Annotated in this window: 45 protein-coding genes and 1 tRNA gene (1 of these 46 running past the window's edge); 19 read left to right on the top strand and 27 right to left on the bottom strand. The window is 66.6% G+C overall.

All coding sequences use genetic code 11. The features are described from left to right. Nucleotides 1-165: 165 nt before the first annotated feature. Nucleotides 166-1,974 carry a PHA/PHB synthase family protein gene (locus ACOYJQ_RS07890; protein WP_433457489.1) on the bottom strand — a complete coding sequence of 603 codons (1,809 nt, stop codon included), beginning with the start codon at nt 1,972-1,974 and terminating at the stop codon, nt 166-168. Between the two features lie 212 nt (nt 1,975-2,186). Between ACOYJQ_RS07890 and ACOYJQ_RS07885 the strand changes: the two genes are divergently transcribed. From ACOYJQ_RS07885 to ACOYJQ_RS07860, 6 genes are all read left to right on the top strand, one after another. Beyond that, complete coding sequence (locus ACOYJQ_RS07885; RefSeq protein ID WP_433457488.1) at nt 2,187-2,546, top strand: hypothetical protein; 360 nt, start codon at nt 2,187-2,189, stop codon at nt 2,544-2,546. A gap of 190 nt (nt 2,547-2,736) precedes the next feature. Continuing rightward, nucleotides 2,737-3,954, top strand: coding sequence for an LL-diaminopimelate aminotransferase (locus ACOYJQ_RS07880; protein ID WP_433457487.1), 1,218 nt, complete (start codon nt 2,737-2,739; stop codon nt 3,952-3,954). Nucleotides 3,955-4,089: 135 nt separating this feature from the next. Beyond that, the gene (locus ACOYJQ_RS07875) at nt 4,090-5,412 is read left to right on the top strand and encodes a homoserine dehydrogenase (RefSeq protein WP_433457486.1); all 1,323 of its coding nucleotides are present in this window, start codon (nt 4,090-4,092) and stop codon (nt 5,410-5,412) included. Between the two features lie 203 nt (nt 5,413-5,615). Then, entirely contained in the window at nt 5,616-6,614 is a 999-nt protein-coding gene (gene glpX / locus ACOYJQ_RS07870) for a class II fructose-bisphosphatase (protein WP_433457485.1), read from the top strand. 238 nt (nt 6,615-6,852) lie between these two features. Beyond that, entirely contained in the window at nt 6,853-8,559 is a 1,707-nt protein-coding gene (gene recJ, locus ACOYJQ_RS07865) for a single-stranded-DNA-specific exonuclease RecJ (protein WP_433457506.1), read from the top strand. Between the two features lie 117 nt (nt 8,560-8,676). After that, a tRNA-Glu gene (locus ACOYJQ_RS07860) sits at nt 8,677-8,752 on the top strand. Nucleotides 8,753-8,917: 165 nt separating this feature from the next. On the opposite strand, the gene ACOYJQ_RS07855 is transcribed toward ACOYJQ_RS07860, so the two are convergent. The 4 genes from ACOYJQ_RS07855 to ACOYJQ_RS07840 form a co-directional block, all read right to left on the bottom strand. Then, nucleotides 8,918-9,745 carry an ABC transporter permease subunit gene (locus tag ACOYJQ_RS07855; RefSeq protein ID WP_433457484.1) on the bottom strand — a complete coding sequence of 276 codons (828 nt, stop codon included), beginning with the start codon at nt 9,743-9,745 and terminating at the stop codon, nt 8,918-8,920. Beyond that, nucleotides 9,742-10,512, bottom strand: coding sequence for a taurine ABC transporter ATP-binding protein (locus ACOYJQ_RS07850; protein ID WP_433457483.1), 771 nt, complete (start codon nt 10,510-10,512; stop codon nt 9,742-9,744). The genes ACOYJQ_RS07855 and ACOYJQ_RS07850 overlap by 4 nt, the downstream gene beginning before the upstream one ends. Nucleotides 10,513-10,740: 228 nt before the next feature. Further along, nucleotides 10,741-11,748, bottom strand: a complete 1,008-nt coding sequence (gene tauA / locus ACOYJQ_RS07845; protein WP_433457482.1) for a taurine ABC transporter substrate-binding protein — start codon at nt 11,746-11,748, stop codon at nt 10,741-10,743. A gap of 203 nt (nt 11,749-11,951) precedes the next feature. Further along, nucleotides 11,952-12,749 (bottom strand): MetQ/NlpA family ABC transporter substrate-binding protein, encoded by a 798-nt coding sequence (locus ACOYJQ_RS07840; RefSeq protein ID WP_433457505.1) that lies wholly within the window; start codon nt 12,747-12,749, stop codon nt 11,952-11,954. Nucleotides 12,750-12,977: 228 nt separating this feature from the next. Between ACOYJQ_RS07840 and ACOYJQ_RS07835 the strand changes: the two genes are divergently transcribed. Beyond that, nucleotides 12,978-14,108, top strand: a complete 1,131-nt coding sequence (locus ACOYJQ_RS07835) for a methionine ABC transporter ATP-binding protein (protein WP_433457481.1) — start codon at nt 12,978-12,980, stop codon at nt 14,106-14,108. Further along, nucleotides 14,089-14,742, top strand: coding sequence for a methionine ABC transporter permease (locus ACOYJQ_RS07830; protein ID WP_433457480.1), 654 nt, complete (start codon nt 14,089-14,091; stop codon nt 14,740-14,742). The genes ACOYJQ_RS07835 and ACOYJQ_RS07830 overlap by 20 nt, the downstream gene beginning before the upstream one ends. A 42-nt stretch (nt 14,743-14,784) precedes the next feature. On the opposite strand, the gene ACOYJQ_RS07825 is transcribed toward ACOYJQ_RS07830, so the two are convergent. From ACOYJQ_RS07825 to ACOYJQ_RS07805, 5 genes are all read right to left on the bottom strand, one after another. Then, a complete protein-coding gene (locus ACOYJQ_RS07825; RefSeq protein WP_433457479.1) occupies nt 14,785-16,089 on the bottom strand; it encodes an NtaA/DmoA family FMN-dependent monooxygenase in 1,305 nt (434 codons plus the stop codon). Nucleotides 16,090-16,106: 17 nt separating this feature from the next. Continuing rightward, nucleotides 16,107-17,831 (bottom strand): ABC transporter ATP-binding protein, encoded by a 1,725-nt coding sequence (locus ACOYJQ_RS07820; protein WP_433457478.1) that lies wholly within the window; start codon nt 17,829-17,831, stop codon nt 16,107-16,109. A gap of 37 nt (nt 17,832-17,868) precedes the next feature. Further along, a complete protein-coding gene (locus ACOYJQ_RS07815; RefSeq protein ID WP_433457477.1) occupies nt 17,869-18,711 on the bottom strand; it encodes an ABC transporter permease in 843 nt (280 codons plus the stop codon). Then, a complete protein-coding gene (locus tag ACOYJQ_RS07810; RefSeq protein ID WP_433457476.1) occupies nt 18,708-19,727 on the bottom strand; it encodes an ABC transporter permease in 1,020 nt (339 codons plus the stop codon). Before ACOYJQ_RS07810 ends, ACOYJQ_RS07815 begins: the two co-directional genes overlap by 4 nt. A 72-nt stretch (nt 19,728-19,799) precedes the next feature. Continuing rightward, nucleotides 19,800-21,437, bottom strand: coding sequence for an ABC transporter substrate-binding protein (locus tag ACOYJQ_RS07805; protein ID WP_433457475.1), 1,638 nt, complete (start codon nt 21,435-21,437; stop codon nt 19,800-19,802). 267 nt (nt 21,438-21,704) lie between these two features. On the opposite strand from ACOYJQ_RS07805, the gene pcaD reads away from it, so the two are divergent. Further along, complete coding sequence (gene pcaD, locus ACOYJQ_RS07800) at nt 21,705-22,508, top strand: 3-oxoadipate enol-lactonase (protein WP_433457474.1); 804 nt, start codon at nt 21,705-21,707, stop codon at nt 22,506-22,508. Nucleotides 22,509-22,576: 68 nt separating this feature from the next. On the opposite strand, the gene ACOYJQ_RS07795 is transcribed toward pcaD, so the two are convergent. Next, nucleotides 22,577-23,428 carry an SDR family oxidoreductase gene (locus ACOYJQ_RS07795; RefSeq protein WP_433457473.1) on the bottom strand — a complete coding sequence of 284 codons (852 nt, stop codon included), beginning with the start codon at nt 23,426-23,428 and terminating at the stop codon, nt 22,577-22,579. An 87-nt stretch (nt 23,429-23,515) separates the two neighbouring features. On the opposite strand from ACOYJQ_RS07795, the gene ACOYJQ_RS07790 reads away from it, so the two are divergent. Together ACOYJQ_RS07790 and ACOYJQ_RS07785 are read left to right on the top strand one after the other, a co-directional pair. Beyond that, on the top strand, nt 23,516-23,980 hold the full coding sequence (locus ACOYJQ_RS07790; protein ID WP_433457472.1) for a winged helix-turn-helix transcriptional regulator: 465 nt from the start codon (nt 23,516-23,518) through the stop codon (nt 23,978-23,980). 194 nt (nt 23,981-24,174) lie between these two features. Beyond that, the gene (locus tag ACOYJQ_RS07785; protein WP_433457471.1) at nt 24,175-25,233 is read left to right on the top strand and encodes an LLM class flavin-dependent oxidoreductase; all 1,059 of its coding nucleotides are present in this window, start codon (nt 24,175-24,177) and stop codon (nt 25,231-25,233) included. 112 nt (nt 25,234-25,345) lie between these two features. On the opposite strand, the gene ACOYJQ_RS07780 is transcribed toward ACOYJQ_RS07785, so the two are convergent. The 5 genes from ACOYJQ_RS07780 to ACOYJQ_RS07760 form a co-directional block, all read right to left on the bottom strand. After that, complete coding sequence (locus tag ACOYJQ_RS07780; protein ID WP_433457470.1) at nt 25,346-27,004, bottom strand: dipeptide ABC transporter ATP-binding protein; 1,659 nt, start codon at nt 27,002-27,004, stop codon at nt 25,346-25,348. Beyond that, on the bottom strand, nt 27,001-27,861 hold the full coding sequence (locus ACOYJQ_RS07775) for an ABC transporter permease (RefSeq protein WP_433457469.1): 861 nt from the start codon (nt 27,859-27,861) through the stop codon (nt 27,001-27,003). Before ACOYJQ_RS07775 ends, ACOYJQ_RS07780 begins: the two co-directional genes overlap by 4 nt. Nucleotides 27,862-27,872: 11 nt before the next feature. After that, nucleotides 27,873-28,874 carry an ABC transporter permease gene (locus tag ACOYJQ_RS07770; protein ID WP_433457468.1) on the bottom strand — a complete coding sequence of 334 codons (1,002 nt, stop codon included), beginning with the start codon at nt 28,872-28,874 and terminating at the stop codon, nt 27,873-27,875. Between the two features lie 71 nt (nt 28,875-28,945). After that, on the bottom strand, nt 28,946-30,577 hold the full coding sequence (locus tag ACOYJQ_RS07765; RefSeq protein WP_433457467.1) for an ABC transporter substrate-binding protein: 1,632 nt from the start codon (nt 30,575-30,577) through the stop codon (nt 28,946-28,948). Between the two features lie 101 nt (nt 30,578-30,678). After that, a complete protein-coding gene (locus ACOYJQ_RS07760) occupies nt 30,679-31,323 on the bottom strand; it encodes a GNAT family N-acetyltransferase (protein ID WP_433457466.1) in 645 nt (214 codons plus the stop codon). 340 nt (nt 31,324-31,663) lie between these two features. Here ACOYJQ_RS07760 and ACOYJQ_RS07755 point away from each other — a divergent pair, with 340 nt between their 5' ends. The 6 genes from ACOYJQ_RS07755 (at nt 31,664) to ACOYJQ_RS07730 (ending at nt 39,883) form a co-directional block, all read left to right on the top strand. Next, a complete protein-coding gene (locus tag ACOYJQ_RS07755; protein WP_433457465.1) occupies nt 31,664-33,256 on the top strand; it encodes an ABC transporter substrate-binding protein in 1,593 nt (530 codons plus the stop codon). Nucleotides 33,257-33,323: 67 nt separating this feature from the next. Further along, nucleotides 33,324-34,274 (top strand): ABC transporter permease, encoded by a 951-nt coding sequence (locus tag ACOYJQ_RS07750; protein WP_433457464.1) that lies wholly within the window; start codon nt 33,324-33,326, stop codon nt 34,272-34,274. After that, complete coding sequence (locus ACOYJQ_RS07745) at nt 34,271-35,146, top strand: ABC transporter permease (protein WP_433457463.1); 876 nt, start codon at nt 34,271-34,273, stop codon at nt 35,144-35,146. Before ACOYJQ_RS07750 ends, ACOYJQ_RS07745 begins: the two co-directional genes overlap by 4 nt. After that, a complete protein-coding gene (locus tag ACOYJQ_RS07740) occupies nt 35,143-36,840 on the top strand; it encodes a dipeptide ABC transporter ATP-binding protein (RefSeq protein ID WP_433457462.1) in 1,698 nt (565 codons plus the stop codon). Before ACOYJQ_RS07745 ends, ACOYJQ_RS07740 begins: the two co-directional genes overlap by 4 nt. A gap of 40 nt (nt 36,841-36,880) precedes the next feature. Beyond that, nucleotides 36,881-38,197, top strand: coding sequence for an NtaA/DmoA family FMN-dependent monooxygenase (locus tag ACOYJQ_RS07735; RefSeq protein ID WP_433457461.1), 1,317 nt, complete (start codon nt 36,881-36,883; stop codon nt 38,195-38,197). A 45-nt stretch (nt 38,198-38,242) separates the two neighbouring features. Then, complete coding sequence (locus ACOYJQ_RS07730) at nt 38,243-39,883, top strand: ABC transporter substrate-binding protein (protein ID WP_433457460.1); 1,641 nt, start codon at nt 38,243-38,245, stop codon at nt 39,881-39,883. A gap of 47 nt (nt 39,884-39,930) precedes the next feature. Here the strand turns inward: ACOYJQ_RS07730 and ACOYJQ_RS07725 are convergent, their stop codons facing one another. The 5 genes from ACOYJQ_RS07725 to ACOYJQ_RS07705 are packed head-to-tail and all read right to left on the bottom strand — an operon-like array spanning nt 39,931 to nt 46,268. Next, nucleotides 39,931-41,175 carry an MFS transporter gene (locus tag ACOYJQ_RS07725; protein WP_433457459.1) on the bottom strand — a complete coding sequence of 415 codons (1,245 nt, stop codon included), beginning with the start codon at nt 41,173-41,175 and terminating at the stop codon, nt 39,931-39,933. Between the two features lie 10 nt (nt 41,176-41,185). Further along, the gene (locus tag ACOYJQ_RS07720) at nt 41,186-42,475 is read right to left on the bottom strand and encodes an LLM class flavin-dependent oxidoreductase (RefSeq protein ID WP_433457458.1); all 1,290 of its coding nucleotides are present in this window, start codon (nt 42,473-42,475) and stop codon (nt 41,186-41,188) included. Between the two features lie 20 nt (nt 42,476-42,495). Continuing rightward, on the bottom strand, nt 42,496-43,557 hold the full coding sequence (locus ACOYJQ_RS07715) for an LLM class flavin-dependent oxidoreductase (RefSeq protein WP_433457457.1): 1,062 nt from the start codon (nt 43,555-43,557) through the stop codon (nt 42,496-42,498). A gap of 15 nt (nt 43,558-43,572) precedes the next feature. Continuing rightward, a complete protein-coding gene (locus ACOYJQ_RS07710) occupies nt 43,573-44,931 on the bottom strand; it encodes an LLM class flavin-dependent oxidoreductase (RefSeq protein ID WP_433457456.1) in 1,359 nt (452 codons plus the stop codon). A gap of 47 nt (nt 44,932-44,978) precedes the next feature. Next, nucleotides 44,979-46,268 carry an NtaA/DmoA family FMN-dependent monooxygenase gene (locus ACOYJQ_RS07705; RefSeq protein ID WP_433457455.1) on the bottom strand — a complete coding sequence of 430 codons (1,290 nt, stop codon included), beginning with the start codon at nt 46,266-46,268 and terminating at the stop codon, nt 44,979-44,981. Nucleotides 46,269-46,534: 266 nt separating this feature from the next. Here ACOYJQ_RS07705 and ACOYJQ_RS07700 point away from each other — a divergent pair, with 266 nt between their 5' ends. Further along, on the top strand, nt 46,535-47,551 hold the full coding sequence (locus ACOYJQ_RS07700; RefSeq protein WP_433457454.1) for a D-cysteine desulfhydrase family protein: 1,017 nt from the start codon (nt 46,535-46,537) through the stop codon (nt 47,549-47,551). Nucleotides 47,552-47,589: 38 nt separating this feature from the next. Here the strand turns inward: ACOYJQ_RS07700 and ACOYJQ_RS07695 are convergent, their stop codons facing one another. The 6 genes from ACOYJQ_RS07695 to ACOYJQ_RS07670 form a co-directional block, all read right to left on the bottom strand. Further along, on the bottom strand, nt 47,590-48,705 hold the full coding sequence (locus ACOYJQ_RS07695) for an alpha-hydroxy acid oxidase (RefSeq protein ID WP_433457453.1): 1,116 nt from the start codon (nt 48,703-48,705) through the stop codon (nt 47,590-47,592). Between the two features lie 5 nt (nt 48,706-48,710). Beyond that, the gene (locus ACOYJQ_RS07690; RefSeq protein ID WP_433457452.1) at nt 48,711-49,628 is read right to left on the bottom strand and encodes a tetratricopeptide repeat protein; all 918 of its coding nucleotides are present in this window, start codon (nt 49,626-49,628) and stop codon (nt 48,711-48,713) included. Nucleotides 49,629-49,643: 15 nt separating this feature from the next. Continuing rightward, nucleotides 49,644-50,321 (bottom strand): Fe2+-dependent dioxygenase, encoded by a 678-nt coding sequence (locus tag ACOYJQ_RS07685; protein WP_433457451.1) that lies wholly within the window; start codon nt 50,319-50,321, stop codon nt 49,644-49,646. 42 nt (nt 50,322-50,363) lie between these two features. Then, nucleotides 50,364-52,619: a TonB-dependent receptor gene (locus tag ACOYJQ_RS07680; RefSeq protein WP_433457450.1), complete on the bottom strand. Its 2,256-nt coding sequence runs from the start codon at nt 52,617-52,619 to the stop codon at nt 50,364-50,366. A gap of 353 nt (nt 52,620-52,972) precedes the next feature. Beyond that, nucleotides 52,973-54,409, bottom strand: a complete 1,437-nt coding sequence (locus ACOYJQ_RS07675) for a multicopper oxidase family protein (protein ID WP_433457449.1) — start codon at nt 54,407-54,409, stop codon at nt 52,973-52,975. Between the two features lie 109 nt (nt 54,410-54,518). Next, on the bottom strand, nt 54,519-54,908 hold the full coding sequence (locus tag ACOYJQ_RS07670) for a hypothetical protein (protein WP_433457448.1): 390 nt from the start codon (nt 54,906-54,908) through the stop codon (nt 54,519-54,521). Nucleotides 54,909-55,407: 499 nt separating this feature from the next. On the opposite strand from ACOYJQ_RS07670, the gene ACOYJQ_RS07665 reads away from it, so the two are divergent. Then, nucleotides 55,408-55,934: the 5' end (the start) of a hypothetical protein gene (locus ACOYJQ_RS07665; protein ID WP_433457447.1), read on the top strand. Its footprint extends 1,852 nt past the window's final position; only the first 527 of its 2,379 coding nucleotides appear in the window; its start codon is at nt 55,408-55,410; the stop codon falls past the right edge of the window.

Here is a 55,934-nt window from a genome sequence, read left to right as displayed (position 1 = left end):
TTTCGGGTCCAGGTGCGCTTTCGGGTCCAGGTGCGCTTTCGGGTCCAGGTGCGCTTTCGGGTCCAGGTGCGCTTTCGGGTCCAGGTGCGCTTTCGGGTCCAGGTGCGCTTTCGGGTCCAGGTGCGCTTTCGGGTCCAGGTGCGCTCCTGGACGAGAGACGGCGTTTTACGACGATATGCGAACGTAGTCGCCGGGCGCGTCGGCCAGAACCGGCAGCTTGCCCTTGGCGGGATCGCGCGCAGGCACGCGCGCCCGCGCCTGCGCCTCCAGCCACGAAAACCAGTCCGGCCACCACGAGCCCGGATGTTCCTGCGCCTCCCGCAGCCAGCCTCCGATATCGCCGTAGAGCGGGGCTTGCGAGGTCCAGTACTGATATTTGCCGCGCGCGGGCGGGTTGACCACGCCGGCGATGTGGCCGGAGCCCGAGAGGACGAAGCGCACCGGCCCGCCCAGCAATTGCGCGCCGAGGAACACGGATTCGGCCGGTGCGATATGGTCCTCGCGCGTCGCAAGTTCGTAGACCGGGACGGAAATCATCTTCGGATTGAGCCGGACGCCGCCGATCTCCAGTTCTCCTCTGGCAAAAGTGTTCTCCAGATAGAACTTGCGCAGGTAATAGGAGTGATTCGCCTTCGTCATGCGCGTGGAATCGGAGTTCCAGTGCAGCAGGTCGAAGGGGAAGGGCGTCTGGCCCTTCAGATAGACGTTGATGATATAGGGCCAGATCAGATCGTTGGGCCGCAGGGCGTTGAACGCGCCGGCCATGACGATTCCGTCGAGGTAGCCGAAGGTTTTCATGCGCTCTTCCAGATTGCTGATCTGGTCGTTGTCGATGAAGACCTTGAGATCCCCCGCGCGGGTGAAGTCGATCTGCGCCGTCAGCAGCGTGATGCTGCCGATGCGGCGGTCGCCGTTGGCGGAAAGATAGGCCTGCGTCATGGCGAGCAACGTGCCGCCGACGCAATAGCCCACCGCGGCGAGGCTGTCCTCGCCCGTGGCCTTGAGCACGACCTCGATGGCCTTGATCAGCCCCTCGCGCATGTAGTCTTCGAAATTCTTGTCGGCGAGCCGCTCATCGGGGTTCACCCAGGATATGCAGAACAGGGTGGCGCCCTGGTCGACGGTCCATTTGATGAACGATTTATCCCGCGTGAGATCGAGGATGTAATATTTGTTGATCCACGGCGGAACCAGCAGGACGGGGCGCTTGAGAACGGTCGGGGTGGTGGGGGAATACTGGATCAGCTCGAACAGGTCGTTGCGGAACACGACCTTGCCCGGCGTCACCGCGAGATCGACGCCGACCTTGTAGCTGCCGGGCGGCGTCTGGCGGATCTTGAGTTCGCCGTGGCCGGCGGCGATATCCTCGGCGAGCATCTTCATGCCGCGCACGAGATTGGCGCCGTTTTCCTTGATCGTCTCCCGCAGGACTTCGGGATTCGTGGCGAGGAAATTGGTCGGCGACAGGGCGCTGGAGATCTGCCTGACGTAGAAGCGCGCCTTCTGCCGCGTGGCGTCGTCGAGCCCCTCGGCGCCTTCCACGATATTTTCCGCCCAATGGCTCGTGATCAGATACACCTGCTTGAGGAAGTCGTAGACGGGATGTTCCTGCCAGTCGTCCGCCCGGAAACGCTTGTCGCCCGGCCGGGGCGCGGCCACCGGCGCCACGGCCTCGCCGTTGAGGCGCTTGAAGGTGCTGGCCCACAGGTCGATGAACCCGTTGGCGAGGTTCATCTGGGCCTCGATGGCCTTCTGCGGGTTGGCGATCCATTGTTCAGCGAGCTGGCCGAGCGTCTTCACCATGTCGGAGATATCGGCGGGCCCCTTCGGCGGGGCGCGGCCGCTCTCGATCGGTTTGAGGTAGGCTGCTGTCGCCTTGCCGGTTTCCTCGACGAGTTTCGCCATATTGTGCGAAAGCGCTTCGAAATCCGGTATCGGAAACTCGGCCTGGGCGTTGGCGTCCTGCTTCGACATGCTCTGACTGTCCTCATTGCGTCCGGTATGGCGGTGTTATGGTCGGACGGGCTTTTCCTTGCCGACCGGGAGAAGGCTTGCCAGTCTCCCACAATCGGGATTTATAGGACATAAGCCTTATCGCAGCCTGTTGCGATGACCCGCATGCAACGCTGCCCACGAAAGTGGCTGCAACCGCCCGAAAATCGCCCCGAACCGGAAAGGTGCCGACCATGATGAACGCTCTTCGCCAATCGACGCCGGCAGCGGCCCTGGTCTTCGTGCTCGGCGCCTGCGCCGGGTGCGCGGGCGGCGGCCCCGTTCACGGCATCGCGGTGGCGAGCGGATTCGCGACCGAAGGCGGAAAAGCCGCCGGTTTCGTCGAGGAGTCGCGCTCCGAGACGCTGCAATACAAACCCGTCGGCGTCAAGCCGCCCGATCGCGGGCATGCCCCGCTGACCAAGGAGGAGTTGGAGGCGCTGGAGACCGGGCTCAACCGGCGCCGCTCGCAGAACGAGGCGGACGCCGCGACGGCGCGCGCGCTGGGCGACACGCCGATGGCGCAGCCGCCGGTCATTCCCCCGCTCGAATGAGCGCTTTTTGCCGCTCTCGCCGACTTTCGCAAGAAAATGTTTTCATGCGCGCCGTGTTGATGATAAACGATACTTTTACGGCCGTGCGCGCATAATTACTGACACGCCGGCTCCAGTGGCGGCTCGGCAGCGAGCATTCCCGGCCGAAGCGCCTGCGTTTTGGCCTTTTTTCGATCCCGGATACCAACCCATGACGGAATTTCATCGTATCAAGCGCCTCCCTCCCTATGTGTTCGAGCAGGTCAACCGCGCCAAGGCGGCTGCACGAGCTGCGGGCGCCGATATCGTCGATCTGGGCATGGGCAATCCCGATCTGCCGGCGCCGCGCCATGTCATCGAGAAGCTGGTGGAAACCGTCGGCAAGCCGCGGACGGACCGTTATTCCGCCTCGCGCGGCATCGCCGGCCTGCGCCGGGCGCAGGCCGGCTATTACGAGCGGCGTTTCGGCGTCAAGCTCAACCCGGATACCCAGGTCATCGCCACGCTGGGCTCGAAGGAGGGCTTCGCCAACATGGCGCAGGCCATCACCGCGCCGGGCGATGTCGTGCTGGTGCCGAACCCGAGCTACCCGATTCATGCCTTCGGCTTCCTGATGGCGGGCGGCGTCATCCGCTCCATTCCGGCGGAGCCGACGCCGGCCTTCTTCCCGGCGCTGGAAAAAGCGGTCGTGCACTCCATCCCCAAGCCCATCGCGCTTGTGGTCTGCTATCCCGCGAACCCCACAGCCTATGTCGCCTCGCTCGATTTCTACCGCGATCTCGTCGCCTTCGCGAAGAAGCACGACCTGCTGCTGCTGTCGGACCTCGCTTATTCGGAAGTCTATTTCGACGACGATCCGCCGCCCTCCGTGTTGCAGGTGCCCGGCGCCGTCGATGTGACGGTCGAGTTCACGTCGATGTCCAAGACCTATTCGATGGCGGGCTGGCGCATCGGCTTCGCCGTCGGCAACGAGCGCCTGATCGCGGCGCTGGGCCGGGTGAAATCCTATCTGGACTATGGCGCGTTCACGCCGGTTCAGGTCGCCGCGACGGCGGCGCTGAACGGCCCGGACGACTGCATCGCCGAGATGCGGGCCACCTACAAGCACCGGCGCGACGTGCTGGTCGATTCCTTCGGCCGCGCCGGGTGGGAGATTCCCGTGCCCAAGGCGTCGATGTTCGCCTGGGTCAAGATTCCCGAGCAATTCCGGGAGCTTGGCAGCCTGGAGTTCTCGAAGCTGCTGGTGGAGAAGGCCGAGCTCGCGGTGGCGCCGGGCATCGGCTTCGGCGAGCATGGCGACGAATATGTGCGCATCGCCGTGGTCGAGAATGAACAGCGCATCCGTCAGGCTGCGCGCAACTTGCGCCGGTTCCTTGAAACGGCCGACAAAACATTGCACAACGTCGTTTCACTCGCCGCGCATCGTTGAGGTGCGCATCCGCCGCCCTGGAGCATCCCTACCTTCCGTTGAAACGCAGAGATGCTCTATCCTTTTGTTTAAGCATAATATTTTTCCCGAAAGCGGTATCCGCTTCCGGGGATTATGCTCTATCCGGTTCTGACAATGGCGCAAAGTTTACGGGTCGGCGTCGCCGGCCTTGGTACGGTCGGCGCATCCGTCGTCCGCCTGCTCGATCTGCAACACGACATTCTCGCTTCCCGTTGCGGGCGGGCGATCACCGTTACGGCGGTCGCCGCGCGCGACAGGTCGCGCGACCGCGGCGTCGACCTGTCGGGCGTGCACTGGTACGATGATCCGGTGGCGCTGGCCCGGTCGCCTGACATCGACGTGTTCGTCGAGTTGATCGGCGGCGAAAACGGCCCGGCGAAAGCGGCCGTCGAGGTGGCCCTGCAAGCGGGCAAGCCGGTGGTGACGGCCAACAAGGCGCTGATCGCCCATCATGGCGAGGCGCTCGCGCATCTGGCGGAGGAGCGGGGCGTCACGCTGTCGTTCGAGGCCTCGGTGGCGGGCGGCATCCCCGTCATCAAGACGGTCAAGGAAGGGCTCGCGGGCAACCGCATCACGCGCATTTCCGGCATTCTCAACGGCACCTGCAACTATATCCTCTCGCGGATGGAGCGGGAGGGGGCGTCGTTCAACAAGTGCCTCAAGCAGGCGCAGACGCTGGGTTACGCCGAGGCCGATCCGACCTTCGACATCGACGGCTTCGACACCGCGCACAAGCTCACCATCCTCGCGGCCCTCGCTTTCGGCGTCGATGTCAACATCGGGGCCGTCTATGTCGAGGGCATCCGGTCGATCGACTCGTTCGACATCCGCATGGCCAAGAAGCTCGGCTATCGCATCAAGCTGCTGGGCGTCGCGGAGCGTTCGGAATCCGGCATCGAGCAGCGCGTCCATCCGACCATGGTGCCGAACGATTCGCCGATCGCGCGCGTGATGGGCGTCACCAACGCCGTGAACATCCAGGCCGACGCCGTGGGCGAGCTGACGCTCGTGGGGCCGGGAGCGGGCGGCGACGCGACCGCCTCGTCGGTGATCGCGGATCTCGCGGATGTCGCGCGCGGCTTCGTCAGCCTGCCGTTCGGCTATCCCGCGGCCTCGCTCGGGCATCCCATCCAGGAGCCGATGCAGGTGCACGAGGGCGGCTATTACGTGCGCCTGACGGTGGCCGACACGCCCGGCGCAGCCGCTTCCATCGTCACGAGCTTCGCCGATCTCGGGATTTCGCTGGAGAGCATCATCCAGAATCGCTCCGAAGACGCCGCGCAGCTCGATCCCGCCGGCCGCTCGGGCGCGCCGGTGCCTGTCGTGGTCATCACCTATGCGACGACCGAACAAGCTATTCGTTCGGCGGTTGATAAGGTGATCGCGGAAGGGTATGTCGTAGAAAGGCCGCAGGTCATTCGTATCGAGCGGGAATAACTGTTCATCGTTCGCGTCATTGTCACGAAAATGGCGTGAAAACGTGGCGTAGACATTTCCGCAGGCGGGGCATCGGCCGATTTGAAAAGATGGGCCATCGCTCCGCGAGATTCTGATTTGAGCAAGTTCCGATCGGCCGGATGTTCCGTCAGGTCGGAAGCTGCCTTAGCCCGTTCAAGCATACCCCCGAGGAGTCTGATTAGATGTCCAATGAAGGCGAATTGAAAGCCAGCCACTACATCGACCGCATTCTTACGCTGGAACTCGTTCGCGTCACCGAGCGCGCTGCGGTGTCTTCCGCGCGCCTGCGGGGCAGGGGAGATGAGAAGGCGGCGGATCAGGCGGCGGTGGACGCCATGCGCCGCGAGCTGAACCGTCTGTCGATCGACGGCACGGTCGTGATCGGCGAGGGCGAGCGCGACGAGGCGCCGATGCTGTTCATCGGCGAGCGCGTCGGCAACAAGACCGGCCCGAAGGTGGACATCGCCGTCGACCCGCTGGAAGGCACGACGCTGTGCGCCAAGGACATGCCCGGCGCCATCGCGGTGATGGCGATGGCCGAGGGCGGTTCGCTGCTCAACGCGCCTGACGTCTACATGGAGAAGATCGCCATCGGCCCGGGCTACCCCGCCGGCCTGGTCGACCTCGACAAGTCGCCTGAGCAGAACATCGAGGCGCTGGCCCGCGCCAAGGGCGTCAAGCCCTCCGAGATCACCGCGCTGGTGCTCGACCGCCCGCGCCACGCCGAGATCATCGCCGGCATCCGCCGCACCGGTGCGGCTGTGCGCCTCATCACCGACGGCGACGTGGCGGGCGTCATCTTCACCGCGACTTCGGGCGAAACCGGCGTCGACATCTACATGGGCACGGGCGGCGCGCCCGAGGGCGTGCTCGCGGCGGCGGCGCTGCGCTGCGTCGGCGGCCAGATGCAGACGCGCCTCATCCTCGACACGCCGGAGAAGCGCGAGCGCGCTGCGGCGATGGGCGTCACCGATCCGGCGCGCAAGTACAGCATCGAGGAGCTGGCGGCCGGCGACGTGGTGGTGTCGGCCACGGGCGTGACGGACGGCGCGTTGCTGTCCGGCGTTCGCTTCGGCAGCGACGTCATCGAGACCGAGACGGTCGTTTACCGCTCCGCCACCGGCACCGTGCGCCGTATTCGCGCCGAGCATCGCGATCATTCCAAGTTCTATCTGGATTGATCGCACGCTGGATGGAGACAATCCGTCCGCATCGGCGGCCGGGTGCGTGCGCCCGGCCGATTTTTCTCCAGGCTTTCAGCGTTTCGTCGCATCAGGTATTGCAGACAAGGTGTTTCAGACAGGCATTCCGGGGGATCAGTCCTTTCACACCCGTCCGTTTCTCGGCGTCGACCGCTCCGCGCTGGGGCGCGCATGGCGTGACCGATGCACGGACACCGGGCGCGCGGCGGCGCTGGCGATGGTGCAGACGCACGGCCTGCCCGACATGCTCGCCCGCGTGCTGGCGGCGCGCGGCGTGGCGCCCGACGACGCAGCGGCCTATCTCGCGCCGCGCCTGCGCGACCTCATGCCCGATCCCTCCACTTTCGTCGCGATGGACGAGGCGGCTGCGCGCATCGCGCAAGCCGTGATCCGCGGCGAGAAGATCGCGATCTTCGGCGATTACGACGTCGACGGCGCCTGTTCGGCGGCTTTGCTCGGCACTTTTCTGGCGCGGACGGGCACTCCCTTCGTCGTGCGCATTCCCGATCGCATCATTGACGGTTACGGCCCCAATGTGGAGGCGATCAGGGAGTTGCACGCGGCCGGCTGCACGCTTCTGGTCACGGTGGATTGCGGCGTGGCGAGCTTCGAGCCGCTCGCGGAGGCGCGCAAGCTCGGCATGGACGCGGTGGTGCTCGATCATCATCAGGCGGCGGTGGAACTGCCGCCTGCGGTTGCCGTCGTCAACCCCAACCGGCAGGACGACCTTTCCGGCCTGGGCCATCTGTGCGCGGCCGGCGTGGTGTTCATGGCGCTGGTGGCGGTGCAGCGCGCGCTGCGCCGGTCGGGCTTCTGGCAGGCGCGCGGCGGCGGCGAGCCGGAGCTTCTGGCCGATCTCGATCTGGTGGCGCTGGCGACCGTTGCCGACGTCGTGCCGCTGACGGGTCTCAACCGCGCTTTCGTGCAGCAGGGGCTTGCCGTGATGCGCCAGCGTAGGCGGCCGGGGCTGACGGCGCTCATCGACGTATCCGGTCTCTCGGGGCCGCCGGAAGCGTGGCATCTCGGCTTTCTGCTCGGCCCCCGGATCAACGCCGGCGGACGCATCGGCAATTCGGCGCTCGGGGCGGGGCTGCTGATGACCGGCGACGCCGGCGAGGCCGCGCGCATCGCCGGCGAGCTCAACGCCCTGAACGCCGAGCGGCAGGCGGTGGAGCGGCTCGCCGTCGAGGAAGCGACGGCGATGGCGGAACGGCAGGTCGTGGAGGAAGGTCCCGCCGTGCTCGTCGTCGGCTCGCCGGAGTGGCATCCGGGCGTCGTGGGGCTGGTGGCGGCGCGCATCAAGGAACGTTTCAACCGCCCCGCATTCGCTATCGCGCTTGACGGCGGCGGTGGCGGCACGGGTTCCGGCCGTTCCGTTCCCGGCGTCGATCTCGGCCGGGCGGTGCGCCGGCTGGTGGAAGAGGGTATCGCCGTCAAGGGCGGCGGGCATGCGATGGCCGCGGGCGTGACACTGCCCCCGGGCGGCGTCGCGGCTTTCCGGGCCGGCATATCGGCCGCGCTGGCCGATGAGTTCGGCCGCGTTGATGCGAGCGAGGCGCTCGGCATCGACGGCGCGCTCACCGCAGGCGGCGCGACCGTCGACCTCGTAGCCGGCCTGTCGCGCGCCGGCCCCTATGGCGCGGGCAACCCGGAGCCGGTGTTCGCGTTCGGTCATCACGTTCTGACCGAGGCCGCGATCGTCGGCGTCAACCATGTCCGCATCCGCCTGCGGGCGGGCGACGGCGCGTCTCTCGGCGGCATGGTCTTTCGCGCCGCAGATGCGCCGCTGGGGCAGGCGCTGCTGTCGATGAAAGGGCAGACGGTGCATGCCGCGGGCACGCTCGCACTCGACACCTGGGGCGGCCGCAATCAGGTCAGCCTGCGCCTGCTCGACGTCAGCAAGGCGGAGGCGTCACCTCGATGATGCCTGCATGACAAGGGCGCCCGATGGATGTGGAAAACTTTCAAAGTTTTGCGGAAGGCCTTGCCGAACAGGCCGAACATCTCTATGAGTTGCGTCACTTAACCGGCAACGGTTGCTGCGCCCATCGTCTAGCGGTCTAGGACGTCGCCCTTTCACGGCGAAAACAGGGGTTCGATTCCCCTTGGGCGCGCCACTTCTCTTCAATTCCCCACTGAGTTTGTTTCGTCGGCGATCACGATGGTTTTTTCCATCGGGTGACGGTTGCATCTTCATATTTCCGCCGACACACCGAAAAATGTCACGCGGAGAAGGCGCGCCGGCTCCGTATGTCGCTCCGGGCGCGCCTTGTTTGCCATGTTTACATCTTGCCGCGCCAGGGAACGAAGATCTTCTCCAGCACGCGGACGGCGGCTTCGAGCAGGAAGGCGACGGCCGCGATGACGAGGATGCCCATGATGACGACATCCGTCACCAGAAACTGCGCAGCGGACTGGATCATGAAGCCGAGCCCGCGCGTGGCGGCCACGAGTTCGGCTGCGACCAGCGTCGTCCAGCCCGTGCCGAGTGCGATGCGGATGCCGGTGACGATCTCGGGCAGCGCGCCCGGAAAGACGACGTAACGCAACAATTGCAGGCGCGAGGCTCCCAGCGATCGCGCCGCGTCCAGCCTGTCTGGCGCGACGGATCGAACGCCCGCCGCCGTGGACAGGGCGATGGGCGCCAGCATCGCCACGCCGATGACCAGCACCTTCGATACCTCCCCGATACCGAACCAGATGATCACGAGCGGCAGATAGGCGAGCGGCGGAATGGGGCGCAGCAATTCCAGCAGCGGGTCGAGAATCCCTCGGCCGACAGGGCTGAGCGCAATGGCGAACCCCACGGGAACGGCGATTGCCGATGCGGCGACGAGCGCCGCGAACACTCGCGCGAGACTCGCGCCAAGATGCTCCAGCAGCGTGGAATCGACATAGCCTTCCGTCAGGACGGCGACGAAGCGCTGAAATACCGCCCCGGGGCCGGGGAGAAACAGCGGCGCGATCAGGCCCCCGGCCGTGACCGCCCACCAGACGGCAAGCAGAACGAGCAAGGTCGCGATGGACAGGTGGGCCACGCGGAAACGCCGGCCGCCGGCACGCTGCGAGGCCGTCGCATCCGGTTCGAGATAATCAGTCGCGGAACTCATGCCGCCTCCCGCGTGAAAACGAGGTCCAGAACCTGCTCGCGCAGGTCGACGAACGCCGGGTCGCTGCGCACGGCGCGCAGCGTTTCTCCGCCGGCGAGCCGCGCGCCGAAATCGATGCGGAACTCCTGCGCCACACGCCCCGGACGCGCCGCCAGCACGACCAGACGGGTGCCGAGCAGCAGCGCCTCCTCGACGTCGTGGGTGATGAACAGGATGCCCGGCCCGAGCCTTCGCCAAAGGTCCAGCACCGCCTCGTGCATCTGCGCGCGGGTGAGCGCGTCGAGCGCGCCGAAAGGTTCGTCCATCAGCAGGAAATGCGGCTCCGCCATCAGCGCCCGTGCAAGGCCGACGCGCTGGCGCTGGCCGCCGGAAAGCTCCCATATCCTGCGCCGCTCGAAGCCGGCCAGGCCCAGACGCGCCAGCACGGCGGCGGCCCTGGGCAGATAGTCGCGCGGGCGCATGCCGCGCAGCTTCAGGGAAAGCGCCGTGTTCTCGATGGCATCGAGCCAGGGCAGCAGCGCATCGTCCTGAAACACCACACCCCTGTCCGCGCCCGGCCCGGTGATCCTTTCGCCGTTGACGAGCACCTGTCCGTCAGTCGGCTGCAAGAACCCCGCCGCCAGCTTGAGCAACGTGGTCTTGCCCGAACCCGAGGGACCGAGCACCGTCACGAAGTCCCGCGCGCCGAAAGTGAGCGACAGATTCCCGATCACAGGCGGCGCATCACCGTAGCGGACGCTCACATCCTGAAGCGACAGCCGTGACATGCATTTCCTCCTTCATCTTCCGGCCGGGCCGCACGGCGTCGGAGCATAAGAAAAAGCGGAGCTTTGTCTGCTCCTTCAGAAGCTTTCCGCGTTTCGTCGAGACGCGAAAAGCTTCTGATTTCCTGATTTTGAGCGAATTCCTATCGATTAAACGATTCGATTGAATCTGAACGCGCTCCGGCAAAAGCCCGTGGCGCGGAATGCCGGCACCCCGCGCCGCAAGGGGCCTTACCGACCCGCCGCCGCTTCCTTCACGAAACGATCGGTGATGTAGGGCGTGTAATCGGGCAAGGCGGCAGGGATCTTGTTCTGCTCCTTGAGGAAGGCGGCCGTATCGGCGATCGCCTTGGCGAGCCCGCCCCCGAGCAGGTCGGCGGAAGCCTGCTCCTCCAGCGTCGGCAACTCATTGCCGGCGAGGATGCCGGGCACGTCCTCCGCCTTGCCGCCGGTGAGGCGCGCGATATCCTGCACCTCGCCGGAGGAAGCGGTCCACGCGGCCGGGTCCTTCCTGTAGGCGGCGTGGGCCTCGCCCGTCAGCCTGACGAACGCGCGCACCGCCTCAGGATGCTTCTCGATGAAATCGTTGCGGGCGATCCAGGCGTCGAAGGTCGGCGCGCCCCATTCGCCCACCTGCTTCGAGGAAGCGAGCACCTTGCCGCTGGCCTTCGCCTTGCCCAGCGCCGGGTCCCAGACATAGGTGGCGTCGATGTCGCCGCGCTCCCAGGCGGCGATGATCTCCGGCGGGCGCAGATTGAGGATCTGCACCTGCCTGGGATCGATGTTCCAGTGCTTCAACGCCGCGAGCAGGCTGTAATGGCCCGTGGAAACGAAAGGCACGGCGATCTTCTTGCCGACGAGATCCTTCGGCTCCTTGATGCCCGACTTGTCGGAGACGACGAGCGCCTCGGCGTCGCCGAGCAGGCCGGCGATGAAGATGGTCTGGAAAGGCACCTTGCTGGAGGCGGCCGCCGTCAGCGGGCTGGAGCCCACGAGGCCGATCTGCACGTCGCCGGAGGCGATGGCGGCGATCACGTCCGAACCGGCGTCGAACTTGCGCCACTCGATCGGCAGACCGACGGCCTTGTCATAAAGCCCCTGCGCCTGCGGCACCTTCGCAAGATCGACGGTCGTCTGATAGCCGATCACGAGCTTGTCGGCGGCCAGGGAAACGTTCGCGGAAACGGCAAGCGAGAAAGCAGCAGCCGTTGCAAGCAGGATACGCCGTGAAATAGCCATTCGAACCCCCACAATCCTTCAACCTGAAACAATCATCCGATTGAACGCACAGGGGACGGATAATGTCAATTAATTCCATATAAAATGTCTAATTACAATATTTACATATTATATGCGTATTTATATGAAGAAGCCCGGCAGCGAACCGCCGGGCTTCTTCCGCTCGGGAGAAGAGCAGCAACAGGGCAGGGAGCGGCCGCCGGTCAGAATGCCGGCAACTGGCCGGGGAACTTGTCCTTGATCAACTGGCGGATCGTATCGTTCTGATAGGCGGCCACCAGTTTTCTGAACACCGGCTTGTCCTTGTCGTCGGTGCGCACGGCGATGAAATTGGCATAGGGGTTGTTCTTGTCGGATTCGATGGCGATCGAATCCTTGCCGGGCGTCAGGCCGGCCTGCACGGCGTAGTTGGTGTTGATGGTCGAGGCGTCGGTGTCGTCGAGACTGCGCGGCAGTTGCGCGGCGTCGATCTCGCGAATCTTGAGGTTCTTGCCGTTCTCGGTGATGTCGAGAACAGTTGGCAGCAGACCCACGCCGTCCTTCAGCTTGATGAGGCCGGTCGCCTGCAACAGCAGCAGCGAGCGCCCACCGTTGGAAGGATCGTTCGGAATGCCAACGATGGCGCCGTCCTTCAGCTCGTCGACCGACTTCACCTTTCTGGAATAGAGCCCGATCGGGGCGATGATGGTATCGCCCACCGGGGTGATGCGGTAGCCCTTCGTCTTGATCTGGTTATCGAGAAAAGGCTTGTGCTGGAAAGCGTTGGCGTCGATGTCGCCGGCATCGAGCGCGGCATTTGGCAGCAGATAGTCGCTGAACACGACGACCTCGACGTCAAGCCCGTCCCTGGCGGCGATCTTCTTGACCTCTTCCCAGATGATTTCGGCATCGCCGGCCGAAATGCCGACCTTGACCTTCTCATGAGCCGCCGCATGCGGCACGAGCGCCGGGCCGACAGCAAGCGCCAGGCCGGCAAGGGCCGAAAGAATCCACCGCTTCATCATCGAAAACTCCTGATCGAATACCGCGAAATCAATTTTACGTCTCATTGACACGCACGAATGATCTGTCTTTTGAAGTGACGCGTTTTCCCCACGTGAAAACGCCGTTACCGCCCCGGCCGCGCCGTCATGACGCAACATCCGCCATACGGGCGTGGTTCATATTGAATCTATAAAATATATAGAATATATGTCAATCTGTTTCAGCCGGAAGGGGCAGGCGTTCACATGACGATTTTTGCGGCGCGAGCGCATGCGCCGGATGAGGATATTGCCGCGACGGCGGCGGCGCGCGGCGGGCGGGTGACGTTCGAGAACGTCGGCAAGGCGTTCGAGACACCGGGCGGACAGGTATCGGCCTTGCGCGGCATCAATTTCACGGTGGAGCCCGGTGAGATTTTCGGCGTCATCGGCCGCTCGGGCGCCGGCAAATCCACGCTCATCCGCACGGTCAACGGGCTGGAAAAGCCCACTTCCGGCCGTGTGCTGGTGGAAAACGCCGCCGGCGAGCGCGCCGATGTCGGCAGCCTCGCCATCGGCGAGCTGGCGCGGCTGCGCCGCGACATCGGCATGATCTTCCAGCATTTCAATCTGCTGTCGTCGAAAACCGTCGAGCGCAACGTCGGCCTGCCGCTGCGGCTTGCCGGCGCCTCCCGCGCGCAGACGGCGCAGCGCGTATCGGAACTGCTGGCGCTCGTCGGGCTCGCCGACAAGCGGGACCGCTACCCGCGCGAGCTGTCGGGCGGGCAGAAGCAGCGTGTCGGCATCGCCCGCGCGCTGGCGCGCCAGCCCGCCGTGCTGTTGTGCGACGAGGCGACATCGGCGCTCGATCCCGAAACCACTTTGTCCATTCTGGATCTGCTGAAGGACATCAACCGCAGGCTGGGCCTGACCATCATCCTGATCACGCACGAGATGGAGGCGATCCGCCATATCTGCGACAAGGTGGCGGTGATCGAGCAGGGCGTGATCGTCGAGATCGGCCCTGTGTGGCAGGTGTTCGGCGACCCGCGGCAGGAGGCGACGCGCGCCCTGCTCAAGCCCCATGCCGACGAACTGCCGGACGATCTGGCCGCGCGCCTGACGCCGTTGCCGGAAGCGGGCACGGTGCCGGTGTTCGCGGTGAGCTACACCGGCGCCGAGCCGGGCGAACCCGCGCTGGGCGCGCTGTTCGACGCGCTCGGGCGCGACGCGCGGCTGCTGCACGGCTCTCTTGACCGCATTCAGGGCCGCGCGCAGGGCCGGCTGCTGATCGCGACGCCGGCCATCACGCCGCAGGAGGCTGCGCACGCGCTCGCACGCCTCAGCATCCTTCCCCCGCGCGCGGAGATCGTCGGTTATGTCGCAGGCCCTCTTTAACCTGTTTCTCGATGCCGTATGGGAGACGCTGCTGATGGTGGGCGTCTCCGGCCTGGTGACGCTCGTCGTCGGCGGGCCGCTCGCCATCGTGCTGGTGACGACCGGGCCAGGCGGGGTGTTCGAGGCGCCGAAGCTCAATCATGTGCTGGGCGCGATCGTGAACGGCTTCCGCTCGACGCCGTTCATCATCCTGCTGGTGGCGCTGATCCCGTTCACGCGGCTGATCGTGGGCACGACCATCGGCATCTGGGCGGCGATCGTGCCGCTCAGCATCGCAGCCATTCCCTTTTTCGCCCGCATCGCGGAAGTGAGCTTTCGCGAGGTGGACCGGGGGCTCGTGGAAGCGGCACAGGCGATGGGCGCCAGCCGCCTGCAAATCATCCGGAACGTGCTGGTGCCCGAGGCGCTCCCGGGCGTCGTGGCGGGTTTCACCATCACGCTCGTATCGCTCATTTCCTCATCCGCCATGGCGGGCGCTGTCGGAGCGGGGGGCCTGGGCGATCTCGCCATCCGCTACGGCTATCAGCGCTTCGAGACCTCGGTGATGCTGCTGGTCATCGCGGTGCTGATCGCCATCGTGATGATCGTGCAGACGACGGGCGACCATCTCGCCCGCCGGCTCAACAAGCGTTGACGTCAGAGCGCTTTCCTTTCGGAAGGCGCTCCGGGGAGCGCCTCATGCTTCCACGCCGAAAACCGCCTGACGGAAAGTTTTTGCGCCGGCTGCCGGCTCCTTCACCAGTCCCTTCGCGCGCAGGATCGGAATCACCTCGTGGGCGAAAGCGTCGAAGGAATTGCCGCCTTTCAGCACGAACCCGTCCGACGCCTCGCGCTCGAACCACAGGGCGATCTCGTCGGCGACGGTCTGCGGCGTTCCGATCAGCGTCAGGTGGCCGAACTCGTAGACGCTGGAGAGAACCTGGCGCAGCGTCGCGCCGGGGCGAGTGAAATAGCTGCGCAGCAACAACCCGCGGCTGCGCCGGCGCTCGACCCGGTTCAGCTCGTCCTCGCCCGGAATCGCGCCGGCGGGGATCGGCTCGTCGAGATCGAGCTCGGCCAGCTTGAAAAGCGGCGCCTCGCGAACGATCTTGTCGCGATATTTCAGCAGGTTCCTGTCCGTGAACTGGCTGTGGTAGATATCGTCGGCCTGCTGCGCCGTGGGCGCGACGAAGGCGTTGAGGCCCGGCAGCACCTTGATATGATTCGCATCCCTGCCGCCAGACGTGGCCCGCCGCTTAAGATCGCCGTAAAAGGCCGCGCCGGCGTCGAGATCGGGCGTGGCGGTAAAGACGATTTCCGCGTGCCGGGCGGCGAAATCCAGTCCTTCCTCGGAGGCGCCCGCCTGCACGATGACCGGACGCCGCTGCGGACCGGGCGGAATGTCGAGCGCCTGCCTGACCCGGAAATAGTCACCGGCGAAATCCGTCTCCTCGATGAAATCGCCGTCGAAGCGATGCCCGGCCTCGGACCAGGAAACCGAGCCTTCCTTCCAGCCCTCCCAGAGCTTGTAGGCGACGCGCATGTACTCGTCTGCCTTCCTGTAGCGCTCGGCCAGCGGCAGCAGCTTGCCGTCGCTGAAATTCTCCTCGCCGTAATAGGAGGTTACGACGTTCCAGCCGCCGCGCCCGCCGGACAGATTGTCCAGCGAGGTGAAATAGCGCGCCACGTTGTAGGGCTCGGTGTAGGAGGTGGATTCCGTCACGATCAACCCGACGCGGCTGGTGTGCTGGGAGAGGGCGGCCAGCAGCGTCAACGGCTCGAAGCCGGCGCGCGGGCGCACATCGGCCTTCAGCGTGTCGAGGCCCAGAAAATCCGGCTTGAAGATCGCATCGAAGCCCGCGCTCTCGGCGAGCTTCGCGTGCGCCACGAAATTGTCGATCGTGAAACGGTGCGGGTCGCGCTGCGCGGCCTGGTCGCCCTGATAGAAGGCATTGGGATCGGCGAAGGCGACGAGAATGAGGCGGTCACGGCCGGCGGACATGGCGAAACTCCTTGATGTCATACGATCTTGGCAAGCGGCAGGGGCTCCTGCCGCGGAGGCCGCGCGAATGCGCCGCGCGTCGCGCCGGGCGAGGGGATCGACGCCAGCAGAACGCGGGTGTAGGGCTGCGCGGGATTGTCGAATATCCGGTCGACAGGCCCCTGCTCGATCAGGCGGCCGTGCCGGAGCACGGAAACGGTGTCCGCGACCTGCCGCACCAGCGAAAGATCGTGGGAAACGAACAGATAGGTCAGGCCGAAGCGCTCCTGAAGCGCGAACAGCGCCTCCACGATGCCGGCCTGAACCGTCACGTCGAGCGCCGAGGTCGGCTCGTCGAGAACGAGCACCTTCGGCCGCAGCACGAGGGCGCGCGCGATCGCCACGCGCTGGCGCTGCCCGCCGGAAAGGGCCGCGGGGCGCCTGTCCAGCAGTTCCTCACCCAGCCCGACCGAGCGTATCGCCTCGTGCACCCGCCCGTCGCGATCGTGCCGGGTGCCGATTCCGTACTGATCCAGCGGCTCGCGCACGATGTTCCTGACCCGCCATGTGGGATCGAGCGAGGTGAACGGATTCTGATAGACGAGTTGCAGATCGCGGCGCAAATCGCGCAGCGCCGCGGGCGAGCGCCCGTGCACGCTCTGCCCGCCCACCGTGATCGCGCCGCCGTCCGGCGTATCGAGGCCGAGCAGCAAACGCGCGAGCGTGGTCTTGCCGGAGCCGGATTCGCCCACCAGCGCATGCGTGCGTCCGCGCTCGACGGAAAAGGATACGTCGTCGACCGCGCGAACCTGCCTGCCGTCGGCCGCGAAGGTTTTGGAAACGCCCTGCACGCGGATCTGGACGTCGCCCGCGCCGTGCCCGAGAACGGTCCGCCGCTCCGGGTTGCGGAAGCGGAACGGGTTGAGGGACGGGACATCGGCTTGCAGCCGGCGTGCGTAATCGGAAGCGGGCGCGAGAAAGACGCGCTCGGACAAGCCGGTTTCCTGAACCGTTCCGCTCCTGAGCACCACGACATCCTCGGCGCGCTCGGCGGCGATGGCGAGATCGTGGGTGATCAGCAGCAGGCTGAGATCGAGCGAGGCGCGCAACCCCGAGAGCAGATCCAGAATGCGTTTCTGGATCGTCACATCGAGCGCCGATGTCGGCTCGTCCGCCACGATCAGGTCAGGCTTGGGCAGAACGGCGAGGCCGATCAGCACCCGTTGCAGCATCCCGCCTGAAAGCTGGTGGGGATAGGAGCGATAGACCCGCTCGTGATCGGTAAGGCCGACGCGATCGAAAGTCTCGAAGATCGCCGCGCGCTCGGCGTCGCGGTCGCGCAGATCGAGCAGGCGCGCGGCCTCGCGCGCATGGGCGCCGATGGTGCGCACGGGATTGAGCGCGTTCTGCGGATCCTGCGGCACGAAGCCGATCGACCGCCCGCGCAGGGGCCGGAACGCGCGGCTGTTCAGGGCAAGCAGATCGCGGCCGCGGAAGTCAATGGCGCCCGAAACGCGGGCCGTATCGGGCAGCAGGCCGAGCACGGCTTTCGCGATAGTCGATTTGCCCGATCCCGATTCCCCGATGAGGGCGAGCGCACGGCCCTTCTTCAGCACGAAGCTCGCATCCCGGACCACGGCATCGCCGCCGTAGGAAACCGACAGCCCCCTGACGCTCAGCAGCTCCTGTGCGTTCGCCGAATCTCGAACATTCGGCGGGTCTTGAGTATTCAGCAAGTCTTGCGATCCGGGCTTGTGCGACATGGCGATGGGTAATCCGGCGATGGGTAATCCGGCTGGTTCAGCTCGAACGGCGCAGCCAGCGGCTGATACGGTTGATGGCAAGCACGGTGCCCACGATCACGAGCGCGGGCGCGAAGACGAGCCACGGCGAGCTGGGATAGTCCTTGCCGTAGGAGACGAGTACGCCCCAGTCGGCGGCGGGAGGCGGATCGCCGTAACCGAGAAACGCGAGGCCGGCGATCACGAGGATGGAGGCGCCGAATTGCAGCACCGCCAGCGCCAGAATCGAGCGATAGGCATTGGGAAGCACGTGGCGGAGCAGGATATGCCAGCGCGAGCCCCCCAGCAGGCCGGATGCCTCCACGAAGACCGAGGTGCTGGTCTTCAGCGTTTCGGACCGCATCAGCCGGGCGAAGATCGCCACCGACGACACGCCGGTCGCGATGGCGACGTTGATGGTCTGGAAGCCGAAGGAACTGACGATGACCACCGCCAGCAGGAAGTTCGGGATGGCGAGCAACACGTCGATCAGCCGGGCGACGACGACATCCGTCCATCCGGCGACGAAGCCGCTCAGCAGGCCCAGAAACCCGCCGGCGACGAGCCCGATGAAAACCGCGATCGCCGCGCTCAACACGGACGACCATGATCCGTAAACGACGCGCGTGAACACGTCGCGGCCCAGATGATCCGTGCCGAACCAGTATTCGAGGCCGGGCGGCAGCAGCTTGCGGGAGGTGTCGCCGATATAGGGATCGTGGCTGGTGAAAAGTCCGGGCGCCACCGACCACGCGATGACCACGCCCACCACGGCGAAGGACAGGATGACGGCAAACGGCACGCCCGCGGCGAGGGTTCGCGCATGGCGAAATACGCCGGGAGCGGTGAGATGAAAGGTCATTCGGCGACAGCCTCCGCATCGGCAAGGGAATCGTCGGCAAGGGAATCGTCAGCGAGGGAGCCGCGCTTGCCCGCGCGCGGCCGCAGGCGCGGATCGAGCAGCGGATAGACGAGATCGGCGATCAGGTTCACGATGACGAACACCGCCGCCGCCAGCGAAACCACCGCCTGAATGACGGGATAGTCCTGCGCGGACACCGCACCCTGCACCAGCGACCCGACGCCGGAGCGGCCGAAAATCGACTCCGTGATCAGCGAGCCGCCCAGCAGTTCGCCCACCGCGAGCGCCACCATCGTCACCACGGGCAGCGAGGAAGGGCGGAACTGGTGGCGGGTGAAAAGCTGGAACCGGCTGAGGCCGCGCGAGCGGGCCACCGAAAAATACTCCTGCCGCGCCTCATGGTCGAGATTGGCGATGAGCACTTCCGCGATCTGGGCGGACACAGGCACGCCGAGCGCGATGGCAGCAAAGGCGGTGGCGGTGAAACTGTCCGGGTTGGTGATGCGGAACAGGCCGAACTGGAACGCGAAGACCTGAATGAGAAAGATGCCGATGATGAAGCTCGGCACCGAAAGCGAGGCCGCGGGCAGAAGGCGCAACAGGCCCTGACCGTATTTCGGCGGAAGATTCTGGGAGGCGAACGCGATGAGGAAGGCCAGAACCAGCGCCACCGCCAGCGCGCTCGCGGCCAGGATGAGCGTGGACGGCAGCGCGCCCAGAATGAGGCCCGACACCGGCAGGTTCGAGCGCAGGGACACGCCGAGATCGCCGACCACGAAACGCGACAGCGCTATCCACAATTGTTCGGGAACCGGCTTGTCGAGCCCGTAATAGGCGATGATCGGCGCGATGTCTTCCGGGGAGAAGCCGTTCTCTGGGTCCAGCAGCATGTTGGTGATCGGATCGCCCGGCAGGACGTTGATGATCAGGAAAGTCGACGTATAGGCCAGTGCGATGACCACGATCGCCTGGACGAACCGCCGTAGGGCATAATCAAGATAATTCGAGGTATCCATCACACATCGCGCCTTGCAGGTCTCCATGCGCCGGACGGATATCTGTCCGCCCGGCGGCAAACGGGATGGCGATCAGCGATCGAGCCACGCGCCATAATACAGCGGATACGCCGCGCCGCTGTAGACGTCGCCCTTCACCTTGGGCGACTGCACGAAAAGGCGCTGGATGAGCTGCGTGGTCGGGATGAACAGGCCCTGTCCGATCACATATTGCTGAACATCCTTGAGGATTTTGGCGCGCGACTCGTAGTCGACGGCGTCGTCGATGGCCTTGGCGAACCCGTTCAGCGTTTCGTTGGACTGGTCGTAGTTGAACCAGTTGTCGCCGCCGTGCAGATCGGTCAGCACGCGCCCGGCCACACCGGCGTCGAGGAAGCTGCGGCTCACCTCGAAAAGCGGAACCGTGTCGTTGTTCCTCACCCGCGCGTTGAAGGTGGCGATATCCACGACGTTGAGCGTCACCCCGACACCGATCTCGCGAAGCTGCTGAACGACCAGCTCGCCGACCTGCTTGGAGGTGCTGACCCACGGGCTTGCGTAAAGATTGAAGCGCAGCTTCTTGCCGTCCTTGACGCGCACCCCGTCGTCGCCGGGCTTCCAGCCCGCCTCATCGAGCAGCTTCCTGGATTTTTCCGGGTCGTGGGTCAGCAGATCGCTGAGATCGGCGACCTCCGGCACGTTCGCCTCGATGAAGCTCCTGGCCGGCTTCCAGTCGTCGGTAAAGACCGTATCGAGGATCTCCCGCCGGTTGATGCCGTGCTGGATCGCCTGACGAACGGCCGCCTCCGAGAAGTTCGGCGCCTTGACGTTCACGCGGAAGCCGCTGACGAAGCCGAGGCTGTCGGGCGCAATGACCTTGAAACCTTTGCCGCGAAGCCCTCCCAGCTCATGAGGCGGGATGTTGAGCACGATATCGGCCTGACCGGCCTCGAGCGCGGAGCCGCGCAGCGCGGCCTCCTTGACGACCTTGAACGTGATCCTGTCAAGGCTCGCCGGGCCGGAATGGTCGATCGCGGCCGGGCCCCAGTCGTAGTCCGGCCGCTTGCGCAGCACCACGTTGTCGCCCTCGCGCCAGGACTCCACGACGAAAGGCCCGCTGCCGATCTGCTTCTTGAGATCGCCCAGCTCCTCCGCCTTCAGATTGAGGCTCGCGGGCGCGCGCAGCAACGTCTTGTGATAGCCGAGCGTAGGCAGGAAGCTCAGGGTGGGCGCGGAAAAGTCGACGCGCACCGTGTGGGCGTCGATCACCTCCGTGCCCTTGTAGGTGGCGGACGGGAACAGCCCGAGACGGCCCACGCCCCGCGCGGCGTCGCCCTTCGCCCAGATCTCGATATTGGCGGCGACGGCGGCCGCGTCGACCGGCGTCCCGTCCGAGAAGGTGACGTTCTTCTTCAGATGCAGGATGAAACGGGAGTAGTTGTCCTGCACTTCCCAGCGTTCCGCGATCCACGGAGTGGGCTCGCCCTTCTCGTCGACATGCACCAGCTTGTCAGCGATCTGACCCCACACCTGGCCGGTGTAGATGTCGACCTTCTCGTTCAGGCTCCAGCCGCTGTCGAGACTCGCGATCAGAAAGGTGATCTCGCCCCCGGACTGCCGCTTCGTTTCCTGCGCGCCCGCTGCGGCAAGCCCGAGGCCGGATGCGAAACCCGCGGCGGCGATGAGGGCGCCCCCCAGCAAGCCGGTGAAAGTACGACGATTCAAATGCATCTCAATCCTCTGAATATCGGGCGGCGCACGGGCAAGCCGCACGGCGCATGCGCATCATGCTCAAGGCAGCGGAGACGGGCGCGGGGCACCCCGGAAGCATCGCGGGTGCCCGACGAATCAAAATATATTCTATATAAATTTAATAGAATTTCTAGCAAGAATCGTCAGGCAAGAGGGCGATGCGGGAGACGGCGGCGCGCATGCCATGGCCATTCGCGGCATTTTATGGCCAACTGCTTCCCGATCGTTTCATCGGGGAGATGACGTATGGCATTCGCACGGATCAACGACATCGTGCTTCATTATCGCGTGCGGGGCGACAGTGCCGCGCCGGCGCTCGTTCTGGTCAACTCGCTGGGCACGGATGGGCGCATCTGGGACGAGTTGGCCGATTTGCTCGCCCCGCGCTATCGCATCGTGTCCTACGACAAGCGCGGGCATGGATTGAGCGACGCGCCGAAAGGCGATTACACGCTCGATGACCATGTGGCGGACCTTGCGGGGCTTGCGAACCATCTCGGCATCGACCGGCTGGCGCTGGCGGGCGTGTCCGTCGGCGGCCTGATCGCACAGGGCTTCGCGCTGCGCCATGCCGACAGGCTCGCCGCGCTGGTGCTCTGCGACACGGCGGCGAAATTCGGCGATGCGGATATGTGGAACGGACGCATCGCCGCCGTGCGCACCGGCGGAATGGCGGCGCTCGCCGACACGGTGATCCTGCGCTGGTTCCCGGAATCCTATCGCCGGGAAAAGCCCGACGCCGTCGCCGGCTGGAAGAACATGCTGACGCGCACCCCGGCCGCCGGCTACGCGGGCACCTGCGCCACGCTGCGCGACACGGACCTGCGCCCGCTGACCGGCGGGATCGCGGCGCCGACGCTTGTGGTGGTCGGCGATGAGGACCTTTCCAGCCCGCCCGCGCTCGTGCGGCAGACCGCGGAAGCCATTCCGGGCGCGCGCTATGTCGAGATCGCCGGGGCGGGGCATATTCCCTTCATCGAGCAACCCGGCGCGATGGCGGCGTTGATCGACGGCTTCCTGCGCGAGACCGGCCACAGCCGACCGGAATAAACGCCGCTCCGTCGAGCGGAAGGCGCGACGGAACAGCAGGAACCGGCCTTGCAACGCGCTTGCCGTCGTTACGCTTTGAGAGCCGCGGCGACGGCATCCGCGAGCGGCGTGGTCGGGCGGCCGATCAGATGCGAGAGGTCGCGGCCGTCGTGGAACAGCCCGCCCTGCGCAGCGCCGACGTCGAAGGCCGCAACCGCCTCCGCGAAAGCCTCGGGCAGGCCCGCACCCTTGAGCACGGCGGCATAATCGGCCTGCGGGAGATTGTTATAGGGAATGGCCTTGCCCGTCTGCTTCGACACCTCGGCCGCGAGATCGGTCAGCGTGTAGGCATCGTCACCCGCAAGCTCATAGGTCTTGCCGGCATGCCCCTCATCGGCGAGGACGGCGGCAGCCGCTTCCGCATAGTCGGCGCGCGTCGCCGACGAGATCCGGCCTTCGCCCGCGCTGCCGACCAGCGCCCCGGCCTGCACCGCAGCGGCGACGGAGCCGGTGTAATTCTCGGTGTACCATCCGTTGCGCAGAATCACGTAAGGAACGCCCGACGCCTTCAGCGCGGCTTCCGTCGCGACATGCTCCTGCGCGAGCAAGGTGAGGGGCGAGGTGTCTGCATGCAGCAGGCTGGTGTAGACAATCTCCCTGACGCCCGCCTTCTTCGCCGCGTCGATGACGTTGACGTGCTGCGCGGCGCGCTTGCCGATGTCGTTCGAGGAGATCAGCAGCAGTTTGTCGATGCCCGCAAGAGCCTTCTCAAGCGTTTCCGGCCGGCCGTAATCCGCCTCGCGCACCTCGACGCCGAGATCCGCCGCCTTCGCGGGATCGCGCGCCAGCGCGACGATGCCGGACGGCGCAACCTTCCGCTTCAGTTGCGCGATGACGAGGCGGCCGAGCTGGCCGGTAGCTCCGGTAATGGCGATGGTCATGAACGAACTCCTTGTCGTATGGGTTGGCCGATGTGATATATCGCCGTTAATGACTTTTCGTAAGTACGCACATAAAGGTTAGTTTGAATGCCGCCCGCCGCCGATGATCCGCCCGCCGCCTCGCAACGGCCGCTGTCGCTGTCCGAGAAACTGGAACGCGGCAATCTCATGGCCGCGGCCTGTCCTTCGCGGGAGGTGCTGAAGCATCTCACCAGCCGCTGGGGCGTATTGGTGCTGCTCGCGCTCCGCGCCGGCACGCTGCGCTTCAGCGACTTGCGCCGCAGGATCGGCGGCGTCAGCGAGCGCATGCTGTCGCAGACGCTGCAATGGCTGGAGAACGACGGCATGGTGGTGCGCAAGGCCTACAAGATCGTGCCGCCGCATGTGGAATACACGCTCACGCCGCTGGGCGAGGAGGCGGCGGAAAGGGTCCGCGAACTGGCGGACTGGATCGAGATCAACCTGCCGCGCATCGCCGGAGGCTGGGAAAACCGCCAGGCCGCAGACGAACCGGCCCGAAGCGCCGCGCATGCGCCCGAAGAACGCGCTTGATTGAAGATAAAATCTATAGATATTATCTAATTATCACAAGCGGATTCTGATCGGATTCGTGCGCCACGCCCCGGCCCGAAACGGAAAGACGCCGCGCCGATGACGCCGGCTTCCGCTTTCGACAGGGAACGGACCCGCCGCCCCCGATCCCTGGGGCGCGGTGCGCCGTTTCGCATCCCCGAGGAACATCCATCGTGAGCACACGCATCGCCATCCGCCACATCGGCTTTCTCCTGCCCGGCAGCTATCCCGACGACGATCCGTTCGACGGGCTGGAAAAGACGCTCCAGCTCTTCGAACTGGGCGAAAGGCTCGGGTATGACAGCGCGTGGGTGCGGCAGCGGCATCTGGAGCATGGCGTTTCCTCCGCCAGCGCGTTTCTCGCCGCCGCCAGCCAGCGCACGCGGCGCATCGCGCTCGGCACCGCCGTCATCCCGCTCGGCTATGAAAGCCCGTTCCGGCTGGCGGAAGATCTTTCCACCGTCGACGTGCTGTCGCGCGGGCGGCTCAATGTCGGGGTCAGCGCGGGCACGCCGCCGCATGCCGACCTGCTCGGGCCGCTGGTGTTCGACGGCGACTGGTCCGGCTACGATCTCTCGCACAACCGCGTGCTGCGCTTCGTGGACAATCTGCGCGGCCATTACATCGGCCCGGAGGACGCCGTGATCGCGGCGCAGGGAGATGCGCATCGCAGCCGCCAGCGCCCGCGCCTGCATCCCCATGCCGACGGGCTGATCGATCGCGTGTGGTACGGCGGTGGCTCGCTCGCCTCCGCCCGCTGGGCCGGCGAGAACGGTCTCAATCTGATGATCGGCAATCTCACGAAAGGCGAAACGACCGACGTCTTCTTCGACGCGCAACTGGCGCAGCTCGACGCCTTTCAGGCAGGGCGAGAGGGCGCCGGCAGCGCAGCGCGGCGGGTGGCCGTCGGCCGCGTGATCGTGCCGACCGACAGCGCCGACGCGGCCCGGCGGCGGAAATATGCGGATTACGCCGCGAGCCGCCATGAGCGGACGCTGGCGCCTCACGGGCCGCGCCGCACGCTGTTCCATCCCGATCTCGTCGGCACGTCGGGGGAAATCCTCGCACGGCTCCACAGCGACCCGGTTCTGGCGCGGACCGCGGAACTGCGGCTGGAACTGCCCTATGAGTTCACGCAGGACGAATACGGCCAGATCCTGCACGACTTCGTGACGCGGATCGCGCCCGAACTGGGCTGGCGCCCCGCGCCCGCCGAAGCCGCGAACGCATAGAACCGTTTGCAGTCACGTCGATCCATCGATTTGACCGCAAACGGCTCCGGACAAACGGCTCCGGAGATGTGTATCCCCGCCTTCCGGGGCGGGGCACGTTGCGCCGACGGGTTCAGTTGAGATGCGGGATGGCGTCGAGCAGTTCGCGCGTGTAGCTGTGGCTCGGCCGGGCGAAGACCTCTGTCACCTCGCCCTCTTCGACGACATGGCCGCCCCGCATCACGATCACCTTGTCGGTGAGATGATGCACGACACCCAGATCGTGCGAGATGAAGAGCAGCGATGTGCCCGATTCCGCCTGCAACTCGGCCAGCAGGTCGAGAATCTGCGCCTGGATGGAAACGTCGAGCGCGCTCACCGGCTCGTCCGCCACGAGCAGCTTCGGACGCGGCGCGAAGGCGCGGGCGATGGCGACGCGTTGGCGCTGGCCGCCCGACAATTCCCGCGGATGGCGGCTCAGGAACGCATCGCCAAGACGAACCGCCTCCAGAACCTCCCGCACGCGCGCCGCGCGGGCTGCGCCGTGAACCTGCACGGTGTCGAGGCTCTCGCCGATGATGCGCTCCACGGTATAGCGCGGATCGAAGGAGCTTAGCGGGTCCTGCGCGATGAGCTGGATGCCGGCCCGCTTCGCCCGCCGTTGCTGTTCGGTCAGCTCGCTCCATGGCTCCCCGTCGAGAAGCACGCGGCCGGAATCGGGCGCGACCAGCCCCAGCACGATGCGCGCCACCGTCGTCTTGCCGGAACCCGATTCGCCGACGATGCCGAGCGCCTCGCCCTTCGCGAGGCGGAAGGACACGTCATTGACGGCCGGCCCGGTGCCGGAGCCGGCGAAACGCTTTTTGAGATGTTCGGCCACCAGCACGGGTGTGCGCGGATCGACGTGCTTGGGCGGCAGGGGCACGCGATGTCGCCCGGCCGTCACCGCCGCCGTTGGCGGCGCGAGCCGGAAGCCGCGCGAGGCGGCGGAGGGTATCGCATCCAGCAACTGCTGCGTATAGGGATGCGACGGCGCCGACAGAACCGCGCGCGTCGGGCCGGCTTCCACCACCTCGCCATGGCGCATCACCAGCACACGGTCGGCGAGGCGGGCGACGACGGAAAGATCGTGGCTGATCAGCAGGAGCGCGTTTCCCTGCTCGCGCCGTTGCTCCAGCAGGTCGAGAATCTGCTTCTGCACCGTGACGTCGAGCGCCGTCGTCGGCTCGTCGGCGATCACCAGCACGGGCTCGCGCGCGATGGCGGTGGCGATCAGCGCCCGCTGGCGCAGGCCGCCGGACAACTGATGCGGATATTGCGGCAGGCGATGCTCGGGCTGCGGAACGCCCACGGATTGCAGCAGATCGAGGCTGCGCAGCCGGATGGCGCCGCCGCCCCGCACGCTGCCCGCCAGCGCGTCCGACAACTGCTGGCTGATGCGCCGCAGCGGATCGAGCGACACAAGCGCATCCTGCAACACGAAACCGATCTTCGCGCCGCGAACGCGCCGCCAGTTCCCCTCGTTCTGCGCCAGAACGTCGCGGCCGTCGATGCGAAATACGTCCGCGTTCACCTGCGCGTGGCGACCGGCGAGACCGATCAGCGAGCGGGCGGTGACGGACTTGCCCGAGCCCGACTCGCCGACGAGGGCGACGGATTCGCCCGGATGAATGGCGAGATCGACGCCACGCACCACATGCCCGGCGTCGCCGGCGGCGGGAAAACGAATGTTGAGGTTGCGGATGTCGATGAAAGGCGCGTCGCCACGCCCGCCGGCGGTCGGATTGCTCACGGTGCGCGTCTCCCCTCGAAGGCTCGTTGCCAGCGCCGCCCGATCACGCTGACGGCGATCACGGTGAGCGTGATGGCGACGCCGGGCCAGGCGCCGATCCACCAGGCGTTGCGCAGATAGTTTCGCCCCTCGGAGAGCATCGCCCCCCATTCGGGCGTCGGAGCCTGCGGCCCCATGCCGAGAAAGCTCAGCCCCGCCGATCCGATGATCGCCGTGCCGAGGCCGATCGTCGCCAGGATCGGCACCTGCGCGATGGCATGCGGCAGAATATGGCGCGTCACCAGCGTGAAACGCGGCAGGCCGAAAGTGCGCGCCTGCTCCACGTAGCCCGATTCCGCGATGATGAAGGTCTGGCTGCGCACCACGCGGGCAAAGCGCGGCACCGAGGCCACGCCGAGCGCGAAGATGAGATTGACGGTGCCGGGGCCGGTGAAGGAAATCAGCACCAGCGCCAGCAGCAGATCCGGGAAGGCGGACACGACATCCAGAAAGCGCGTGATCGCCTCATCGACGAGGCCGCGCGCCAGCCCGGACAGCAGCCCGAGCAGCGACCCCACCACCATCGCGATGCCGATGGCGCTGGCCCCGATCAACAGCGAATAGCGCGCCCCGTGGAGCACCCGCGAGAACACGTCGCGCCCCAGATGATCGGTGCCGAACCAGTGCGCGCCGCCGGGCGGCAACTGCGCCGCCAGCGGATTGGCGGCGATCGGATCATAGCCGGTCAGCAGATCCGGCCGGATGGCGGCGGCCGAAACGACGAGCAGGAAAGCGCCGGCGAGCAGGACGCCCGCCTCGCGCCGCACGAACCGCGCGACCCCGCCGGTGGGGGCGATATCGGATTGGACGAAGGACATCGCTGCCTCTTTTAACGCCCGCGCAGCCGCAGGCGCGGATCGAGAAGGAGATAGAACAGATCGACGATGGTGCTGAGCACGACGTAGATCAGCGCCGACAGGATCGCCACGGCGAGCACGACCGGCAGATCCTTGCCGAGCACCGCATCGACCGTCACCTTGCCGAGCCCCGGGCGCCCGAACACCTGCTCCGTGATCACCGCGCCGCCCAGCAGGCCGCCGATCAGCCAGCCGGTGAGCGTCACCGCCGGAATAGCCGCGTGACGCAAGGCATGGCGCAGGCGCAGCACGAGGCTGCTTGCGCCCCAACTGCGCACGGTCAGCGCGAAAGGCTCCTCCAGCGCGTTCTCCAGCCCCTGCCGCAGCACCTGCCCGACGACCGCGCCGAGCGACAGCCCGAGCGACAGCGAAGGCAGCACCAGCGCGGCGAAATTGCGGTCGCCCGCGACCGGGAACAGCTTGAGCGTGAAGCTGAACACGAACAGCAGCACGATGCCGAGCCAGAAGGAGGGCGTCGATACGAGCACGAGCTCGAAGCCGCCCGCGACGCGGCTCGCCCACGGCCGGCCGGCCGTCAGCACCGCGGTCGTGACCGCGAAGACGATCGCCACCACCAGCGCGGCCGCCGTCAGCTTCAGCGTCGGCCACAATTGCGAGAGCACGAGGCCGGCGACGTCCGTCTGCAACATGTAGGAGCGGCCGAAATCGCCCTGAAGGACGCGCCAGATATAACGCGCGTACTGAACGATCAACGGATCGTCGAGCCCCCATTCCGCCCGGATGGCGGCGATCACCTCCGGCGTCGGAATCTGGTCGCCGACCAGAAGGTCGACGATATCGCCCGGCGCGAGATGAAGGCTGACGAAAGTCAGTGTGATGGCTGCCCACAGCACCGCCACGCCCGAGCCGAGCCGATACAGGACCAGCGCCGCGACCGAATCGGGATCGAACCGGAAACGCCTTGGCGGACGCGGACGATTGCCCCGCAGAACGATGGTGTTGTCGATGGTCATGAGGCCATGCTCCAGACGCCGATGGGGCACGGAGGCGACGGCTCGCGGCCGCCGCCTCCGTGCCGCGCGGATTACTTGTCCAGCCAGACGCCGTGGGCGCTTTCCGGCAGTTGCTTGAAGGGGCGGAAGGAGATGCCCTTGACATGGGACGCCGCTGCGACCTGATCCTCAGGCTCGTAGAGCGGGAAGGCGTAGGCCTGCTCGTTGATGGCGAACTTTTGCAGGCGGGCGTAAAGCTCGAACCGCTTCTTGAGGTCATGCGTGCTCGATGCCTCGCGCAGCCATTGTTTCAGTTCCGGCGCGGCCGCGCGGCTGTAGTTGATGGAGCCGCCCTCGTTGACCGGCAGATAGTGATATTCGATATCCACACCGTCGGTCGGGGTGTTCGAATTGGCGATGGAACCGAACTTGCCGGTGTTGCGGCGCTCCGTGTAGGTGCCGGCGTCGACATAGGCGATGGCCACGTCGATGCCCGCGGTCTGCTTGGCCTGCGCCTGGATCGCCTGCAACAGCACGTCGCGCTGGTCGCGCACGGTGGCCTGCGCCTGCACGATCTCGATGGTCAGCCGTTCGCCGTCTTTCGTGCGGATGCCCTGCGCGTCCCGGCCCGTCCAGCCCGCCTCGTCGAGCAGCCTGTTCGCGAGTTCGGGGTCGGGTCCGTAGCTGCCCTCGATGCTCTTGTCGTAGAAATGGGCGTCGATGGGCGAGGTGATGCCCCAGGCGCGGGTGCGGTGGCCGCGATAGATCGACTTGAGGATCGCATCGACATCGACGGAGGCGATCAGCGCCTTGCGTACCCGCACGTCCTGTGTCGGCCCGTATTCCACGTTCAGGAACAGCGAATAGGGCGTGCCGGTGTTGAGGGCATGCTGGTAGGTGTAGTCGCCGTCGTTCTCGAACAGCGCGGCGTCGTTGCCCGAGATGCCCTCGATCACGTCGACCTGGCCGGAAGTCAGCGCGCCGGTGCGCACGGACGATTCCGGCAGAAGGCGGTAAGTCACCTCGTCGAGATAGGCCGGCCCCTGATTGGCGGCATTGGCGGGCGGCGAATTATAGTCGGGATTGCGCACGTAGTGCAGTTCCTGCCCCTTGACGTAGCGCTTGAGGATGAAAGGCCCGGTGCCCGCGATTTCGGGACCGCCGGACTTGAGCTGCTCGGAGGCGAAGGCCTTCGGCGAGAGGATTTCCAGGCCGGCGGAGAAATCGAGGAACGGCGCATAGATATCCGAGAGCGTGAGCTGCACGGTGCGTTCGTCGAGCGCCTTTGCCTCCGCGAGCCATTTCACCGGCCCGGCGCTGGTGCTGCGGGAGTAGGCGGGATCCTTGAGCTTGAGGAAGTTCTGCACGACGACATCGGCCGTCAGCTTCTCGCCGTCGGTGAACTTCACGCCCTCGCGCAGCGTGTAAGTGTAGGTCTTGCCGTCTTCCGAAACCTTGTAGTCCGTCGCCAGCCACGGCACATAGCCGCCGTCGGCCGTGCGCGCCAGCAGCGTCTCGTAGACGTTGCGCAGGTAAAGCTTGGTCTTGTCCTGCCCGTTGAGATGCGGGTTCAGCGTGGCCGCCTCGGTTTCCACGCCCCAGGTCAGCGATCCGCCCTTGACGGGGGTCTTCTCCCGGGCGCTCGCGGGAGCGGAGGCAAGAAGGGCGAGCGAGGCGCCGACCGCCATCGCGACGAAGTTCTTGCGGGTCATGCTCAGGGACATGTCGTCTGGTTCCTTTCAGGAAAATGATGCTGTCGAGAAGGAATAGGTGGAGTGCGTTCGCGGGCGGCGCGGACATCGCCCGTCAAGCCGCGGCGCCGCGCTCACGATTGCCCCTCGGTTGACCCGGCATCCGCGAAACGCTTGTGTTCGGCCCTGTCGAGCGCCGCATAAAGCGCGGGATGCAGCACCCGACGCAGGTACAGGATTTCGTCGCCCTTGCTGATGTGCTTGTAAAAGCCCTCGTATCCGCGCCGTTCATACAGCCCGACGAGCCACGGATGACGGGTCGCCGTCGCCAGATAAACCGCGGGCGCCTTGATCTGGTCGCGCAGGAAGGCGTTTTCGGCATGGTCGAGAATGCGCGCGCCGATGGACTGCCGCTTCAGCGCCGGGGCGACGGCGAACCAGTGAATGAACGGATAGCTCGTGATGTGGGTGTCGCCGCCCGCCCACGGAAAACGCACCGACACCGTGCCCGCGATCGCGCCGTCGCGCCGGAGCACGAAGGTCGTATGCCGCCGGACGACCTGCTCCACCTGCTGAAGATCGGCCGTGGCGGCGGTGAAGCGGATGCCCAGCTCACGGATGGGTCCATAGGCGGCGTGCAACAGCTCCAGCAATTCCGGCGCGTCTTCCGCCGTCGCGATGCGAATATCCTCCCGCGAGGGAGCGGGCGCCTGCCCGCGCGCTCCCGCATCGATGGCAACATGATCCCGCGTCGATACATCAACCGCGCCGGCACTCATTCACAGCTCCCCTGATCGCGATCGAGACCTGTCGTCTCGCACCGCCACAAAACAAAACTTAATTGACAGACATAATAGACTTTCTATGCGACCGTCTCTTGTCAAGCCCCTTTTTCCAAGGCGCGGGTGCAATCCCCTGGCCGGCAACGGGCGGCAGCAGGCGCGGCGGGGCGCCTTCAACATAAATAATTAAATCTATGGATTTTATTGACATCCGAAGATCGGGCTTCTAGCCTGACCGTCGATCATCCGTGCGCGCGCGGCGCGTTGACAATCGAGGATCTCAATGCTGGACAGAGTTGGCCCGGACGCTGCCGTCGGCGGCACGACGAGGACGAGAATGAAAGAGGGCAGGGCCGTTCCCGCCGCCATCCGGGCGGGGCTGGCGGGCGGCTTCGTCGCGATGATCGCCCTCGCCGCGCCCGCGGCATGGGCGCAGGCTCCCGAACCGAAGGAAGGCGGCGTCCTGCGCGTGGCGTTCGAGGGCGATCCCAATTGCGTCGACCCGCAGCAGGTCGGCAACAACACGGCGCTGAACATCGGCCGCCAGCTCACCGACTCGCTGACGGACCAGCACCCCGAGACCGGCGAGATCGTGCCGTGGCTCGCAAAGGAATGGACGGTCAGCGCGGACAGCCGCGAATTCACCTTCCGCCTGCGCGACGGCGTGACGTTCAGCGACGGCACGCCCTTCGACGCCGCCGCCGTCAAGGCGAATTTCGAGGGCATCGTGGCGCTCGGCGCGCGCTCCTCGCTCGGCTCGACCTATCTCAACGGTCTTGAGTCCATCGAGACTCCGGCGGCCGATACCGTCGTCATCCGCTTCAAGCAACCCAGCGCGCAGTTTCTGCAAGCCACCTCGACCATGAGCCTCGGCTTCTTCGCCGCATCGACTCTCGGCACGTCGCCGGAGGAACGCTGCCAGGGCAAGCTTGCCGGCACCGGGCCGTTCACGCTGACCGAGTTCGTGAACAACCAGCACGTGAGGCTCGCGCGCCGCGACGATTACAACTGGCCGTCCTCGCTGGCCACGCATGCGGGCAAGGCGTGGCTGGAGGGAATCCACATCCGCATCATTCCCGAATCGGGCGTGCGCATCGGCAGCCTCGTCTCGGGGCAGATCGACGTGAACACCGGCGTGCTGCCGCAGGACGAGCGGCTGCTGGAGGCGCAGAAGTTCCCGATTCTCGCGCGCCCCAATCCGGGCGTGGTCTACAACCTGTTCCCGAACGAGGCGCGGCCCATCGCCGACGAGCGTGCGGTGCGCGTGGCGATCTCGAAAGCCGTCAACCGGGAGGAACTGAGGGCCGTCATCTCGAAGTTCCAGAACCCGGCGATCGGCGCGCTGGCGCGCACCACGCCGCTTTACAAGGACCAGTCGGCCGATCTCGTCTTCGATCCCGAGGGCGCGAAGAAGCTGCTCGACGAGGCAGGCTGGGTTCCGGGAGCGGACGGCATTCGCGCCAGGGACGGCAAGCCCCTCTCGTTCAAGCTCACGTACTGGCAGAATGCGCCGTTCCTTGAACTCGTGCAGCAGCAATTGCGCGCCGTCGGCATCGACCTGCAACTGGACAGGAGCACCATCAGCCAGGTGAACGCCATCCAGGCGTCGAAGCAGTTCGCGTTCCAGTTCTACAACCTGACGCGCGCCGACCCCGACGTGTTGCGCACCGTCTTCGTGGCGACCGGCCGCAACGTGAATGCCCGCGCGCCGGGCGAGGTGGACGACCTGCTGACGCAATCGAGCGCCACGCTGGACACAGGGACGCGCCGCGACCTCATTGCCCGCGCCAGCGACATCCTGGTGCGCGAGGGGCATTCGATCCCGCTCGTCGAGCTGACGACGGTGATCGCGACGGGCAAGAACATCCACGGCCTTCACTTCGAGGCGTCCTCGCGCCTGCAATTCTACGATACCTGGATCGCGCGCTGACCTTCCATGACGACGCTTCCTCTTCCGTCCGCCTGCGGGCGGAAGAGGGCAAGGAGACGGGTGTCATATGGCTTTCTACATCGCCAGACGGTTGGGACAGGCGCTTTTCGTGCTTTGGGCCGCCTTCTCGGTATCCTTCCTGATCCTCTACGTCCTGCCGAGCGATCCGGTGACGATCATGCTCAACAAGGGCGAGCAGAGCATGGTGGACCAGGCGCAGATCGATCTGCTGCGCGCCGAATATTTTCTCGATCAGCCTTTCCTCATGCAATACGCGCATGCCTTGTCGCGCGCCGTGGCGTTCGATCTCGGCAACTCGATCCAGAGCGGCAAGCCGGTGGTGGCGCTGCTGGCGGAGGCCGTGCCGCAAACGGCCCTGCTCGCCGCCATCTCGCTCATCCTGTCGGTCGTTGTCGGCGTCGGGCTGGCGCTGGCGGCGAGCGTCGCGCGAAGCGCCCGCTGGCAGTCGCTGCTGTTCTCGCTGCCCTCGGTCGGGGTCTCCCTGCCGACATTCTGGATCGGCCTGCTGCTGTTGCAGGCGTTTTCGTTCAACCTGCCGCTATTCCCGGCCATCGGCAACGACGGCTGGCGATCGCTCGTGCTGCCGGCGATCACGCTGTCCGTTCCCACGGGCGCGAAGCTCGCGCAGGTGCTGGCGCGCTCCCTGCAAGGGGTATGGCGGCAGCCGTTCATCGACGCGATCCGCTCGCGGGGGCTGACGCGCCTGCGCCTGCTGTTCGTGCATGTTCTGCCCAATGCGGCGATTCCCGTGCTCAGCCTCACCGGCGTGCTGACCGGCAACCTGCTTGCCGGTTCCGTCGTCACCGAAACGGTGTTTTCGCGCGACGGCATCGGGCGGCTTGCAGAGGGCGCCGTGCATACGCAGGACATTCCGGTCGTCCAGGGCGTCGTCGTGCTGGCGGCGATCGTGTTCGTGGCGGTAAATCTGCTGGTGGACCTGCTTTACCCGGTTCTCGATCCGCGCATTCGCCACCTGAAAAGCGGAGGTGCGGCATGACCGATCTGCTGCTCGGCCGGGAAGCGGAAACCGACGGACCGGCGAGAGCCGGACGCCTGCGCATCGGGCGGTTCCGCTTTCAGCCGGTGTTGCTGTTGAGCGTGCTCGTGCTCGCCACCGTGCTTTCATGGGCGATCGCGCCGGAGCTGTTCACCTCCCGCGATCCCATCCGGGGCATTCCGCGCGACGCGCTGCTGCCTCCTTCGGCCGAATACTGGTTCGGCACCGACCATCTGGGACGCGACATCTTCACGCGCACCGTCTACGGCTCGGCCATCACCCTTCAGGCCACGGCGCTCGCCGTGCTCATCGCCTTCGTCGTCGGCGGCGCGGTGGGGGTAACGGCGGGCTTTCTCGGCGGACGGGTCGACGCCGTGCTGATGCGGCTCACCGATGTGCTGATGGCGATTCCCTCGCTGCTGCTGTCGATGGCGATCGTCACCGTTCTGGGCTTCAGCATCGTCAACATCGCCATCGCGGTCGGCATGTCGTCGGTGGCCACCTTCGCGCGCCTGACGCGCGGCGAGGTGCTGCGCTGGCGCGTCAGCCTGTTCGTGGAGGCGGCCGAAACCTGCGGCGTGAGCCGGCTCGGCGTCGTGTGGCACCACATCCTGCCGCATGCGCTGGGGCCGATCCTGGCGCTCGCGGCGCTCGAATTCGGCGCGGCGGTTCTCGACATCGCGGCCTTGAGCTTCCTGGGCTTCGGCACGCCGCCGCCGCAACCCGAATGGGGGCTTCTGATCGCCGAGGGGCGCAACTTCATCGCCGTGGCGTGGTGGTACACGACGTTGCCCGGCCTCGTCGTCGTCGCTTCCGTGCTCGCCGCCAACCGCGTCGCCCGCCATCTTCAGGACCGGGGAGGGCGCGCATGACGCACACGCTTCCTTCCCGGCTGCATCCGGCAGGCGATCCGGCCGCGACGCTCGTCGGCGTCGAGGGGCTCGGCGTGTCCTATGAGATCGCGAGCCGCGATGCGCCGGTTCACGCGCTCAGGGACGTTTCCTTCACGATCCGGCCCGGCGAGGTCGTGGCGATCGTGGGCGAGTCCGGCTCCGGCAAATCGACGCTGGCGGCCTCGCTCGTCGGGCTGCTGGCCCGCAACGCGCGTATCGATGACGGCCGCGTGCTGCTCGACGGGACGGACGTCACGCGCCTGCCCGAATCCGGCTGGCGGCATGTGCGCGGCGTGCGCATCGGCTTCATCCCGCAGGATCCCGGCCAGTCCTTCAACCCGGTCAGGCGCGTCGGCGAGCAGGTCGTGGAGGCGTTGACCGTCCATGGCGTGCCGCGGCGCGAGGCGCTCGGGCGGGTGTCCCGGATTCTCGCCGATGTCGGGCTGGCGGATGTCGAGCGCGTGGCGCGCGGCTTCCCGCACGAGCTGTCGGGCGGCATGCGCCAGCGGGTGCTGATCGGCATCGCGCTGGCCAACAATCCGCCGCTCGTCATCGCCGACGAACCGACGAGCGCGCTGGACGTGACCGTGCAGCGGCAGGTGCTCGACCATCTGGCGCGCCTCACCCGCGAGCGCAACACGGCGGTGCTGCTGATCACCCACGATCTCGGCGTCGCCTTCGACCGCGCCGACCGGGTCATCGTGATGCAGCATGGCCGCATCGTCGAAACCGGGCCGGCGCAGCGCCTGTTCGACAATCCGGCGCATGCCTATACGCGGCAATTGCTGGACGCGGCGCCAGGGTTGCGGCGGCAGGGCGCCCTCGCGGCGACGCCCCGCCGCGCGCCGAGGCCGCAACGGCCCGGCGAACCGGAAGTGATCCTGCGCGTGTCGAACCTCGCCAAGCGCTTCGACGGCGGCGGCACGGCGGGCGACCGGCCCGCCGTGGGCGGCATTTCCTTCGATGTCGCGCGCTTCGGCACGACGAGCATCGTCGGCGAGTCGGGATCGGGCAAATCGACCACGGCGCGCATGGTGCTGGGGCTCGAAACGCCGACAGGCGGCGAGGTGCTGTTCGAAGGACGCGCCGTCGCCGCCCATTCCCGGCAGGAGCGCCGCGCGTTCCGCCGCCGCGTGCAGGTCGTCTACCAGAACCCCTATGCGTCGCTCGATCCCCGCTTCACCCTTGAACGGATCATCGCCGAGCCCCTGCACGCCTTCCGCATCGGCACGCGGCAGAGCCGCCGGGAGCGGGCGGCGGAGCTTATCGAGGCGGTGGGACTGTCGACGGCGCAGCTTTCGGCGTTGCCGGCGGAGCTTTCGGGCGGCCAGCGCCAGCGCGTGGCCATCGCGCGGGCGCTGGCGATAGAGCCCGAGCTGGTGGTGCTGGACGAGCCGGTTTCGGCGCTCGACGTCTCGGTGCAGGCGCAGATCCTGGCGCTGCTCGACAGGCTCCAGCGCGATCTCGGCCTGACCTATCTCTTCATCTCGCACGATCTCGCCGTGGTGCGGCAGATTTCCGACCACGTCATCGTGCTGCGCCACGGCCGCATCGTGGAGCAGGGCGCGGCGGAGACGATCTTCGGCAATCCCGCCGAGAGCTACACGCGGGCGCTGCTCGGCGACACACCCGGACAACATTATCTGGCCGCCCGGCAACTGACGGTCGCCTGACCGCCGGCAAGGCCTTCGGAAACGAAAACAGGAAACCGCCATGTCATTGAAACAGGTCATCCTCGCGGCGCATTTTCCCGGCGTGAACAATCAGACGGTCTGGAGCGATCCGGAGGCGGGAAGCCAGATAGACTTCTCGTCCTTCCGGCATTTCGCGCAGGCGGCGGAGCGGGGAAAGCTCGATTTCATCTTCCTCGCCGAAGGATTGCGCGTGCGCGAGCAGAAGGGCAAGCTGCACGAGCTCGATGTCGTCGGCCGTCCGAACACGCTCGCGGTGCTCGCGGCGCTGGCGGGCGTCACGCGGCACATCGGCCTCGCGGGCACCCTGACGACCACCTTCAACGAGCCCTACGCGCTGGCGCGCCAGCTCGCGACGCTCGACATTCTGTCGAACGGCCGCGCGGCATGGAATGTCGTCACCTCGCCCGGTGCGTTCACCGGCGCGAACTTCCGGCGCGACGACTTCCTGCCCCACGGCGAGCGCTACGAGCGCGCGGCGCAACTGATCGACGCTTCCCGCGCCTTGTGGGACGCGGCGGGAGGCGACGGCCGTCTCGACGTGACGACCAGGCATTTCGACGTCCACGGCCATGTCGCGCTGCCCGCGCTGCCGCAGGGGCATCCGGTGATCCTTCAGGCGGGCGATTCCGACGCCGGGCGCGAGTTCGCGGCAAGCCACGCGGACGCCATCTTCTCGCGCCACGGCACGCTGGAGGACGGGCAGGCGTTCTACGCGGATGTGAAGGCGCGGCTGGCGAAATACGGACGCAAGCCGGACGATCTGAAGATCCTGCCCGGCGCGGCCTTCGTGCTGGGCGACACGGAGGAGGAAGCGCGCGAGAAGCACCGGGCGATCCGCTTGCAGCAGGTCGGCCCGAAAAACGCCATCGTCCTGCTGGAGCAGCTCTGGAACCGCGATCTCTCCGCCTACGATCCCGACGGGCCGCTGCCGGAGGTCGACCCGGACGTGTCGGACCATAAACTGGCGCGCGGACGCACCCGCCAGCACGACGACGTGCTCGCCGCGGCGCGCGAGTGGCGCGAGATCGCGGAGCGCGACAAGCTGAGCATCCGCGATCTCATCATCCGGGTGACGGACCGGCAATGGTTCATCGGCACGCCGGACACCGTGGCGCGGGAAATCGACCGCTACGTGCAGGCCGACGCTTCGGACGGCTTCATCCTCGTTCCCCATCTCATTCCGGGCGGGTTCGACTCGTTCGTCGACAAGGTTGTGCCGCTGTTGCAGGAGCGCGGCGTCTTCCGCAAGGACTACGCCGGCACGACCCTGCGCGGACATCTGGGCCTCGGCGCGGCCCGCAAGGCGGACGCGGCGGCGCTCCGGGCCGCTTCCTGATTTCGTCAACCCCATCCATCAACGCAACGACGGGATATCCTCATCATGACGATCGTTCTCGACCGCAGGACGCTTGGCCGCATCGGCACTCTCGCGATGCTCGCCTCCGCGCTCGGCGCATGGCCGGCCGCGGCGCAGCAGCCGGAGAAGAAACCCGTGCCGGGCGGCTCCCTGACGTGGGGGCTCGAGAACGAGCCGACGACGCTTAACCCGCACATTCACAACCTCGCCAAGACGAAGCTGCTGATCAGGAACGTCTACGAGCCGCTGCTGTCGCGCACGAAGGAAGGCGATTACGTGCCGTGGCTCGCCACCGGCTATACGGTGTCGGACGACGGCAAGACCTACACCTTCACCCTGCGCAAGGACGTGAAGTTCACCGACGGCCAGCCCTTCAACGCCGAAGCCGTCGCGCTGAACTTCACCGAGGCGGCGAAAGTGGAATATACGGCGGCGCTCAGCACCGGCCCGATCCGCTATCTGGAAAGCGCGCGCGCCATCGACGATCACACCGTCGAGCTGAAACTCAAGGAGCCTTATGCGCCCTTCCTGTTTTTCGCGACGGCGCTCGAATTCATCTCGCCGGCGGCCTTCAAGGCGCCCAACCTGAAGGCGGGCGGGCCGGAAATCGCCGGCACCGGGCCGTTCATCCTCGACAAATACGTCAAGGGGCAGGAAATCACCTACCGGAAGAACCCGGATTACAACTGGGCGCCGGACAACGCCGCCCATCAGGGGCCGGCCTATCTGGACAGCGTGACTTACCGCTTCCTGCCGGAATCGTCGGTGCGCGTCGGCGCGCTCACCTCGGGGCAGGTGGACGCCATCGAGGGCATCTCCGGCAACGACGCGGAGCTGTTCAAGGATACGGCGGACTACATCTATCTGACGGCGCTGAACGGCGGCACGCCCTTCACGCTCTACTTCAACGTCGCCAGCGGCATCGGCTCCGATATCCGCATCAGAAAAGCGCTGGTCGCGGCGCTGGACATCGATACGGTGCTCAAATCCGTCTATCGCGGCCATCGCACCCGCGCGTGGGGGCTCAACACGCCCATCGATACGCTTTTCTACGACGCCGGCATCGAGAACACCTACGGCAACGATCCGGCGCTCGCCAACAAGCTGCTCGACGAGGCCGGCTGGACGGAGCGCGACGCCGATGGCATCCGCAAGAAGGACGGCCAGAGGCTGACGCTCGACGTCGTGCAGAGCCAGAGCGTGCTGCGCGACCAGCGCGACGTGCTGCTGCTCGCCCTGCAAGCCCAGGCGCGGCAGAACGCGGGCATCGACCTGCGCATCGCCTATGTCGATTCAGGCACGCATTCCGAGCGGCGCAAGAAGGGCGCCTTCACGCTGATCGGCAATTCCAACACGGCCGGCGACGGCTACGGACTCGAAATCCACTACCTGCCGCTCGACAGGGGCGGCCGCAACAACTTCAACGGCACGGCGACGCCCGAGCAGACGCAATGGCTGCTCGAAGCGGCCGCCATTCAGGACCTGAAGAAGCGCTTCGAGCTTTATGCGAAGTTGCAGCGCCATGTGCTGCTCGAAAACGCCTATTCCCTGCCTCTCTACATCTCCGAGGACCAGATCGCCGCGGCTTCCCACGTCAAGGGGGTCGGCTTCCGGCCGTTCCATCAGCTCGTGGAAAACGCCTACGATACCTGGATCGACAGGTAACCGGACCGACAGGCACGGAGAGGGTGAGGCGGGGCCGCGGCTTCGCCTCATTTCAGTTTCAGGGCCCTGGCGCAGTAGAACGCCAGACCGGCCACCGCCGCCGTGCTGACCAGATAAGGTATGTGAAGCGCCGTCTCGCGGCCGAGCGGTTCGTCGAACCGGGCCACCAGCCAGCCGCCGGCGAGCGCGCCGAGCGGCATCGTGCCCCAGGCGAGGAAGCGGTAGAGGCTGTTGATGCGCCCCAGAATGGCGTCCGGTATCTGCCGCTGCCGGTAGGAAACGGTGACGACGCTCCATATCAGGCGATTGAACATCTCGAAACAGAGCGCCGGCGCCGCGATCCAGACGGAAGACGTGCCGGCGAGGGCGCCGTAAGCCAGCACCGTGCCGCCGAGCGAGGCCACCATGCTGCCGTGCAGCCCCAGTTGATGCTGCACCGCGCCCGCAAGAAGAGCGCCGAGAATGCCGCCCGTCGCGGCCGCCGTCATCAGCATGCCGTGTCCGAACGCCGACAGCCCCAGCACCTCCTGCGAATAGAGCACCAGAACGGTGAAATTCGCCATGAAGAAGAAGTTCAGCACGCCGACGGCGATCGCGAGCTTCAGAAGTTGCCTGCTGTTCCAGAGCCAATGCAGCCCCTCCCGCAATGCGTGCAGGAATGTCGTCCGTCTCGGTCGCCGCCGCGGCGGCAGGGTCAGAAGCCACATCAGCCCCGCGGAAACGGCGAAGCTCGCCGCATCGAAACCGAACGGCACCGCGATGCCGAGGCCGATGAGAACGCCCGCCACCGGCGGCCCGATGAACTGGCCGCTGATCTGCGAAGCGCTCCACATATAGCCGTTGGCGCGTTCGAGATCGGCGCGGGAGACGATCGAGGGAACGATGGTCAGAGCCGCGTTCTCGCGCACGACTTCGGCCGCGCCGAAGACGACTCCGAACAGACAGAGCAGCCAGATGGTCCCGTCGCCCCCGGCGCCCATATTCAAGGCAAGCGCCATGATGGCGAGCGACAGCAGCGCGCGCACCATGTCGGCCTGCGCGATCAGGCGACGACGGTCGGCCTGGTCGGTCCACACTCCTGCCGGCAGCGTGAACAGAAGCCACGGCAGCCGGACAGAGGCGGAAACCATCGCGATCTTGACGGGATCACGCGTGAGCATCGTGGCGAGCCACGGCAGCGCCACGGCGAAGACGCCGTTCGAGAACCCCGTGAAGATGCTCGACGACAATACCGTGTGGTAGTTGCGGTTGCGCCGCAGGGGCGGCGCGGCCGCTTCGGGAATTTCCGTCACGATGCGCCGCTTATCGTGTGAGCGGCAAACCGAGATTGCCGCGCAACGTCGTCTGCGCGTAGTCTGTGCGGAACACGCCCCAATCCTGAAGGAACGGAATGACCTTCTCGACGAATTCATCGAAGCCGGAGGGCGTGAGATGCGGCGCGAAGACGAAGCCGTCCGCGGCGTCCGACTGGACGTAGCGGTTGATTTCGCGCGCCACCGTCTCGGGCGTGCCGATGAAATGCTGGCGCGCCGTCACCTTGATGATCAGGTCGCGGATGCTCAGCTTGTCGCGCTCCGCGATCTCGCGCCATGCGCGGGCGGTGGCGAGCGCATCGTCGTAACGGCTGGCGCGCCCCTTCGACACGGGTTGCGCGGCGACATCGGGATCGACCTCCGGCAACGGGCCGTCGGGATCATAGGCGGAGAGATCGCGGTTCCAGACCTGCTCCAGAAAGGTGATGGCGGTCTTCGGGCTCACCTGCTGCAACCGGATGGCCCGGTGCTTCTCACGCGCTTCCTCTTCCGTGTCGCCCAGCACGAAGGCCGCGCCGGGCAGGATCTTGAGGCTGTCGGGCGCGCGCCCGTATTTCGTCAGCCGCGCTTTCACATCCGCATAGAACGCCTGCCCGTCTTCCAGCGTGCCGTGGCGGGAGTAGATCACGTCGGCGCGGCTTGCCGCAAGCTCCCGGCCCTCGTCGGAATCGCCCGCCTGCGCGATCACGGGGCTGCCCTGCGGCAGGGGCGGCACGTTGAAACGGCCGTGAATGCCGACATGGTTCGAGGCGACGTCGAAGTCGCCGCCGGCGCTCTTCCACAGGGCGAAGGCCGCATCGAGAAACTCCCGCGCCCGCTCGTAGCGTTGCGCATGGGGCAGGTGATCGCCGCGGCGGAAGTTCGCGCCGGTGAAAGCGCCGGGCGAGGTGACGACGTTCCAGCCCGCCCGCCCGCCGGACAGCGCGTCGAAGGTGGCAAGCTGCCGGGCCAGCGCGTAGGGCTCGTTGAAGGTCGTCGACAGGGTGCCGATCAGCCCCACATGCCGGGTGACGGCCGAAATCGCGGTGAGAATGGCGAGCGTGTTGGGCCGGCCCACCACGTCGAGTTCGTGGATGCGGCCCTTCTGCTCGCGCACGCGCAATCCTTCGGCAAGGAAGATAAAATCGAGCTTGCCGCGCTCGACGGTCCTCGCGAAGCGATCGAAGGAGGAAAAGGCGATCTGGCTCCCGGCGGCGGGATCGCTCCAGACCGTGAAGTTGTTGACGCCGGGAAACTGCGCGCCGAGGATGACCTGTTTCAAAACCTGCTTATTGGACATGACGGTCCTTCCGGCTGCGATCAGGCTGCGGCGATGTGGCGGTTGACGGCGGCGGGCAGGCCGAGGCTCTGGCGCAGGGTGCCGTTGCGCACTTCATAGATGCGTCCCGCATCGCGCAGCGCCGGGATCACGACTTCGGTCAGCCCGGCCAGATCGCGCGCCAGATCACGCGGGATGAGGCGGAAGCCGTCGGCGCCGGCAGCGCGCCAGTGCGTCAGTTGCGCAACCAGGTCCGACGCCGCGCCCGACCAGCCCAACGCCGCTCCACGGGCGCCGGAATCGCCGTCGAAGCTGACGGCGACATCGAGGAAATGGCGCAGCGGACCGGACCGCGCCGCGCGCGCCTGCGCTTCCCTTGCCTGCGCGATGAAATCGCCGGGCGGTGTGTCGCCGGGTTGCAGGAACACCACATCGGCCGTTTCGGCGGCGAAGGCGAGATCGGCCGCATCGCGCGCGCTCACCGCGACGACAGGCTGGCCCTGCGGCGGACGCGGCACGATGGACGGGCCGAGCACGCTGAAACGCTTGCCCTTGAAATCGATATAATGCAGCTTCGACCCGTCGATGAAACGCTGGCTCGCGGCGTCGCGGATAACGGCGTCATCCTCCCAGCTATCCCACAGGCGGCGGATCACTTCCACGGCGTCGCGGGCATCCTCGTCGAGATCGGGATCGACCGGCTCGGGAAAGCCGTTGAGACGGCCGACGACGGACACGACGGCGGCGGCTTCCTGCGGCCGGAGCCTTTGCGCCAGCAGGCCCGCCCGGCCTTCCGTCACGTAGTCGAGCGTGGCGATGGTGGTGGAGACGTGAAAGGGCTCGTTGTAGTTGAGCACCGCGCCGGGGATAATGCCGATCCCGCGCACCACCGGCCCGAGCCGGTTGGCCAGCAGCCCCGCGTCGAAACCGTCGGCCGCCTCTCCGAAATGATCTTCCAGCGTCACGAAATCCGCCTGCCCCTCGATGCGGCGCAGGATCGCCTCCCAATGATCCGGCGTCGCGGGCGCGCCGGCGGTGGCATCGGGAATCTGGCCGGTTGCGTTCAGCGCGAAAGCAAGATGAAACTTGTCGGTCGTCGTCATGGATATATCCGCTTCTCAGGGTGACGGGGTGCGATCGCCGGGCCGGACCGGGGCAGGCTCGGGCAATCCGAGGTTGGCCCGCAGCGTCGGGCCGTCGTATTCGCTGCGCGCGAGGCCGCGCCGGCGCAGCTCCGGCAGGACCAGTTCGACGAAATCCGTCAGGCCGCCCGGAAAGGTCGGGGGCATGATGTTGAAACCGTCGGCGCCGAACGTCTCGAAACGCTCCTCCAGCGCATCGGCGATGTCGGCGGGCGTGCCCACCACTTGCAGATGGCCTCGCGCGCCGGCGACGCGCAGGTAAAGCTGCCGGATGGTGAGGTTTTCCCGCCGCGCAAGCTCGGCCAGCAGATGCTGGCGGCTCTGGCTGCCGTTGCCCGGCGGCAGATCCGGCAACGGGCCGTCGAGATCGTAGGCGGACAGATCGATGCCGGTCCATCCGCCGGAAATCAGGTTGAGGCCGATCGCGGGATGGATCAGCGCCTGCAACGCCTCGAACTTGTCCTGCGCTTCCGCGCGGGTCCGGCCGACGACGGGAAATATTCCCGGCAGGATCTTCACATGATCGGGATCGCGGCCGTAGCGCACGGCGCGTTCCTTGATGTCGCGGTAGAAATCCGCCGCCTCGTCCACCGTCTGCTGCGCGGTGAAGACCACATCGGCGCTTTTTGCCGCAAGCTCCTTGCCCGCCTCGGAGGAGCCGGCCTGAACCGTCACCGGGCGGCCCTGCGGCGAGCGCGGCACGTTGAGCGGCCCGCGCACGGAAAAATGCCGCCCCTTGTGATCGAGCACATGGCGCCTGGCGGGATCGAAGAAACGCCCTTCCTGCTTGTCGTAGAGAAAGGCGTCGCCGTCCCAGCTATCCCACAGCCCGCTGACGACCTGCGCGAACTCCTCCGCCCTCTCGTAGCGGGCCGCGTGGCTGTCGTGCTCATCGCGGTTGAAGTTGCGCGCTTCCAGATCGTTGGCCGACGTGACCAGATTATAGCCGGCGCGCCCGCCGCTGAGATGATCGAGCGAGGCAAACTTGCGCGCGACGTGGAACGGCTCGTTGAAGCTGGACGAGACGGTGGCGACGAGGCCGATGCGCTGCGTCACCACCGCGAGCGCCGACAGCAGGGTGACGGGCTCGAACTGGGCCACGTAACTGTGCGCCGTGCGGCTCAACACCTCGTCGTTGTCGCTGCGCGCGCCGGCTCCATCGGCCAGAAACAGCAGGTCGAGCTTGGCCGCCTCCGCGATCGAGGCGACATTCCTGTAATAATCGAAGCTGATGCCGGCATTCGCCGCCGTGTCGGGATGACGCCAGGCGGCGATATGATGCCCCGAGGGATAGACGAAAAGCCCCAGCCTGAGAAAACCCGAACGCTTCGACACCGCCTGTTCCTTCTTGTTTTTCGCGCCTGCCGGAACCGCCCGGCGGCTCAGAGCGCCGGCAGCCCGAGATTGGCGCGAAAGCCGCCCTCGACGTAATCGTCGTCAAGAAGCTCGCGCCGACGCAATTCGGGCAGCAGGCCGTTGAGAAGCAGGTCTTCCTGATCCGGGTTGCCGAGGCCGTGCAGGGACAACACGTCCAGAATGCCGAGCCGGAAACGTTCCTCGATGGCGTCGGCCAGTTGCTCCGGCGTGCCGGCGACCGACCAGTGCCCCGTCTCGTTGGCCTCGACGATCAACTCGCGCAGGGTCAGCCCCTGCAACGCGTAGCGGCGGAAGATCGCGATGCGGCCCCGGCGGCGGTTGGTGTCGTCCACGTCCGGCAGCAGGCTTTCCGGCAACGGCCGGTCCAGCGGCAGGCCGGACAGGTCGACCTCGCCGCCGAACATATCCGCAAGCTTCACCCGGCCCTTGTCATAATCGATGCGCTCGCGTTTCTCGCGCACCCGCCGGGCGACGTCCGCATCGGACTCGCCGATGACGGAGTGAAACGAATTCATGATGAGCGGCAGGTTCTCCGCCCGGCCGAACGCACGCGCCTGGCCGCGCAACTCGTGGGCGAAGGCGACGGCGCCGTCGAGCTGGGGCTGCGAGGTATAGACGGCCTCGGCATAGCGCGCGCCGAGCGTCACGCCCTCCGCCGACTGCCCGGCCTGAAACTGCACCGGGCGGCCCTGCGGCGGCTGCGGCACGTTGAGCGGCCCCTGCACCTGAAAGTGCTCGCCGCGATAATCGACGCGATGCAGCCTGGCAGGATCGATGCGGATCGCGCCATTGGGTCCGCGCGTCGCGGCATCGGCTTCGTTGGCGGCGAAAAGCGCATGCACGACCTCGACGAACTCGGTTGCGCGCGCATAGCGCGTCACCGGATCGGGCAGGGCGTCGACGCCGAAATTCTCCTCGCCGGTCGAGGACGTCACCGCATTCCACGCCGCCCGGCCGCCGCTGGCGTGATCGAGCGTCGCGATCTGGCGGGCGAGGTTGTAGGGATGCTGGAAGGTGGTCGAAACGGTGGCGATGAGGCCGATGTGCGACGTGACCTGACTGAGCGCGGCAAGTGCGATGAGCGGCTCCTGCGAGCCCGTCGTGCCGACCACGCCGGTCGGATCGACTTGCAGGACGTCGGCCGTGAACAGCCCCGTGATTCTGGCGCTCTCGGCCTTGCGCGCGAGCGCCGCCGCCCGTTGCGGACCAAGCGCCGGCGACGCATCGCCGGACGCATGAAGCACGCTTGCCGCCCCCACCAGGGTCTTGAGGCGCTTGGGACGTGAAGCAGTCAAGATCGTCTCCAATCGTTATACGGCCCACGCCGCGAAACGGGCCGCAGACAGGCGGCCGCACGCGGCGACTGGGAAACGCGGGACCGGCGATATGCGAGACTCGCACGGCGAACCCGCCTTCGATCTGTCTATTGTATATAATATCTATCGTCAAACTGTAATCAATGTCAGAATGCAGGCGCCGGTGCCGCCCGGCCGGGATTGACGGGCAGGATTTTCGCAAGGGGCCGCCTTTCGTCCGGCGGCCGGTTTCAGGAGACGGGCGCGTGACAGCCAACAAGAATCTTATTGCTTTTGACCGTGTTTCTCTCGGTTTTTTCCCCACCCCGCTCGAGGCGCTGGATCGCGTCGGCGCGCAACTCGGCATCCGCCTCCTCATCAAGCGGGACGACCTGAACGGGTTCGGCGGCGGCGGCAACAAGGTGCGCAAGCTGGAGTTCATCCTGCCGGAGGCGCTGGCTTCCGGCGCCGATACGCTGATCACGACGGGCGGCCTGCAATCGAACCACGCGCGCATTGTCGCCGCCGCCGCCCGCAAGCTCGGCCTGCACCCGCTGCTGGCGCTGGAGGGCAAGGCCCCGGCGGGCGCGCAGGGCAACCTGCTGCTCGACCGGCTGTTCGACGCCGAGATCGTATTCGTCGATTCAACCGAAGACGCCGGCGGGCCGGTGGCTCTGCTGGAGGCGCAGGCGGAGAGGGTGAAAAGCCGTGGCGGCAAGCCGTATATCATTCCGCTCGGCGGAGCGGGCGCACGCGGCGCGCTCGGCTACATCCACGCCGTTCGGGAAACCCAGGCGCAACTGGAGTCCGCAGGGCTCCCGCCGCCAGACTTTCTCGTCGTCTCGGCAGGCACGGGCAGCACGCTCGCGGCGCTGCATGTCGGCGCGCGCTGGCTATGGCCGTCCACGCAAGTGATCGGGATCACCGTATCCCGCAAGGACGAAACCGCCTACCGCGCCGGAGTCGCCCGGCAGGCGACGGAGGCGGCGGAGCTTGCCGGGCTTGGCGGCACGTGGACAGCCGACGACATCGTCATCGACACCGGCTATTTCGCGCCCGGCTACGGCGAACCGAGCGACGGGGGCGTCGCGGCAATCCGCTTGCTGGCGCGGGAAGAAGGAGTGCTGCTCGATCCGGTCTATACCGCGAAAGGTTTCGACGGGCTGATCGGCCTGGTTCGCCGGCAACGCATTCCGCAGGGCTCCAGCGTGCTTTTCGTCCACACGGGCGGCCTGCCGGCCCTCTACCATTTCGCCGACAGGCTGGCGGCAACCGGCGCATAGCGGCAAGGATAAAAGCCCGCCCGCGCGTGCGGATCAGGTCATCCGGCCTGCGCGCGCGGGATCCTTTGCGAGGAAAGCGTTTCCGCCAGCACGCCGGGACCGATGTCGGCGATCGTGGCGCACCCCGTCAGCGTCATGGCGACTTCAAGCTCCGTGCGCAGCAGCGTCAGCAGATGCGCCACGCCCGCCGCTCCCGCAACCGCGAGCGCATACAGGACCGGCCGGCCCAGCAGCACCGCATCCGCGCCGAGCGCCAGCGCCTTCAGAATGTCCGTGCCCCGCCGCACGCCGCCGTCCAGCAGCAGGGGCGCCGCGCCGGCGACACGGCGCGCGATGTGCGGCAGCACCTCGATCGTCGCCGGCAGGCCGTCGAGCGTCCGCCCGCCGTGGTTCGACACGACGATGCCCCGCGCCCCCGCCGACAGCGCGGCCGCCGCATCGTCGGGATGCATGACGCCCTTGACGATCACGGGCAGGCGCGTGGCCGCGCACAGCCTCGCCACCGCATCCCAGCGCGGCGCTTTGTCCAGCATGCCGAGAAACACCGGGCTTTCGCCCGGCGGCGCCTGAAAGACGCGCATCGCGTCCGGCGGCAGGTTCACGGCCGCGATGCCCGGCGGCAGGCGAAAGCCGGCGCGCTGCGCCTCGTTGCGCAGGCCGGCCACGGTCGCATCGCCCGTGACCACCAGCGCCCGATAGCCGGCATCCTCGGCACGGCGAACAAGATCGATCGTCAGCGCGGGGTCGTGATGGAGATAGAGCTGGAACCACGCCGGCCGAACGGCCGCCGCCGCGACATCCTCCAGCGAGGTGCTCGCCAGCGTGCTGACGACCATCCACCCGCCCACGGCGCCCGCGCCCCGCACGGTCGCGATCTCGCCTTGCGGATGCACCAGCCGATGATAGGCGGTCGGCGCGACGATGACGGGGAAATCGAGCCGCTCCCCGAAAAGAGACAGCCCGGTGCCGGCGCCGCGCATGTCGGCGAAGATGCGGCCGTTCAGCAGGATGTCGTCGAAAGCCGCCCGGTTGCGGCGCAGCGTGATGCCGTCCGCGCCGCCGCCGGCCAGATAGGCCCACAACGATGCCTCCAGCTTGCCGCGCGCATGACGCTCGTAGTCGTCCAGCGCGACGATATCGGGGGCGATGGCCATCGCGTTCACCGCCGCCACAGCGCCGAAAGCCGGCGCGTGAACGAAAATCCCGCAAGGGAGCGCGGCCGTGATGAGCCGGGCCGGTGCGCGACCGGCTCGGCAGGCGCGGCGGCGTCCGCGAAGCGGATCTCGCCCTGCGCCAGCAGCGACGCATAGCGCTCGATATCGGCGGCGGCGCGCGTCTCGCAGGCGCGCGCCAGACAACGCCGGCCCAGCACGCGGACGGCCTCTTCCGGGTGCCGGAGAAACCCTCCCGCCACATCCCGGCAGAATACCGGCGTCGCCGCCTCGACGGCCCGCTCGAGGCGGCCGATGGCTTCGGCCGTTTGGCCCTGTTGCATCAGCAAGCGCCCGAGATTGAAATGACCGCGAAAGTCGCCGCCGTCCGCGCCGCGCCGATACCAGCGAAACGCCGCCGCCCGATCAGGCCGCCGTTCCCAGCCTTCTTCCTGAAAGCGGCCGATCATCGTCATGGCCTTGGCATGCCCGCGCCGCGCCGCCCGCACGTAGAGCGACAGCGCCCCGCGCGCATCCTGCGGCACGCCTTGCCCGTCCAGCAGGAGGCCGGCGAGGTTGAACTGCGCCCAGGCGTGGCCCATGCGCGCCGCGCGGCGATACCATTGCGCCGCCATGGCCGGATCGGCCGGCACGCCCCAGCCCAGTTCATGACAGCGGCCGACCATGTTGACGGCCTCGGACCGGCCATGGTCCGCCGCCCGCGAGAACCAGCGAAACGCCGCCGCCGGATCGGCCGCGACGCCGTGACCGTCGAGGTAAAGCTGCGCCAGCACGAGCTGGGCGTCGGGAAAGCCGCGCTCGGCCGCGGCAAGGAGCCTGCGGGCCGCGTCCGCCGGATCGTGACCCGTCGAAACGACGACCGCATGGCCGGCCGCGGCCTTCCCGGCCGAAGGGCGATCATCCATGGCGACTGACGGCTTCTACATCTCGGCCCATTGCCGAAGCAGGTTGTGATAATGGTTCGTGAGCCTGAGCAGGGCCGGATGATCGTCGGCATGGACCGCCCGCAATTCCTGAATGGCGCCGTCGAGATCGTACAGCATGGCGCGGCGCTCGTTGTCGCGGATCATGGACTGGCTCCAGAAGAAGCTCGCCCATCGGCTGCCGCGCGTCACCGGCGTGACGCTGTGCAGGCTGGTGGCGGGGTAGACCACGATATGCCCCGCCGGCAGCTTGACCTTGTGAACGCCGTAGGTGTCATGCACGACGAGTTCGCCGCCATCGTAGTCTTCCGGCGGCGTCAGGAACAATGTCGAGGAAACGTCGGTGCGGATGAGGCCGCCGGGCACCTGACGGATGGCGTTATCGACATGGGCATCAAACTTCATGCCCACGTCGTAACGGTTGAACATGGGCGGCAGGATGCGCAACGGCAGCACGGCGGAGGTGAAGGCGGGATGGCGCGCCAGCCCGCGCAGGACGATATCGCCGAGCGCGCGCGCCTGCGGATCGCCCTGCGGCACTTGCAGGTTGTGCTTGATGCGCACCGCCTGATCGCCGGCCGTGGCGCGGCCGTCGATCCAGTCGGTGCCCTCGAGAATCTTCCGGCACCGCGCAACCTCGTCCGGCGTCAGAAGATCGGGGATCGTGATGAGCATGGCGCGCCTTTCGCCGAAACCGCAGCGGAACGAGCGCCCGCGTCAGAACGTCGCCTTGGCGCTCAGGAGGAACGTGCGGCCCGGCGCCTGCACCATGTGACGGGCGCCGTGCGAGCGCAGGAACACCTTTTCGTCAAAAATGTTCTGGGCGTTGAACTGCAATTCGAAATTCTCGTTCACCCGCCAGCGCGCCACGGCGTCGACCTGCCAGTGCGAGGGCAGCCTGCCGTTCACCGCCGTCAGCGAAGGATTGTAGTCGCTCGTCCAGCGCTCGCCGACATAGGTCGCGCCGCCGCCGATCTGGATCGCATCGGTGATCTGATACGTCGTCCAGAAGAAACCGGAATGCTTCGGCGTCAGCGCCATTTCCTGCCCGTCGCTCACATTGCCGGGATACTCGATCTCGGTGTCGATATAGGCGTAGCCGGCATTCAGCGACCACTTGTCCGTGATGCGGCCCGTCGCCTGCAATTCGACGCCGCGCGCGATGCGCTTGTCGTGGCGCTTGATGAATTCGCCGGTGGCGGAATCGTAGTCGTTGGCGTTGGTGCGTTCGATGTGGAAGATGCTGGCGCCAAGGCCCAGCCGGTCGTCCAGGAGGCTGAACTTGGCGCCCGCCTCGATCGAGGTGGTGCGCTCGGGATCGCTGGCGATGCCGCTCGTCGTGCTGACGCTCTGATATCCGGCCGAGGGCGAGGCCGGCAGTTCGGCCGTGCCGGCGGAGACGTAGTAGGTCTGGTTCTCGGCAGGCTTGTACTCCAGCGCCGTCTGCCAACTGAACAGACCCTGGCTTCCCTTGTAGACGCCGGTGACGGCGCCGGCGCCGCTGATGGACTGCGAGTCGATGGAGTAATCCTCGAACCGCCCGCTGCCGACGACGAAGAAGCCATGCCCGAGGTCGACGCGATCGTAGACCGAAATGCCCGCCGTGTTCACGACATGGTTGTCGATGCGGCTGCGCGTGCGCGCCTGGAAAGCGGTGTCGAACGCCGGTGCGTGAACATTGAGGCGGGTCGGCGGGTTGGTGGGCGTGATGCCGTAGGCGAACTGGTCATAGACCTCGCGGCTGAAGTCGACGCCGATCACCGCCTGATGCCTGAACGGGCCGGTATTGAAATTCGCGTTGAGCGTCGTCTGGTTCTGATAGGTGTTGGCGACCTGCCCGCGCGACTGGCGGACATGGTTCGTCATGGTGCACGATGCCGTCAGCGCCGGACAGTTCAGCGGATTGTACAGCGTGCTGGGCTGCATGACCGTGACCCAGCGGTCGAGATCGTACCGGCCGATGCGGGTGACGTTGAGGATATCGAGATAATCGTTGATCTTGTGCTCGATGCGCAACGTGCCGACATCCGCGACCATTTCCTCGAAGTCGTTGGCATAGCCGTAGTAATTGGCCTGCCGCACGCCGAGCTTCGTCACCGGGCGGGCGATGCCGTCACCGCCGTCGGCGCGCGAGATGCCGAAGCGCGGCACGCCGTTGTCCGGCCGGCCGTCCTCGTACTGGTGCAGATAATCGAGCGTGATCTTCGTGTCGCTCTTCAGGCCGAAGGTGATCGACGGCGCGATGCCCCAGCGCGTCTGTTCGGCATGGTCGCGCTTGGCGAAATCGCGATCGAGCCCGAGGGCGTTCAGCCGCACGGCGATCTCGTCGTTGATGGCATAATTGGCGTCGATGGTGCCGCGATAGTAGGAATCGGTGCCGATCGTGCCGTGCAGCTCGACGAAGGTGTAGGGCTTCGGCCGCTTCGTCTGAAGGTTGATGGAGCCGCCGCCGCCGCCGCGCCCCAGGGTGGTGCCCGACGGGCCCTTCAGCACCTCGACCTGCTCGAGGTTGAACGCATCGCGGCTGTAGATGCCGATATCGCGGATGCCGTCGGTGAAGATGTTGCCCTGCGCGCTGAACCCGCGGATGTTGAAGTTGTCGCCGCGCTGACCGCCGCCGCCGCCTTCGCCCGCGCTCATGGTGACGCCCGGCACCTGCGTGATGATATCGGACAGGCTGGCCAGACCGCGCTCGTCGATGATCTCGCGGCTGATGACGTTGATGACCTGCGGCGTATCCTGTACCCGCGTCGGCAGCCGCGACAGCCCCGTGCCCCGCTGGAGCGTGTTGACCGGCTGATCCCCGACCACGGAGATCGTCGGCAGCGCCAGAACGTCGTCGCCATCGGCATTCGCCGGCGCGTCGCCGGTGTTCTGACCATAGGCCGCAGTCGCGGAGAATACGGTGGAAAGCACAAGCAGCGGCGCTACCGCCCGTCCCTGAATCTGCCCGTTACCGGCTTGCTTCGTCAAGGCAACGTCAACGTCCGAATGCCGTGTCATCTTCTCCCCCCAATGCAGACTGCAACCGTGCTCGGAATTATATATCCCGCCACGAAACCGCGCAGCGCCGAACCGTAATACTGGCGAATAAACGGGCAAGTTGCCCTTGCAACCCATTACCTCGATAAAGCCACACTTTCAACACACAATTCGCTTTTCACATATGTTGAATTACTATAATTTATAATTATTATAACTTTATATTACTTCACCCGCCATGACATTTCGCCATTGAAGGGGATCTGGAATGATCGCTCCGTCGGCGCGACCGAACCGATATGCGGAAGCGGGCATCCGCGCCCGCTTCCGATCCGGCGAAGGCGTCAGGCGGCGTAGTCGACAAAGGCCATCATCCCGGCGGCCATGTGATAGAGATGGTGACAGTGAAGCGGCCAGCGGCCGGGGTTGTCCGCGTCGAAGACGATGGTGACTTTCTTCTGCGGCGGCACGAGCACGGTGTCGCGCACCGCCCCCGCGACGACCTCGCCGTCGATGCCCGTCACCTGGAAATGATGGCCGTGCAGATGCATCGGATGCGCCATCATGGATACGTTGACGAACGTCACCTCGATCCGCTCGCCGCGCGATGCCGTCAGGGCATCGCCGCCGTCGATCCCCCACACGTAGCCGGCCATGTCACCGGTGAGCGGCAGGGTGAAACGGCGGTCGACCGCACGTCGCGCCAGCGGCCCGACCGCCGAAAGCCGCCGTTCGAGGTCAAGATCGAGCACCGGCCCCGCGACGTCGCCGCGCACGGGGATTTTGGCGACGGGCGCATCGGGTGTGGCGATGACGATGCCGGCGCGCTCCGGGGCGCCTTCGCGCAACGCGAGGACCGGATACGCGCCCGCATCCGGCGGCAGCCGCAGCCGGATGTCGACGCGCTGGCCCATGGAGACCGGGAAGGCGCGGCCCGCGACCGGCCGCACGTCGCGGCCGTCGACGGCGATCAGCGCCGCGTCGAGAGGGCCGGTGTCGATGGTGAAGGCGGTTGCCGTCGCGCCGTTGATGATGCGCAACCGCACCCGGCCATTCCGCTCCACCCGCACGACCTGCGGATCGTCAAGCGTGCGATCGTTGGCGAGATAGGCGTCGTAGTCGATGTCGTTGAGGTCCATCGCCCCGCCGTGGTTCATCCCGCCATGGTGCATGACGCCGTGATGATGGCCATGTCCGCCGCCCGCCGCGCCCTGAAGGCGCGCGAGAAGCTCCTCGGCCGGCGTGAAGGAAAAATCGTGCAGAAGGATCACGATTTCCTGCTCGTCCCGCGCGCGGTCGGCGGCCGTGGGCACGATCAGCGGAGCGGCGAGAAGGTTCTGCTCCTGCAACGTATGCGCATGCATCCAGTGCGTGCCGCCCGCGCCGACAGGAAAGGCGTAGCGGCGCGTCTGCGCCGGACGCAGCGGCGCCGCCGGATTGTCCGGCACGCCGTCCTGCTCCCAGGGCGGCGTCAGGCCATGCCAGTGGATCAGCGTCGGCGCGTCTGTCTGATTGGCAAGCGCCACGTCGAAACGGCCGCCGGCATCGAAGGTCAGCCCCTGCGTGCCGTCCGGCTGCGCGAGCCCGAAGACGCGCGCGGCCCTGCCGTTGATGTCGAGCGTGCGGCTGATCACGGCAAGCCGGCGGGGCGCGCTCTCGGGCGCCGTTACGGACCCGGCGGCTTGTTGCGCCCGCGCGGAGCCGGGAAGGGGCCATGCGGCCGGTGCGGCGAGCGCGGCTGTGCCGGCCGTCAGCCGCGTGAGAAAATCACGACGATTCATGTTTGGAATACCCGTTTCCATGCCGATGCGGAATCGGCGAACCGGTCCCTATGCGCCGAATGGCGCGCGAACTGTCCCGGCGACGCGGAAGGGCCACGCCGGAAGAGGCTCAGACCATGGATCGGGGAGGGGCAAGCAAGGGCGTCACCGACAGACCGCGGGCGATATGGTCGGCCCATCCATACGGCCGCCGGGCGAAAGGCGGCGCGAGCGCGCCCGCATCCGCCGCAACGGCCACCACGGCGCAAGGGCCGCAGAATATAGTGCAGCATCCGGCATCGTCGCCGGCGCGGAAGCGATCGTCCGGGGAATGGTCCGCGTCAGCCTCGGACACGGAACCGTGATGCTCGTGCGCGGCGACATCCGCAAACGCGTGGATATCCCGGTCGTGACACGGCGCAGGCATCGCATGGACCGACGACGCGACAAGCGCCCCTGCCGCGACCGGCAGAGCCGGCAACAGGCACAACAGCAGCAAGACGCGCCAGATCCTGACCATCCGCCAACTCACCCCCGGCGTTGCGACAAACCGGCCGCTCCCGTTCCCGTAATGGCGGAGTGGACCGGCTGTCAAGCCTGGAGGCTGTCGCGGCCCCGCCCCCGGGCACTATTGAAGTGTCCTTTTTATATCTTCCCGCTTCATGACGAAACCCTGCGGCGAACGCCCGTTCCGCAGAAGAGTTGAGCTCTCGCGAACGGTCGAACGGCGGCGGAAAAACCGATCGCAAGCTATCATGAAGCGGATAAGCTTCCGATGAGGCCGCATTCCGCCGCCTTTACATGGCACAGCCCCGACTTTATAAAAAATCCCGGCTTCGCCGTGGTAAAAATAAAAGCATGCTCTTTCGAGCGGCTGCATGCGTGCAGCCCATATCCGACATTCTCCGACCCGACAGTCGGCAGGACACAAGCGCATGCCCGGAGCCCTGCCAGACTGAAGACGCATGCAGCCCCTTCCGACTATTTCCCGATTCATCGCTCAACAGCAGGGGACATCAATGATCAGGAAAAACATTAAAAAAACTGTTCTTGTGAGCGCGGCTTTATGCGCCTCCGTTCTGGCAATGCCGATCCCTGCCGGCGGCGCGCCTGCGAAACAGGCCGCTGCGGGCAAAACAAACGAAGCGCCGGCACAGTCGCCCGCTTTCTTCGGCCTGCCGGTCGTGGACGGGGCCGTCGCGATCGCGGACCCGAATCATTACGGACACGGCAAGAAGGCGGAAGAGTATCAGCGGGCCGTCATCCGTCTCGTCTATCAATTGGCCTATCAGGCGGATCCGAGCCTGATCGAGAGGAACCCCAAGCTTTTCGCCGGCATTCTGCCCGAGGAAGTCCGCCAGAAATTCCTTGGCGGATACCTGTCTTCCGCGATTGAAAAGCTGGATGATCCGCTCGTCTCGCTGGTGTGGCGGGCCAGAAACGAGTTCGAGGTCGATGAGGTCAAGGCCCGCATGACGGCGGCGCTCAAGGCCGCTCTTGAAAAAACCCGGATTCCCGATTCTTTCGACATCATCGATATCCGATA

This window comes from Pseudochelatococcus sp. (assembly GCF_050946405.1).
Lineage (GTDB): Bacteria > Pseudomonadota > Alphaproteobacteria > Rhizobiales > Beijerinckiaceae > Pseudochelatococcus.
Note: the sequence above shows the minus strand (reverse complement) of the source record. Positions and strands in the feature narration are given on the sequence as shown.

Coding starts and splice junctions, on each gene's coding strand:
- ACOYJQ_RS07750 (WP_433457464.1), top strand. CDS start 33,324: ATGGCTTTCTACATCGCCAGACGGTTGGGACAGGCGCTTTTCGTGCTT.
- ACOYJQ_RS07890 (WP_433457489.1), bottom strand. CDS start 1,974: ATGTCGAAGCAGGACGCCAACGCCCAGGCCGAGTTTCCGATACCGGAT.
- ACOYJQ_RS07790 (WP_433457472.1), top strand. CDS start 23,516: ATGCCGCCCGCCGCCGATGATCCGCCCGCCGCCTCGCAACGGCCGCTG.
- ACOYJQ_RS07825 (WP_433457479.1), bottom strand. CDS start 16,089: ATGTCCGCCGGCCGTGACCGCCTCATTCTCGTCGCCTTCGCCGATCCC.
- ACOYJQ_RS07775 (WP_433457469.1), bottom strand. CDS start 27,861: ATGTCCTTCGTCCAATCCGATATCGCCCCCACCGGCGGGGTCGCGCGG.
- ACOYJQ_RS07675 (WP_433457449.1), bottom strand. CDS start 54,409: ATGAATCGTCGTGATTTTCTCACGCGGCTGACGGCCGGCACAGCCGCG.
- ACOYJQ_RS07835 (WP_433457481.1), top strand. CDS start 12,978: ATGACGATTTTTGCGGCGCGAGCGCATGCGCCGGATGAGGATATTGCC.
- ACOYJQ_RS07765 (WP_433457467.1), bottom strand. CDS start 30,577: ATGTCCCTGAGCATGACCCGCAAGAACTTCGTCGCGATGGCGGTCGGC.
- ACOYJQ_RS07755 (WP_433457465.1), top strand. CDS start 31,664: ATGAAAGAGGGCAGGGCCGTTCCCGCCGCCATCCGGGCGGGGCTGGCG.
- ACOYJQ_RS07690 (WP_433457452.1), bottom strand. CDS start 49,628: ATGGATGATCGCCCTTCGGCCGGGAAGGCCGCGGCCGGCCATGCGGTC.
- ACOYJQ_RS07820 (WP_433457478.1), bottom strand. CDS start 17,831: ATGTCGCACAAGCCCGGATCGCAAGACTTGCTGAATACTCAAGACCCG.
- ACOYJQ_RS07875 (WP_433457486.1), top strand. CDS start 4,090: ATGGCGCAAAGTTTACGGGTCGGCGTCGCCGGCCTTGGTACGGTCGGC.
- ACOYJQ_RS07760 (WP_433457466.1), bottom strand. CDS start 31,323: ATGAGTGCCGGCGCGGTTGATGTATCGACGCGGGATCATGTTGCCATC.
- ACOYJQ_RS07740 (WP_433457462.1), top strand. CDS start 35,143: ATGACGCACACGCTTCCTTCCCGGCTGCATCCGGCAGGCGATCCGGCC.
- ACOYJQ_RS07810 (WP_433457476.1), bottom strand. CDS start 19,727: ATGGATACCTCGAATTATCTTGATTATGCCCTACGGCGGTTCGTCCAG.
- ACOYJQ_RS07670 (WP_433457448.1), bottom strand. CDS start 54,908: ATGGTCAGGATCTGGCGCGTCTTGCTGCTGTTGTGCCTGTTGCCGGCT.
- recJ (WP_433457506.1), top strand. CDS start 6,853: ATGGTGCAGACGCACGGCCTGCCCGACATGCTCGCCCGCGTGCTGGCG.
- ACOYJQ_RS07735 (WP_433457461.1), top strand. CDS start 36,881: ATGTCATTGAAACAGGTCATCCTCGCGGCGCATTTTCCCGGCGTGAAC.
- ACOYJQ_RS07805 (WP_433457475.1), bottom strand. CDS start 21,437: ATGCATTTGAATCGTCGTACTTTCACCGGCTTGCTGGGGGGCGCCCTC.
- glpX (WP_433457485.1), top strand. CDS start 5,616: ATGTCCAATGAAGGCGAATTGAAAGCCAGCCACTACATCGACCGCATT.
- ACOYJQ_RS07730 (WP_433457460.1), top strand. CDS start 38,243: ATGACGATCGTTCTCGACCGCAGGACGCTTGGCCGCATCGGCACTCTC.
- ACOYJQ_RS07840 (WP_433457505.1), bottom strand. CDS start 12,749: ATGAAGCGGTGGATTCTTTCGGCCCTTGCCGGCCTGGCGCTTGCTGTC.
- ACOYJQ_RS07685 (WP_433457451.1), bottom strand. CDS start 50,321: ATGCTCATCACGATCCCCGATCTTCTGACGCCGGACGAGGTTGCGCGG.
- ACOYJQ_RS07850 (WP_433457483.1), bottom strand. CDS start 10,512: ATGTCACGGCTGTCGCTTCAGGATGTGAGCGTCCGCTACGGTGATGCG.
- pcaD (WP_433457474.1), top strand. CDS start 21,705: ATGGCATTCGCACGGATCAACGACATCGTGCTTCATTATCGCGTGCGG.
- ACOYJQ_RS07880 (WP_433457487.1), top strand. CDS start 2,737: ATGACGGAATTTCATCGTATCAAGCGCCTCCCTCCCTATGTGTTCGAG.
- ACOYJQ_RS07695 (WP_433457453.1), bottom strand. CDS start 48,705: ATGGCCATCGCCCCCGATATCGTCGCGCTGGACGACTACGAGCGTCAT.
- ACOYJQ_RS07795 (WP_433457473.1), bottom strand. CDS start 23,428: ATGACCATCGCCATTACCGGAGCTACCGGCCAGCTCGGCCGCCTCGTC.
- ACOYJQ_RS07830 (WP_433457480.1), top strand. CDS start 14,089: ATGTCGCAGGCCCTCTTTAACCTGTTTCTCGATGCCGTATGGGAGACG.
- ACOYJQ_RS07855 (WP_433457484.1), bottom strand. CDS start 9,745: ATGAGTTCCGCGACTGATTATCTCGAACCGGATGCGACGGCCTCGCAG.
- ACOYJQ_RS07715 (WP_433457457.1), bottom strand. CDS start 43,557: ATGACGACGACCGACAAGTTTCATCTTGCTTTCGCGCTGAACGCAACC.
- ACOYJQ_RS07745 (WP_433457463.1), top strand. CDS start 34,271: ATGACCGATCTGCTGCTCGGCCGGGAAGCGGAAACCGACGGACCGGCG.
- ACOYJQ_RS07815 (WP_433457477.1), bottom strand. CDS start 18,711: ATGACCTTTCATCTCACCGCTCCCGGCGTATTTCGCCATGCGCGAACC.
- tauA (WP_433457482.1), bottom strand. CDS start 11,748: ATGGCTATTTCACGGCGTATCCTGCTTGCAACGGCTGCTGCTTTCTCG.
- ACOYJQ_RS07770 (WP_433457468.1), bottom strand. CDS start 28,874: ATGACCATCGACAACACCATCGTTCTGCGGGGCAATCGTCCGCGTCCG.
- ACOYJQ_RS07720 (WP_433457458.1), bottom strand. CDS start 42,475: ATGTCCAATAAGCAGGTTTTGAAACAGGTCATCCTCGGCGCGCAGTTT.
- ACOYJQ_RS07885 (WP_433457488.1), top strand. CDS start 2,187: ATGATGAACGCTCTTCGCCAATCGACGCCGGCAGCGGCCCTGGTCTTC.